The organism is Rothia sp. 11273D007AR (genome assembly GCF_053547255.1).
In genome coordinates this window covers 57,672-115,342 of record NZ_JBPPWJ010000005.1, presented here as the reverse complement: position 1 = coordinate 115,342, position 57,671 = coordinate 57,672, and the positions used below count along the sequence as shown (strand labels likewise).

The 57,671-nt window shown below is 60.5% G+C and carries 42 protein-coding genes (2 of these 42 cut by a window edge); 25 read left to right on the top strand and 17 right to left on the bottom strand.

The window, feature by feature from the left end:
- Positions 1-488, top strand: partial view of an ANTAR domain-containing response regulator gene (locus ACED88_RS04105; protein ID WP_135012073.1) — the 3' portion only. 127 nt of this gene lie to the left of the window's left edge; 488 of the gene's 615 nt are visible here — the last part of the coding sequence; its start codon lies beyond the left edge, outside the window; its stop codon occupies positions 486-488.
- A gap of 127 nt (positions 489-615) precedes the next feature.
- Here ACED88_RS04105 and ACED88_RS04100 read toward each other — a convergent pair whose 3' ends face one another.
- From ACED88_RS04100 to ACED88_RS04090, 3 genes are all read right to left on the bottom strand, one after another.
- Positions 616-786, bottom strand: a complete 171-nt coding sequence (locus tag ACED88_RS04100) for a hypothetical protein (RefSeq protein WP_449108809.1) — start codon at positions 784-786, stop codon at positions 616-618.
- Positions 787-810: 24 nt separating this feature from the next.
- Entirely contained in the window at positions 811-2,079 is a 1,269-nt protein-coding gene (locus tag ACED88_RS04095; protein WP_449108808.1) for a dicarboxylate/amino acid:cation symporter, read from the bottom strand.
- A gap of 116 nt (positions 2,080-2,195) precedes the next feature.
- Positions 2,196-2,624 (bottom strand): PaaI family thioesterase, encoded by a 429-nt coding sequence (locus ACED88_RS04090; protein ID WP_449108807.1) that lies wholly within the window; start codon positions 2,622-2,624, stop codon positions 2,196-2,198.
- Between the two features lie 78 nt (positions 2,625-2,702).
- On the opposite strand from ACED88_RS04090, the gene polA reads away from it, so the two are divergent.
- The 3 genes from polA (at position 2,703) to ACED88_RS04075 (ending at position 9,155) form a co-directional block, all read left to right on the top strand.
- Positions 2,703-5,522, top strand: coding sequence for a DNA polymerase I (gene polA, locus ACED88_RS04085; RefSeq protein ID WP_449108806.1), 2,820 nt, complete (start codon positions 2,703-2,705; stop codon positions 5,520-5,522).
- Between the two features lie 329 nt (positions 5,523-5,851).
- Positions 5,852-7,312, top strand: a complete 1,461-nt coding sequence (gene rpsA, locus ACED88_RS04080) for a 30S ribosomal protein S1 (RefSeq protein ID WP_237185579.1) — start codon at positions 5,852-5,854, stop codon at positions 7,310-7,312.
- Between the two features lie 226 nt (positions 7,313-7,538).
- A complete protein-coding gene (locus ACED88_RS04075) occupies positions 7,539-9,155 on the top strand; it encodes an inorganic phosphate transporter (RefSeq protein ID WP_237195808.1) in 1,617 nt (538 codons plus the stop codon).
- Here ACED88_RS04075 and ACED88_RS04070 read toward each other — a convergent pair.
- Entirely contained in the window at positions 9,152-9,841 is a 690-nt protein-coding gene (locus tag ACED88_RS04070; RefSeq protein WP_237212019.1) for an IMPACT family protein, read from the bottom strand. The genes ACED88_RS04075 and ACED88_RS04070 overlap by 4 nt on opposite strands.
- A gap of 86 nt (positions 9,842-9,927) precedes the next feature.
- Here ACED88_RS04070 and coaE point away from each other — a divergent pair, with 86 nt between their 5' ends.
- From coaE to ACED88_RS04040, 6 genes are all read left to right on the top strand, one after another.
- Complete coding sequence (gene coaE / locus ACED88_RS04065) at positions 9,928-10,545, top strand: dephospho-CoA kinase (protein ID WP_449108805.1); 618 nt, start codon at positions 9,928-9,930, stop codon at positions 10,543-10,545.
- Positions 10,546-10,775: 230 nt separating this feature from the next.
- Positions 10,776-12,608 (top strand): BCCT family transporter, encoded by a 1,833-nt coding sequence (locus ACED88_RS04060; protein WP_237206867.1) that lies wholly within the window; start codon positions 10,776-10,778, stop codon positions 12,606-12,608.
- An 85-nt stretch (positions 12,609-12,693) separates the two neighbouring features.
- Positions 12,694-14,838, top strand: coding sequence for an excinuclease ABC subunit UvrB (gene uvrB / locus ACED88_RS04055; protein WP_237242509.1), 2,145 nt, complete (start codon positions 12,694-12,696; stop codon positions 14,836-14,838).
- A gap of 78 nt (positions 14,839-14,916) precedes the next feature.
- On the top strand, positions 14,917-16,125 hold the full coding sequence (locus tag ACED88_RS04050; protein WP_449108804.1) for an MFS transporter: 1,209 nt from the start codon (positions 14,917-14,919) through the stop codon (positions 16,123-16,125).
- A gap of 163 nt (positions 16,126-16,288) precedes the next feature.
- Positions 16,289-17,485 (top strand): TerC family protein, encoded by a 1,197-nt coding sequence (locus ACED88_RS04045; protein ID WP_449108803.1) that lies wholly within the window; start codon positions 16,289-16,291, stop codon positions 17,483-17,485.
- 201 nt (positions 17,486-17,686) lie between these two features.
- On the top strand, positions 17,687-18,091 hold the full coding sequence (locus tag ACED88_RS04040; RefSeq protein WP_449108802.1) for an SdpI family protein: 405 nt from the start codon (positions 17,687-17,689) through the stop codon (positions 18,089-18,091).
- A 59-nt stretch (positions 18,092-18,150) separates the two neighbouring features.
- Here the strand turns inward: ACED88_RS04040 and ACED88_RS04035 are convergent, their stop codons facing one another.
- Both ACED88_RS04035 and ACED88_RS04030 read right to left on the bottom strand, forming a co-directional pair.
- Positions 18,151-19,563, bottom strand: coding sequence for an alpha/beta fold hydrolase (locus ACED88_RS04035; RefSeq protein WP_449108801.1), 1,413 nt, complete (start codon positions 19,561-19,563; stop codon positions 18,151-18,153).
- Positions 19,564-19,762: 199 nt separating this feature from the next.
- Entirely contained in the window at positions 19,763-22,378 is a 2,616-nt protein-coding gene (locus ACED88_RS04030; protein WP_449108800.1) for a DEAD/DEAH box helicase, read from the bottom strand.
- 345 nt (positions 22,379-22,723) lie between these two features.
- Between ACED88_RS04030 and ACED88_RS04025 the strand changes: the two genes are divergently transcribed.
- The 3 genes from ACED88_RS04025 to ACED88_RS04015 all read left to right on the top strand — a co-directional run bounded on the left by ACED88_RS04025 (position 22,724) and on the right by ACED88_RS04015 (position 26,803).
- Positions 22,724-24,373 (top strand): ABC transporter transmembrane domain-containing protein, encoded by a 1,650-nt coding sequence (locus tag ACED88_RS04025; RefSeq protein ID WP_449108799.1) that lies wholly within the window; start codon positions 22,724-22,726, stop codon positions 24,371-24,373.
- Positions 24,366-26,108, top strand: a complete 1,743-nt coding sequence (locus tag ACED88_RS04020; RefSeq protein ID WP_449108798.1) for an ABC transporter ATP-binding protein — start codon at positions 24,366-24,368, stop codon at positions 26,106-26,108. The genes ACED88_RS04025 and ACED88_RS04020 overlap by 8 nt, the downstream gene beginning before the upstream one ends.
- Positions 26,109-26,173: 65 nt before the next feature.
- Entirely contained in the window at positions 26,174-26,803 is a 630-nt protein-coding gene (locus ACED88_RS04015; protein ID WP_449108797.1) for a cation transporter, read from the top strand.
- Positions 26,804-26,851: 48 nt separating this feature from the next.
- Here ACED88_RS04015 and ACED88_RS04010 read toward each other — a convergent pair whose 3' ends face one another.
- The gene (locus tag ACED88_RS04010) at positions 26,852-28,360 is read right to left on the bottom strand and encodes an L-lactate MFS transporter (RefSeq protein WP_449108796.1); all 1,509 of its coding nucleotides are present in this window, start codon (positions 28,358-28,360) and stop codon (positions 26,852-26,854) included.
- 238 nt (positions 28,361-28,598) lie between these two features.
- On the opposite strand from ACED88_RS04010, the gene ACED88_RS04005 reads away from it, so the two are divergent.
- Positions 28,599-30,308, top strand: a complete 1,710-nt coding sequence (locus ACED88_RS04005; protein WP_237185594.1) for a formate--tetrahydrofolate ligase — start codon at positions 28,599-28,601, stop codon at positions 30,306-30,308.
- A gap of 133 nt (positions 30,309-30,441) precedes the next feature.
- On the opposite strand, the gene ACED88_RS04000 is transcribed toward ACED88_RS04005, so the two are convergent.
- The 3 genes from ACED88_RS04000 to ACED88_RS03990 all read right to left on the bottom strand — a co-directional run bounded on the left by ACED88_RS04000 (position 30,442) and on the right by ACED88_RS03990 (position 34,700).
- A complete protein-coding gene (locus tag ACED88_RS04000; protein ID WP_449108795.1) occupies positions 30,442-32,055 on the bottom strand; it encodes an alpha/beta hydrolase in 1,614 nt (537 codons plus the stop codon).
- A 183-nt stretch (positions 32,056-32,238) separates the two neighbouring features.
- On the bottom strand, positions 32,239-33,951 hold the full coding sequence (gene dld / locus ACED88_RS03995; RefSeq protein WP_449108794.1) for a D-lactate dehydrogenase: 1,713 nt from the start codon (positions 33,949-33,951) through the stop codon (positions 32,239-32,241).
- A 44-nt stretch (positions 33,952-33,995) separates the two neighbouring features.
- Positions 33,996-34,700, bottom strand: coding sequence for an MBL fold metallo-hydrolase (locus ACED88_RS03990; protein ID WP_449108793.1), 705 nt, complete (start codon positions 34,698-34,700; stop codon positions 33,996-33,998).
- A gap of 162 nt (positions 34,701-34,862) precedes the next feature.
- Here ACED88_RS03990 and uvrA point away from each other — a divergent pair, with 162 nt between their 5' ends.
- From uvrA to secG, 10 genes are all read left to right on the top strand, one after another.
- Positions 34,863-37,736, top strand: a complete 2,874-nt coding sequence (gene uvrA / locus ACED88_RS03985; RefSeq protein ID WP_449108792.1) for an excinuclease ABC subunit UvrA — start codon at positions 34,863-34,865, stop codon at positions 37,734-37,736.
- A 122-nt stretch (positions 37,737-37,858) separates the two neighbouring features.
- Positions 37,859-38,545 carry a lysophospholipid acyltransferase family protein gene (locus ACED88_RS03980; RefSeq protein ID WP_449108791.1) on the top strand — a complete coding sequence of 229 codons (687 nt, stop codon included), beginning with the start codon at positions 37,859-37,861 and terminating at the stop codon, positions 38,543-38,545.
- 65 nt (positions 38,546-38,610) lie between these two features.
- On the top strand, positions 38,611-40,599 hold the full coding sequence (gene uvrC, locus ACED88_RS03975) for an excinuclease ABC subunit UvrC (RefSeq protein WP_449108790.1): 1,989 nt from the start codon (positions 38,611-38,613) through the stop codon (positions 40,597-40,599).
- Between the two features lie 47 nt (positions 40,600-40,646).
- Positions 40,647-41,537: an RNase adapter RapZ gene (gene rapZ, locus ACED88_RS03970; protein ID WP_449108789.1), complete on the top strand. Its 891-nt coding sequence runs from the start codon at positions 40,647-40,649 to the stop codon at positions 41,535-41,537.
- On the top strand, positions 41,537-42,559 hold the full coding sequence (locus ACED88_RS03965; protein WP_431464336.1) for a gluconeogenesis factor YvcK family protein: 1,023 nt from the start codon (positions 41,537-41,539) through the stop codon (positions 42,557-42,559). Before rapZ ends, ACED88_RS03965 begins: the two co-directional genes overlap by 1 nt.
- 62 nt (positions 42,560-42,621) lie before the next feature.
- A complete protein-coding gene (gene whiA, locus ACED88_RS03960) occupies positions 42,622-43,602 on the top strand; it encodes a DNA-binding protein WhiA (RefSeq protein WP_237195868.1) in 981 nt (326 codons plus the stop codon).
- Positions 43,603-43,904: 302 nt separating this feature from the next.
- Positions 43,905-44,909 (top strand): type I glyceraldehyde-3-phosphate dehydrogenase, encoded by a 1,005-nt coding sequence (gap, locus tag ACED88_RS03955; RefSeq protein WP_185172979.1) that lies wholly within the window; start codon positions 43,905-43,907, stop codon positions 44,907-44,909.
- A 151-nt stretch (positions 44,910-45,060) separates the two neighbouring features.
- The gene (locus tag ACED88_RS03950; RefSeq protein ID WP_449108788.1) at positions 45,061-46,284 is read left to right on the top strand and encodes a phosphoglycerate kinase; all 1,224 of its coding nucleotides are present in this window, start codon (positions 45,061-45,063) and stop codon (positions 46,282-46,284) included.
- A 113-nt stretch (positions 46,285-46,397) separates the two neighbouring features.
- On the top strand, positions 46,398-47,174 hold the full coding sequence (gene tpiA, locus ACED88_RS03945) for a triose-phosphate isomerase (RefSeq protein WP_449108787.1): 777 nt from the start codon (positions 46,398-46,400) through the stop codon (positions 47,172-47,174).
- 74 nt (positions 47,175-47,248) lie between these two features.
- Positions 47,249-47,506, top strand: a complete 258-nt coding sequence (gene secG / locus ACED88_RS03940; RefSeq protein ID WP_237209349.1) for a preprotein translocase subunit SecG — start codon at positions 47,249-47,251, stop codon at positions 47,504-47,506.
- A gap of 71 nt (positions 47,507-47,577) precedes the next feature.
- Here secG and pgl read toward each other — a convergent pair whose 3' ends face one another.
- The 5 genes from pgl to tkt form a co-directional block, all read right to left on the bottom strand.
- Entirely contained in the window at positions 47,578-48,351 is a 774-nt protein-coding gene (gene pgl, locus ACED88_RS03935; protein WP_449108786.1) for a 6-phosphogluconolactonase, read from the bottom strand.
- Entirely contained in the window at positions 48,344-49,327 is a 984-nt protein-coding gene (locus tag ACED88_RS03930) for a glucose-6-phosphate dehydrogenase assembly protein OpcA (RefSeq protein ID WP_237209351.1), read from the bottom strand. Before ACED88_RS03930 ends, pgl begins: the two co-directional genes overlap by 8 nt.
- Entirely contained in the window at positions 49,324-50,859 is a 1,536-nt protein-coding gene (gene zwf / locus ACED88_RS03925; protein WP_449108785.1) for a glucose-6-phosphate dehydrogenase, read from the bottom strand. The genes ACED88_RS03930 and zwf overlap by 4 nt, the downstream gene beginning before the upstream one ends.
- A 186-nt stretch (positions 50,860-51,045) precedes the next feature.
- Positions 51,046-52,152 (bottom strand): transaldolase, encoded by a 1,107-nt coding sequence (tal, locus tag ACED88_RS03920; protein WP_237222805.1) that lies wholly within the window; start codon positions 52,150-52,152, stop codon positions 51,046-51,048.
- 132 nt (positions 52,153-52,284) lie between these two features.
- On the bottom strand, positions 52,285-54,396 hold the full coding sequence (gene tkt / locus ACED88_RS03915) for a transketolase (RefSeq protein ID WP_449108784.1): 2,112 nt from the start codon (positions 54,394-54,396) through the stop codon (positions 52,285-52,287).
- 466 nt (positions 54,397-54,862) lie between these two features.
- Between tkt and ACED88_RS03910 the strand changes: the two genes are divergently transcribed.
- Positions 54,863-55,831, top strand: a complete 969-nt coding sequence (locus ACED88_RS03910) for a heme o synthase (protein WP_449108825.1) — start codon at positions 54,863-54,865, stop codon at positions 55,829-55,831.
- Positions 55,832-55,911: 80 nt separating this feature from the next.
- On the opposite strand, the gene ACED88_RS03905 is transcribed toward ACED88_RS03910, so the two are convergent.
- Together ACED88_RS03905 and ACED88_RS03900 are read right to left on the bottom strand one after the other, a co-directional pair.
- The gene (locus ACED88_RS03905; protein WP_449108783.1) at positions 55,912-56,247 is read right to left on the bottom strand and encodes a hypothetical protein; all 336 of its coding nucleotides are present in this window, start codon (positions 56,245-56,247) and stop codon (positions 55,912-55,914) included.
- Between the two features lie 806 nt (positions 56,248-57,053).
- Positions 57,054-57,671, bottom strand: the 3' portion of a protein-coding gene (locus tag ACED88_RS03900; RefSeq protein WP_449108782.1) for a COX15/CtaA family protein. The gene runs 546 nt beyond the window's last position; the window shows 618 of its 1,164 coding nt (coding positions 547-1,164); the start codon falls outside the window, past its right edge; its stop codon occupies positions 57,054-57,056.

Here is a 57,671-nt window from a genome sequence, read left to right as displayed (position 1 = left end):
ACGTCATTGCCGAAACAGACAACGGCAAGAAGGCTGTAGAACTGGCCGAAGAACACCGTCCCGACCTGGTCCTCATGGACGTCAACATGCCGATCATGGACGGCATCGAAGCAGCGGGTCAGATTAGCGAGCAGCAGCTGGCCCCGGTCGTCCTGCTCACCGCCTTCAGCCAGAAAGAGCTGGTGGACCGCGCCACCGAGGCAGGTGCAATGGCCTACGTGGTCAAGCCCTTTACCCCCAATGACCTCATCCCTGCTATCGAGGTGGCCATCAGCCGCTACGAGCAGATCCGTGCCCTTCAGGATGAAGTCACCAGCATCAAGGAACAGTTCGAGACTCGCAAGCTGGTTGACCGCGCTAAGTCCCTGCTGATGACCAAGATGGGCCTGAGCGAGCCCGAGGCCTTCCGCTGGATTCAGAAGACCTCCATGGACCGCCGCCTCTCCATGCGCGAGGTCGCCGAAACCATCGTCAAGCAGGTTCAGTAGGGTAGCACCCCTAGCCTGTAACAAAGCCCGCCCCAGCGTCGTATTGCTGGAGCGGGCTTTGCTGTATTCAAAGGGGGGGCGGACGCCTGCCGGCGGGGTAGGCGTCCGCCCCCCCTCTTACGGGGAGCTAGAGGGCGTCCTTATGGTCGCTCTTAGTTCCGATTCCCCAGAGGGTAATAGCGGCGCTGATAGTCACAGCGGCCCACCAGAGGCCGCCCTGGCTCAAGGCCGTCACCGTGAAGATGAGGGTCAGTACCAGGAAGACATTGCCGATGAGTTTGCGGCGTGCTGCGGTCATGGTGGGCCTTTCGTGAACTAGAGGTTAGTGGGCTGCTGCCAGGCTGCCGTCGCGCTCGTCGGTCTCGGGCAGGTCGTCCTCGTCCGCACCGAAGGCCTTAGCCACGCGCTCGGTGAGTGAGGCGATAGCGGCGTCACCGGTGACGTTGGTGGCGGTGCCGAAGGAGTCCTGGGCCAGGTAGAGAGCGATCATCAGGGCAATCATGGACTCATCGAAGCCCAGCATGGACTGGAGCAGGCCGATAGCGGTCATTACGGCGCCGCCGGGCACGCCGGGGGCTGCAACCATCATGAGGCCCAGAACCAGAACCACGGGAATCATGGCGGTGAAGCTGAGGGAGCCGCTGGTCATGTACACCACGGCAACCGCGCAGGAGGTAATGGTGATCATGGAGCCTGAGAGGTGAATGGTAGCGCAGAGGGGGATTGCGAAGTCCACGATCTTGCCCTTGATACCCACGTTCTTAGCGGACGCCACGGTCACGGGGATAGTGGCGGCTGAGGACTGGGTGCCGATCGCGGTGAAGTAGGCGGGCAGCATGCCGCGCAGCATGGTGATGGGGTTGCGCTTGGAGGCGGCGCCGGCAACGGTGTACTGGATAGCCAGCATGACCCAGTGCAGGATGATGACCATGATGAAGACCTTGCCGAAGACCGCAAGAATCTGGCCGACCTGGCCTGCCATGGTCATGTTGGCGAAGACGCCGACGATATGGACGGGCAGCAGGGGGATGATGACGTAGCCCAGGAGCTTTTCGATGATGGTCTGGAAATCCTGGAAGAGGTTCAGCATGTTCTTGCTGTTCAGAGCGGTGATGCCCAGGCCCATGATGAAGGCTAGAATCAGGGCGCTCATGACCGACATGATGGGGTCAAGGGTGAATTCCAGGTAGCCGGCTGAGAGGGCTTCTTCGGGGTTTTCGAAGGCGGTGAGCTGCTGGCCCTTGAGGATGATGGGGTAGATGAAGTGGGCCACGGTCACGGCAAGGAAGCCCGCTGCAATGGAGGAGGTGTAGGCCAAGCCAACGGTGGTGCCGAGCAGTTTGCCTGCGCCCTTGGCCAGTGAGCCGATACCGGGCACGATGAAGCCGATGATAATCAGCGGAATCGCGAAGCTCAGGAAGGCGCTAAAGACGGTAGAGAAGGAGACAAAGAGCTGGACGACGAAGTCGGTGGGAATGGCTGTTCCCAGGGCGTCGTTGATGCCGGAGATAAGGCCGGGGGTGAAGGCACCGATGAGGATACCGCCGAGGATTGCGACGATAATCCACACGAGCAGAGGAATCTTCTTCATGGGGTTCCTTGGTGTTGTGTGGTCTTGTGTGCGTTTGCACGGACTGTGTCAGTTTATCAGGACGCCGCCAGAGGCGCCCTGAGTTAAGGGGCGGACGCCGGGGTTAGAGTAAATCGCTAGGGCAGGTTAATGATGTTGTTGGTGATGCGGGCGGTAGCGATGAGTTTGCCCGCATCGTCGGTGATATCAATGGCGTGGACGCAGACGGTGCGGCCCAGCTTGATCGCCCGGCAGGTCGCGGTGACGGTTCCGGAACGAACCGAGCGCAGGTGGGTGATGTTCAAATCAATGCCCACAGCAGCCTTCTTCTGCTCTGCCACCGAAAGAAAGGCAGAGATAGACCCCAGGGTTTCTGCCAGGGCGGCAGAGGCGCCGCCGTGAAGCAGGCCCACCGGCTGGGTGTTGCCCTCCACCGGCATGGTGGCGACGGTCAGTTCGGGGGAGGCTTCGAGAATAGTGATACCCAGCTTCTGCGCCAGGGCCCCTACCCCTAGCCGTTCAAGGATCTGCTGGTAGCGGGCGTCCTGCTCCTGGGTCTCGGTCATGGGTGCTCCTTAGAAAATAGGGGGAGATTGTCTGCCTTCAATCGTAGGGCAGGGGCAGACGGTAGGATGGTAGGCGTGATGACTAGACCTGAAACTTCTGCACCTGCACCCGGTAAGCTCATGCTCATTGACGGGCATTCCCTGGCTTTCCGTTCTTTCTACGGCACCCCGGTGGATGTCTTTGTGAATACTGAGGGCCAGCACACCAACGCGGTCCATGGCTTCCTCTCAACCCTGATTTCTCTGATTAAAAATGAGCAGCCCAGCCACATTATTGTGGCCTTTGACCTCTCTGGCGGAACCTTCCGCACCGAGGAATACGGTGAGTATAAGGGTGGGCGTAATGAAACCCCACAGGAGTTCTTTGGTCAGATCGAGCTGATTCAGAAGGCCCTGGCGGCCCTGAACATTCCTTCGGTGACCCTGCCGCGCTATGAGGCTGACGATATTGTTGCTACCTACACCCGTCAGGGGCGGGAGGCTGGCTTTGAGGTGCAGATTGTGTCGGGTGACCGCGATGCCTTCCAGCTGGTGACCGATACCGTTACTGTGCTGTACCCGGTCACGACCGGCCCTACCAAGGGTATCCGCTACATGACCCCGGCTGCCGTCGAGGAAAAGTATAAGGTTGCACCTCACCTTTACCCCGATCTTGCTGCCCTCACTGGCGAGCAGGCGGACAACCTGCCGGGCGTGCCCGGTGTGGGCCCTGGCTTTGCTGCCAAGTGGATTAACGAATACGGTGATCTCAAGGGTGTGCTGGACAATGCTGAGAAGATTAAGGGTAAGAAGGGGGAGGCCCTGCGCGAGCATATCGACGACGTGCTGCGCAATCGCCGCCTCAACCGCCTGGTGGACGACCTTGACCTGCCGGTAACCCTCGATGACGCTGAGGGCTACGGCCCTAACGCTGAGGAGCTTGAAGAGCTCTTTGATTACCTGGAGTTCAATTCTATTCGCAAGCGCGTCGCTGAGCTCTTTGAGGGCATGCAGCAAGCTACACCTGCGGTTGAGATTGATATTGAAATGGTTGAGACCCTCACCAGCGCGGACGACCTCACCGCCTTCCTGGCGGCTGCCCCCGAAGCGCTCGCGGCGGTTGAACGGTCGGTCGAAGTGCCTGAACGCCTGGCGCAGGCCATCACCCTCTGGCCTGTGGCCGATGAGCAGACCGGTGAAAAGGGGCTGGCCCACGGCCAGACCCTGCACGGCCTCATGCTGGTTGCCGGTGCCCGCGCAGCCTACCTTGATTTTGAGAAGCAGGCGGACGGCGTCCGTGCCGCTCTGCGCGACTGGCTGGGGGACGCGTCCGCCCCCAAAATCACCTTCGATGTTAAGCAGAACTTTAAGTCGCTCGCCGCCTACGACCTGCCCCTAGCGGGCGTCATTGAAGACCCGGTTCTCTCTTCCTACGTCTGTGGCTTCATCCCCACTGCCCGTCGCCGCGGTCACCGCGAGATGCTCGAAGACCTCACCCGCGACTACCTGGGGCAGACCTACCCGGCCGCCCCTGAACAGGAAGACCAGGGGGAGCTCTTCTCGCTCGAACCTGCTGTCGATACCGACTATCAGGCCCTTGCCGCCCGCCATGTACAAGAATTGGCCTACGCCCTACACCTTGACCTGGTTGCCAAAAACCAGCTCGGCCTCTACGAAGAAATTGAGCTGCCGGCTGCGTCCGCCCTGGCCCGCATGGAAATCGCCGGTGTAGCAATCGACGCCAGCGCCATCTCAGAACTCAAGGGCTACTACGGTGAACACGTCACCCGCGCCACCGACGCGGCCTACGAAATTCTGGGCCACGAGGTCAACCTTTCGTCCCCCAAGCAGCTGCAGGGCGTCCTCTTTGACGAGCTAGGCCTACCGACCACCCGCAAACTCAAGAGCGGCTACTCCACCGACGCCGACTCGCTTGCGGGAATCCTCGGTCAGGTAGACCCCGAGAGCCAGGGGGCCTCCTTCCTAGGCGAGCTGCAAACCTACCGCGACTACACCAAGCTCAAGCAGACCGTAGAGGGGCTGGGTAAGGCAACCGCCGCAGACGGCCGCATCCACACCACCTACCAGCAGAACGTCGCGGCTACCGGTCGCCTCTCGTCAACCGACCCCAACCTGCAGAACATACCGATTCGCACCGAAGAAGGCCGCAAGATCCGCGACGCTTTTGTCGTGGCCCCCGAACCGGTTGACAGCACCGACTACACCACCCTGCTGACTGCTGACTACTCCCAGATTGAAATGCGTATCATGGTGCACCTGTCGGACGACGAAGACCTCATCGCCGCTTACCAGGCGGGGGAGGACCTGCACCGCTTCGTCGGTTCAGAGGTGTTCGGGGTAGCGCCAGAAGACGTGACCCCCGAGATGCGCTCTAAGGTCAAGGCCATGAGCTACGGCCTTGCCTACGGCCTCTCACCCTTCGGCCTGTCAAAGCAACTGGGGATCAGCGTGGACGAAGCGACCAGCCTGCGCACCAACTACTTCCAGCGCTTCGGTAAGGTCGGCAGGTTCCTGCGCTCCATCGTGCGCGAGGCCCACAAGACCGGCTACACCGAGACCATGTTTGGCCGTCGCCGCGCGCTGCCCGACTTGGCCTCGTCCAACCGTCAGCGACGCGAAGCTGCTGAACGCGCAGCCCTTAACTCGCCCATTCAGGGCACGGCCGCCGACATCATTAAAATCGCCATGATCAACATCGACGAACGCCTGCGCCGCGAAAACCTGGCCACCCGTATGCTCCTCCAGGTTCACGATGAACTCATTCTCGAGGTCGCCGCAGGCGAAGAAAAGATTGCAGAGACCATCCTGGTGGAAGAAATGAGCGGGGCTGCCTCCCTGCGCGTGCCCCTGGACGTGCAGGTCGGCTGGGGCCGCTCCTGGCACGAGGCAGGGCACTAGCAGGGCGGGAAAGATACGTGCGGACGCCGGTGCAACACACCCGGGCGCGGGTTAAGACCAACATCACCCCACTTTCCCGTGAACACGCGGTGAAAACGCCCACCAAACCATTGACCGGCACCCGCACGAGCCCTAGACTTGAATCTGTGCGTGTACAGTGCCCGCTTTGGCGTGCGTCGCACCCGCACATCATATTGTCCGTATCAACGCTCAATACAGAGAACCATGCGGACCTTACCCCGCCCACAGCCACAAGCTACACCGCGGGACCCAGTAAGGCCCTGCCTGTATTGACCTAGAAAACTATCCATATTGGAGCCCTACTCTCTATGAGCACCAACGTTCCCCAGGTTGCAATCAACGACATCGGCAACGAAGAAGAATTCCTCGCAGCAGTCGACGCAACCATCAAGTACTTCAACGACGGCGATCTCGTTTCAGGCGAAGTTGTCAAGGTTGACCACGACGAGGTACTGCTCGACATCGGTTACAAGACCGAAGGCGTCATCCCCTCACGTGAACTTTCCATCAAGCACGACGTAGATCCCGACGAAGTTGTTTCTGTTGGTGACACCGTTGAAGCTCTTGTCCTCACCAAGGAAGACAAGGAAGGCCGCCTGATTCTCTCCAAGAAGCGCGCACAGTACGAGCGCGCCTGGGGCGACATCGAGAAGGTCAAGGAAGAAGACGGCGTCGTTACCGGTACCGTCATCGAGGTCGTCAAGGGTGGTCTTATCCTCGACATCGGCCTGCGTGGCTTCCTCCCCGCTTCACTCGTCGAAATGCGTCGCGTCCGCGACCTGGCACCCTACATCGGCCAGGAAATCGAAGCCAAGATCATCGAGCTCGACAAGAACCGCAACAACGTTGTTCTGTCACGCCGTGCATGGCTCGAGCAGACCCAGTCAGAGGTCCGCTCAACCTTCCTCAACCAGCTCGAAAAGGGCCAGGTTCGTACCGGCGTTGTCTCCTCCATCGTTAACTTCGGTGCCTTCGTTGACCTCGGCGGCGTTGACGGTCTCGTCCACGTATCCGAGCTCTCCTGGAAGCACATCGACCACCCCTCAGAGGTTGTCGAAGTTGGCGACGAAGTCACCGTTGAGGTCCTCGAAGTTGATCACGACCGTGAGCGCGTCTCACTGTCACTGAAGGCTACCCAGGAAGATCCCTGGCAGGCATTCGCTCGCACCCACGCACTGGGTCAGGTTGTACCCGGTAAGGTCACCAAGCTCGTACCCTTCGGCGCATTCGTTCGCGTTGAAGACGGCATCGAAGGCCTCGTCCACATCTCCGAACTCGCCGTTCGCCACGTGGACCTGGCAGAGCAGGTTGTCTCCGTCGGTGACGAACTGTTCGTCAAGGTTATCGACATCGACCTCGACCGTCGCCGCATCTCCCTGTCACTGAAGCAGGCCAACGAAGGTGTAGACCCCGAGTCCACCGAGTTCGACCCCGCTCTCTACGGCATGGCTGCAGAGTACGACGAAGAAGGCAACTACAAGTACCCCGAGGGCTTCGACCCCGAGACCAACGAATGGCTCGAAGGCTTCGAAACCCAGCGTGCAGCATGGGAGCAGCAGTACGCTGACGCCCAGGCTCGCTGGGAAGCTCACAAGGTACAGGTTGCCAAGGCTCTCGAAGCCGACGCAGAAGCAGCAGCTGCTGCCCCCGCGTCCGCTCCCGCCGAAGCTGCACCCACCTCATACTCATCCGAGAAGCCTGCCGAAACCGGCACCCTGGCTTCCGATGAGGCACTGGCTGAGCTACGCAAGAAGCTGACCGGTAACTAATTCTCTGAATTAGTCACAGCAATCAAGGGCCCCTTCCACCTTCGGGTGGGAGGGGCCCTTGTTTGTAGGGTGCAACGTGCGTGCGAGGGCGTAGAGGCGGGCGTCATGCCTATAGTTCATGCTCAGGCTAGGGTTAGTTAACCTTGCGTTAACCTTTTCCCCAGACTATTAACAGGGCTCAAATTTTGCCTTAAGACCGTATGAACACAACCTCAAAGGGGGACTCGTGGATTCCAGCGCGAATTCGGGTTCACATCTCGCAACCCCCGCGTTGCAACGAGACACCACCGACAAATGGTGGCACCTCGCCTTCGGCGGCCTCATGGCTGTCTCACTGACACTCTTTACACTCTGGTCCCTCAACTACGTCGACCAGTCAGCTCGCACCCTCGTCCTTATCGCAGCCGTCCTCCTGGGTCTCTTCATGGCCTTCAATATTGGAGGTAACGACGTAGCGAACTCCTTCGGAACCTCCGTGGGCGCGGGTACCCTGACCATCAAGCAGGCCCTGCTCATCGCGGCTGTCTTCGAGGTATCGGGCGCTGTGATCGCTGGCGGTTCGGTCACCGACACTGTGCGTTCAGGCATCGTCGACCTGGGTGCTATCGACCTGGACCCCATGCAGTTCGTCTACATCATGATGGCAGCCCTTCTGGGCGCAGCTATCTGGCTGCTGGTCGCCACCAAGATGGGCTGGCCCGTCTCTACCACCCACTCCATCATCGGCGGTATCGTGGGTGCGGCCCTGACCATCGGCTTCACCACCGGCACCGGCGGCATGGACATGGTGCAGTGGAGCAAGATCGGCCAGATTGCCATTTCTTGGGTTCTTTCACCGCTCCTGGGCGGTCTCTTCGCCTGGGTTCTCTTTGGCTTCATCAAGAAGTACATCCTGGGCTACAACGAGAAGGTCGATGCGGCCATGCTCGAAATCAAGAAGCACCAGGAAGAAGAGCGCGCAGCCCACACCCCGCACGACGGTTTCCAGCGCATCACCGACCTGCAGCAGGACGCCTACTCCAACGCTATGCTGCGCAAGAAGAAGTTCAAGCTCAAGAAGCTTGACCCCGAGGCCCCCGAGAGCGAGTACTACCGCCAGGTGCACAAGCTTGACCAGAAGGCTAAGCGCGCTGACTCCCACCGGGCACTTGAGGTTTATGTGCCTATCCTGGCTGCCTTTGGCGCGGCTCTGATTGCAGCCATGCTGCTCTTCAAGGGTCTGGATAACCTGGAGCTGGGTATCTCAACCATGGGTAACGTCATGATTATGGTGATGGTTGCGGCTATCGCCTGGGTGAGTGTTTCCGTCTTTGCCCGCAGCCTGCAGAAGCAGGAACTCTCCCGCGCCACCTTTACCATCTTTGCCTGGTTGCAGGTCTTCACCGCAGCTGCCTTCGCCTTTAGCCACGGTGCCAACGATATCGCCAACGCTATCGGCCCCTTCGTGGCAATTCTTGATGTGCTCAAGACCGGTGCCATTGGCGACGAGGCCGTCGTGCCTATGCCCGCTCTGGTGGCCTTCGGTATCGCCCTCATCGTGGGTCTTTGGTTTGTGGGTCGTAACGTGATTGCTACCGTCGGTCACGGCCTGACCAAGATGCACCCCTCATCGGGCTTTGCCGCTGAGCTGGCCGCTGCCGGTGTGGTTATGGCTGCGTCTGTTCTGGGTCTGCCCGTTTCGTCCACCCACATCCTGATCGGTGCGGTGCTGGGCGTCGGTATCGTCAACCGCTCAGCTAACTGGAAGCTCATGCGACCCATTGCCCTTGCCTGGATCATCACCCTGCCCATCTCAGCCGCTATCGGCTCGGTAGGTGTGCTGGCTATTTCAGCAATCTTCTAGGCTAAATCAACCCACTGGGTTTCACCCCACGAAATGTGCCCTGCGCCGGCTGTCAGCTCGGCCAGGGCCGTTTCTGTTTGGGCGCGGGTTGCCGCATCATCAAAAACACCCAGGGTGATGTGGGCGCCGCTGGCTGTGTAATCTGTACCCAGTACCGTGTAGCCCAGCGCACGCAGGTCGTTCTCGAAGCGTCCTGCCTCGGCGTGGGAGGCGGTAACGGTTCCCAGTCGCAGGCGCTCGCGGGGCACCAGGGGAGCGGCGTCTAGGGTGGCGACCACCGCGTCCGTATAGGCACGCACCAGCCCACCGGCACCCAGCTTGATACCACCGAAATAGCGCACCACCACAGCGCAGATATCGGAGAGGTCGGTGGTTTCGCCGTTGCGCCCTTCGGTGCGGCGGGCCAGCAGGGCCTGGAGCATGGGAATCCCAGCGGTACCTGCGGGCTCGCCGTCGTCGTTGGAGCGCTGGGTCTGCCGGTCTGCCCCGATGATAAAAGCAGAGCAGACATGGCGGGCATCGTGGTAGGCCTTGCGCTTGGACTCAATAAAAGCGCGGGCCTCTTCTTCAGTTTCCACGCGCTGAACATAGCCGATGAACTCACTGCGCTTGATTTCTAACAGGTGCCGGGTCTCGGTGCGGGTAGCGAGCACGGTGTAGCGGTTGGCGCGGGTTTCATCAGTCATGGTGTCTATTCTAGTGTGCAGTCGGTGGGGCGCGTAGGCTGGTGGGAGCGGGCACCTGCCCGAAGCTTAGAGACGAAAGGACGCCTGTGGTTGCGAGAATTGGTCTGACCGGCGGTATCGGGTCGGGTAAGTCGACGGTGGCGAAGATGCTGGTGGAGTGCGGGGCTGTGCTGATTGACGCCGATGCTATCTCCCGTCAGCTGATGGAGCCGGGCCAGGCGGTGTTGGCTGAGACCGTCCGCGCCTTTGGCGAGGGTGTTTTGACCCCTACCGGGGAGCTTGACCGGGCTGCCCTGGCGTCCCTGGTCTTTGCGGACGAGTCTGCCCGTGCCCGTCTGAACGCCATCGTGCACCCGGCGGTGCGGGCTGAAGCTGCGCGGCAGCGTGAGGTGGCGGTGCAGAAGCTGGGGGAGGGCGCCGTCATTGTTGAGGATATCCCCCTGCTGGCCGAGACCGGTCAGGCGGCAGACTTTGATGCGGTGATTGTGGTTGAGGCGCAGCGCCAGGAGCGGCTGCGCCGCCTGGTTGAGGTGCGCGGCATGAGTGAGGCGGACGCCCGCGCCCGCATTGCTGCGCAGGCCAGTGACGAGCAGCGCCGGGCTATTGCCACCTGGGTCATTGATAATTCGGGAAGTTTAGAGCGCACCGCTGCGCAGGTGCGCGAGGTCTTTGCCAAAATCACAGCGGACTCGTTACATGAATAAATTTTTAGCTAGCATTATTTGAACGTATGGTCTAAAAAATCTGGTTGTGACCAGTGAAAACAGGTGAGAACAGGAGAAAGTGTAAAAATCAAGTAGGCTTATCTCCCCTGGAAAACAACCCCAAGCCCTCTTATTATTGATACGTTGCCCAGAGACCGGGCAGCCGCTGTGCGGGCGGTGGATGCAAGGGGCCCGCACGGTCACACACGTACTTCCACCGGGATAATCCTGTGCTGAACAAGCTACACGACAGACTGGGGCTGCGAACCAACCCCGTCATTTTCTTCTCATCTGCACTCTTTATCATCGTCTTCACCCTGCTGATGATGATCTTCCCAACGGCCATGTCAGATGGCATTGGCGTCATCTCCGACTTCATCATCACCTACCTGGGCTGGGTCTACACCCTGGGTATCGCCATCTTCTTTTTCTTCCTGATTTACATGGCGATGAGCCGCTTCGGCCGCATCAAAATCGGTGACGACGACGCAGAACCCGAGTACTCCGGTCTTGCCTGGTTCGGTATGCTCTTCGCAGCTGGTGTTGGTGCCGTCCTGCTCTTCTGGGGTGCGGCAGAACCCATCACCCACTACGCCAACCCGCCCTACGACGGGGTAGAGCCCCAGTCGGATCATGCAGCGCTCGAAGCGCTCGCCATCGCTAACTGGCACATCGGCCTGGGCGTCTGGATTATTCTTACTATTCCCGCCCTGGCTTTCGGCTACTTTACCTACAAGCGCAAGCTGCCCCCGCGCGTCTCATCCATCTTCCAGCCCCTGCTGGGTGAGCGCATCCACGGCCCTATCGGTAAGACCATCGACTCGGTTGCTATCGTTTCTACCGTTTTCGGTATTGCGGTTTCGGTGGGTCTGGGCGCCCTGCAGATTAACTCGGGTATGGGCATCATGTACGGTGTGCCCCTGGGTGGCTGGATTCAGGCCGCTATCGTTGCTGTGATTACTGCCGCCGGTATTACCTCGGTGCTGATGGGTATGGATAAGGGCGTTAAGCGCCTGTCCTACATCAACATTCTGCTGGCTATTTCCCTGATGATCTTCATTCTGATGACCGGCGCAACCCGCTTCGTCACCCTGGGCACCATCGAGTCAGCCGGCTACTTCCTGCAGAAGCTACCCGTGATGATGCTCTTCAACGACGCCTTTGCAGATACCGGTTGGATTGGCTCCTGGACGGTCTTCTACTGGGCCTGGACTGTGACCTGGGCGCCCTTTGTTGGCCTCTTTATCGCCAAGATTTCCCAGGGCCGCACCATCCGTCAGTTTGTTGTCGGCGTGCTGGCTGCCCCCACCACCTTTACCCTGATGTGGGTTGGTGTCTTTGGCCTGAGCGCTTTCAATATCGAGCGCAATGAAAACGGCACCCTGGTGCAGACCGTGGCGGAAGAAGGCGATATTCCCGCTGCCCTCTTCGAGTTCCTGGGCCACTTCCCGCTCTACCAGCTGGTCGCTGCGGTGACCCTGGTGGTGATTACCATCTTCTTCATCACCTCCATTGACTCAGCAGCCCTGGTCATGGACGCGATTGCTAACGGCCATGAGGACCCGGCCCCCAAGAAGCAGGGTATTTTCTGGGCTGCCTCCATCGGCGTTGTATCGGCTTCCATCCTGGTAGCAGCAGGCGATAACGGTCTGACCGCCCTGCAGAACGTCATTATTGTGATCGGCTTCCCGGTCTGGCTTATTGGCTTCATGCAGATGTGGATGCTGGTGCGCGCCCTACGCGAGGACGCCGGTGAGCTGCCTCCCATGCGCACCCGCCAGTGGAAGCAGGTTATCCCCATCGAGGAATACCACCGCCGTGCTCAGGAAGACTTCTCGTCGATCGAAGAGGTCACTATTCGCCCCGAGTACGAGCTGGGCACCGAACCCGAGTTTGAAGGTCTGGTTCCCAATACCGGTCAGATTCCTGTGGTAACGGCCGAAGATATTGCTGAGGACGCCGCCGCGAAGAAGGCTGCCTCAAAGCCGGCTGAAGAGCAGGGCACTCATACCGCTGTGGTAACCGGTGACCTGCCCGCTACCGACATTGACCCGAAGAAGTAAGGTCTGAGCGACCGCTTGTTAGCCCCCGATGAAACTAGTACATATGTTCTAGTTTTGTCGGGGGTTTTTCGGTAGGGTAGAGGGCATGAGCCTTGCCCAAGAAATTAACCGTGTTGTTGCACCTTTTGAAGTTGTCTCTGAGTATCAGCCGGCTGGTGACCAGCCCAAGGCAATCGCGGAGCTGACCGAACGCGTCCAGAACGGTGAAAAAGACATCGTGCTCATGGGTGCCACCGGCACCGGTAAATCTGCAACGTCTGCCTGGCTCATCGAGGCCGTCCAGCGCCCCACCCTGGTCATGGTGCAAAACAAGACCCTGGCTGCCCAGTTAGCTAACGAACTGCGCGAGTTGCTACCCAACAACGCTGTTGAGTACTTCGTTTCCTACTACGACTACTACCAGCCCGAAGCCTACGTGCCGCAGACCGACACCTTCATCGAAAAAGACTCCTCCATCAACGAAGAAGTCGAGCGCCTGCGCCACTCCGCCACCAACTCCCTGCTGACCCGCCGCGACGTTGTGGTGGTTGCTACCGTCTCCTGCATCTACGGCCTGGGTACCCCCGAAGAATACGTTGCCCAGATGGTGACCCTGCGCCAGGGCGAAGAAATCGACCGGGACGAGCTGCTGCGCCGCTTCGTCTCCATGCAGTATGCCCGCAACGACCTAGACTTCCACCGCGGCACCTTCCGCGTCCGCGGCGACACCGTCGAAATCATCCCCATGTACGAAGAAAACGCGATCCGTATCGAGTTTTTCGGCGACGAAATCGAAGCTATCTACACCCTGCACCCGCTCACCGGCGACGTCATCCGCGAAGAAACCGAAATGTACGTCTTCCCGGCCTCCCACTACGTCGCCGGCGCCGAACGCATGGCCCGAGCCATTGCGTCCATCGAGGACGAGCTGCGCGACCGCCTGCAGGAGCTGGAGTCTCAAAACAAACTGGTTGAAGCCCAGCGCCTGCGCATGCGCACCCAGTATGACCTTGAGATGATGGAGCAGATGGGCTTCTGCAACGGCATCGAAAACTACTCCAGCCACATCGACGGGCGCGCTCGCGGCACAGCCCCGCACTGCCTGCTGGACTACTTCCCCGATGACTTCCTGCTCATTGTCGACGAATCCCACGTGACCATTCCCCAGATCGGTGCCATGTTTGAGGGCGATATGAGCCGCAAGCGCACCCTGGTCGAGCACGGCTTCCGCCTGCCCTCAGCCATGGATAACCGCCCCCTCAAGTGGGAGGAATTCCTCGACCGCATCGGCCAGACCGTCTACCTCTCAGCTACTCCCGGCAAGTACGAGCTGGCCCAGGCCGACGGGGTGGTGGAGCAGATTATTCGCCCCACCGGCCTGGTCGACCCCGAAATCGTGGTCAAGCCGACCGAGGGGCAGATTGACGACCTGCTCGAAGAGATCCGTGTGCGGGTAGAGCGCGACGAACGCGTGCTGGTCACGACCCTGACCAAGCGTATGGCTGAGGACCTCACCGACTACCTGCTGGAACACGGGGTTAAGGTGCAGTACCTGCACTCCGATGTTGATACCCTGCGCCGTGTGGAGCTGCTCAGCGAGCTGCGCCAGGGCGTCTTCGATGTGCTGGTGGGCATCAACCTGCTGCGTGAGGGTCTAGACCTGCCCGAGGTTTCCCTGGTTGCTATTTTGGACGCTGACAAGCAGGGCTTCTTGCGCTCTACCACCTCCCTGATTCAGACCATCGGCCGAGCCGCCCGTAACGTGGGCGGTCAGGTGCACATGTACGCCGACAAAATCACCGACTCCATGCGCACCGCTATCGATGAAACCAACCGTCGCCGCGAGATTCAGCAGGCCTACAACCGCGAGCACGGTATCGACCCCCAGCCCCTGCGCAAGAAAATTGCCGACATCACCGACGCCCTGGCCCGCGAGTCAGAAGACACCGCAGAGCTCCTAGCCGCCCGCAAGGGGGCATCGGGCAAGCTGGCTCCGGTTAAGAAGGGCACCAAGTACGCGGCGACCAGCCCCGAAGCCGAAGAGCTCTTCAAGAAGGCAGAAGCCCGGGTGCGTCAGGACGGCCTTGCTGCAGCTCCCGCCGAAGACCTGCTGGGTCTGATCGAAGAGATGCACGCCCAGATGATGCAGGCCGCTGAAGAGCTCAAGTTTGAGCTGGCGGGCCGCCTGCGCGATGAAATTGCCGACCTCAAGAAGGAACTGCGCGCTATGCAGGAAGCCGGGCACGCCTAAGCACCCGGGGGTCTTTAGAAGCTCGCGGGCTTAGTGTAGACTGGTGCAGTTTGTGTCAGCACCACCTCGGGAGGTTCGATGAGCCAGAAAACCGCGCGTCCCAGCGTCGCCCGCATGCCGGGTATGCCCCAGATTCTGCTTACCTTCGGGCTGACCATTTGCAGCCTATCTATCCTGCTCCCTGCCTCACCGGCTTGGGCGCTCGCAGGTGGGGCAGGCTCCCTGGGTGCGGGTGCCACCAACGCGGTACTCATGGCTGTCACCGTAGCCACCCAGTTCAGCGTCCCCGCTCTCACTCGCCGCTTCTCCTGGGCGCTCGTGCTGCCGGTGGGTACCCTCTTTATGGGGCTACCCTCCCTCATTCAGGCTCTGAGCCCCGATCTGCTCAACGTCCTTGTTACCTCGGGTCTGCGCGGTATCGGCTTCGGTATTGTCACCGTCTGTTGCTCATCGGCTATGTCCTACCTCATTCCCGTCGAGTACCGCGGGCGGGCTGTCGGGCTCTACGGGCTGGCAGCTGCAGGTGCCCAGATGTTCTTCACACCCGTCGCCCCCTGGGCCCTCGATACCTTCGGGTACCGCTCGGTGATCTCAGCCGGTGCAATCGCTGCAATTGCAGCTCCCTTCGCCCTGCAGCTAGGCCGACTGGTTGACCACTTCATGGAAGAACAAAGGGCCGGTGAGCAGGGGAGTGACGCCACCCCTGTAACTTCCACCGCAACCATCATCGCCCGCATCTGGCCCGCGCTGCTGACCCTCACACTCGTCACCAGCGTCGGCGGTGCCTTCATGACCTTCTCCACCGAAATTGCCCCCACTGCCACCCTGGCGACCGGGGCTCTGCTCCTGCTCTGCGCCCTGGCAACCCCCACCCGTCTCTATGGCGGATCCCTCACCGACCGGTTTGGTACCCGCCTTCTCATGACCCCGGTGCTGGCCCTCACGGCCCTGGGCGCTGCCCTTGTTGGCTGGGTCAATGGCGCGAGCCTTCCCTCCATCATCTTCCTCCTGGCTGGTGCAACCCTGATCGGGTTCGGCTACGGCTTCCTGCAGTCGGTCACCATGGTGCGCGCCCTGTCGGACGCCGGTGGGCCGGACGCCACCCAGCGGGCGTCCGTCGCCTGGAACTCCCACTTCGACATCGGCACCGGCCTCGGCTCTCTCGCCATCGGTGCCGCCGCGCAGGCAACTAGCTTTGCCGCAGCCTGGGCGGGCGCGGCCGTCCTTCTCCTGGTCTGTGCTATCGTGCTCGGCCTTAAGGACGCCCGCGCGTCTGTTCAAAAGTAAGAAGATGGGTTATAGTTGTAGACCGAGCAAGGGAGTATCCCACTAATTCCTGCATCGTCAGCACGTTGATCGAAGGCGCCCAACCGGGGCAGGAAACCACCCTCAGCGGTGGTGGGAGAGACTTGTGGATTTTGGCAAACCCCAACCACAAGAAAGGCTCCCAATGCATATCACTGGGTTGCAGTGGGGTGTAACGATTGCGTTCATCCTGGCACTGCTTGCTTACGACTTCTTCTTCCACGTGCGTAAAGCGCACGAACCTACTATCAAAGAAGCCGCGATTTGGTCGGCCGTCTACGTGGGTATCGCCCTGCTCTTTGGCTTGGTCATCCTCTTCTGGGACGGCACCCAGTTCGCTGCAGAATACTACGGCGGCTACATCACCGAGAAGGCTTTGAGCGTCGATAACCTCTTTGTCTTCCTGATTATCATGGCCTCCTTCAAGGTGCCGCGCGAAGACCAGCAAAAGGTTCTGCTCTTCGGTATTATCTTCGCGATGATTGCCCGCACCATCTTCATCCTGATTGGTGCTGCCGCTATTGAGCGCTGGAGCTGGGTATTCTACCTCTTCGGCCTGATCCTGATTTACACCGCCGGTAACCTCATCAAGGGTGAAGTCACCGACAAGGAAGAAGAGGACGAAGCCAACAACTTCGTCGTTCGCCTGGCCAAGAAGATGTTCAACACCGTTGACTACTACGACGGCGACAAGCTCTTCACCGTAGAAAACGGCAAGAAGGTCATGACCCCCATGCTGCTGGTCATGGTAGCTATCGGTGGTACCGACATCCTCTTCGCCCTGGACTCCATCCCCGCAATCTTCGGTCTGACCCAGGAAGCCTACATCGTCTTCACCGCAACCGCCTTCTCACTGATGGGTCTGCGTCAGCTCTACTTCCTGATTGACGGCCTGCTGGACCGCCTCATCTACCTCTCATGGGGCCTGTCCATCATCCTGGCCTTCATCGGTGTGAAGCTGCTGCTGCACGCTCTGCATTCCAACACTCTGCCCTTTGTCAATGACGGCCACCCTGTTCACGTTGTTGAAGTTGGAATTGAGCTCTCACTTGCTGTTATTGTAGGCGTTCTGATTATCACTGTTCTGGCTTCTCTTTACAGCCCGAAGGGCCGTGCCCTGGCAACCATCCAGCGTGTTCAGAACCTGTCTGAGAAGTACCTGAACCTGCCCGCCGATGCTTCTGAGGCTGAGCGCGCTGAGATTCAGAGCAAGCTTGATGCTGAGGTAGCTAAGTCCCGCGAGATTCCGCAGAAGTACCGCGACGAGCTGATTGAGTCTGAGAACGAGTACCAGGACCTGGTCCGTCGTGCCCGTACCGCTCACGCTGAGCGCAGCGCCTAACCGGCGGTAGGCGTCCGCCCCAATAATCAGGGTGCGGACGCCTGCCCCGGCTTCACGGCCGCTGGCCCCATCCCGAGAGGGAAGGGGCCAGCGGTCTTTGCGTGTGGAGGTGTTATAAGGGCTGGGACTCTAGAACTAGATTTCAGGTTTGAGTAGAATTGACCTTAACCCCCCCTCGCCTGAACCGGAAAAGGAGCACCCATGTCTGCAGCCGAGTATCTACCCCTGGTCTTTTGCCTGCTCTTGCTGGGCGGGCTCTTTCTGACGATAGCCCGCATGGGTGCAGCCGGCACCCTGAGCCGTAACGGACTGGTGGGCGTCCGCACCACAGCAACCATGCAGTCAGATGCCGCCTGGTACGCGGCCCATAGGGCGATTGCTCCAGTTCTGCGAATCTGCGCCTGGGCTCAGATTGCTGGGGCGGCCCTCGTCCTGGCTCTGGGGCTGATGGCTCAGAATTCCGCAGTTATTCCTGTTGGTCTCGCCTTTCTGATTCTTCCCACCTTCGCCATGGTGGTAGCTGCCATGACGCGAGGAACCTCCGCCGCCAACGACGCCCACCGGGCCTGGGAACAGGGCCAGCAGGCATCCCCAACCCATCACTAAACAAAAAGGCCGAGAGGTGCAGCTGCATCCCTCGGCCTTCTTGTTATAGCTAAACTCCGTTAGCGCATATCAGCCAGCAGATTCTTCAGATGGCCCAGAATCAGGGGGCCGTCTGCGCCTAGACCGTCATGGTGGTGGGTCTTAGATGTCCACACGCGGGTGTTACCCACGAACTCGGCGGTCTTCATTGAGTGGGCGTAATCTACGTACACATCGGGCACGTAGGCTGCTGCAACCAGGGGCACCTCGTTGCGGGCCAGCTGGTCGTGGTCGTAGAGACGGCCCCAGTCCTTCTTCTCCGCCAGCAGCTGGGCAACCTCAGCTAGCGGGCGCAGGGCCGGGTCCTCCTCGTAGTACCAGGGGAAGATATGCTCACCGGTCAGCAGCAGGGGAGAGGCGTCCTCAGCAAAATCTGGGCGCTCCGCGTACATGCGGGCAGCAGACCAGTTCGTCGGTGAAGCGGACGGCGAGGTGCCCCCCAGCTCCTGCGCGGGTCCGTCCGCATAAATCGTCTCGTGCAGCAGGCCGTAGAGGGGGCCAGCCTGGAAGCTGACCTGCTCGCCCACAGCCGCCAGGAACTGGTCAGAGAGCCACTTATCAGACTCAGCAAAAGCGGACTCCAGTACATAGTGCAGGCCCCTAGCCCGGCCGTTACCCCCCAGAATATTGCCTAGCATCTGGAAGCGGTGCGGGGTTAGGCGCTCGCCGGTGGGCAGGTATTCCTCATTCTTGGCCAGGTGCTCGCAGATGCGGACGGCCAGCTCCTTATCTTCGGGGTACCAGCCGTAGTATTCCTCGGTGCGCTCCTTCATACGGTCGAGGGTGGAGCGGTAGACGTCATCCACGTGGGAGCGGATGGGGGCAAGCCCCGCGGTCATGCGGGAATCCTTGACGGACTCGGGTGCAAAGGAGAGGTAGGAGAGGGTCAAGAAGCCGCCGAAGCTCTGGCCCATGGTCGACCAGCGCTTGTCTGTGCGGTCTGACAGCAGGATTTCGCGGACGACCTCGGCGTCGGCAATGATGGAGTCGGCGCGGAAGAGCTCGCAGAACTCAGCCTGCACCTCGGGGGCGCCCTGGGCAGTGATGACGCGGGCAGAGAGCGGGGTGGAATTGCCGGTGCCGCGCTGATCCAGCAGAATCAGGCGGTGGGTCTTGGCTAGCTCGTGGACCCAGCCGCCTTCAGAGATAGGGCGGGGGCTCTTGCCGCCGGGGCCGCCCTGCAGGTAGACCATGTAGGGGCGCTCTTCCACGGGGGTGGTCAGGGCGTCAGAGGTGTCGATGACTTCGCGGGCAAAGACGGTGATGGTCTGATTGGCAAAACGGGAGTCCAGGGCTGCTGCCTCGCCCTTGCCGTAGATCAGCCCGTGGGTGAGGGGCACAGTGAACCAGTGGTCTACTAGTTTGAGGGATTCAATGGTGTGGGTGACGCCGACGCGGTGGGTCGGCTGGGGTAGGCGGGGGTGGGTAGGCATGGGGCTCCTTTGCGCGCAAATCAGGTCTTTCTTCTACCGATAGGCTACCCTAGCTTCCCCGCACCGGCTCTGAGGTGGTGCGTAAGAAGTTCTAATGTGACCGCTTTAGAAGTGAGAATCGCTACCCCCACCTAGTAGGGACCAGATAACTACCGATAGTACGTCATGCCCATCAGGACTTCGGTAGGAATCTGGTCCCTTATCGGGAAACTAGAAAGCCCCCCACGCTCTCAATCAGCACCACGGGCGCGCCTTCCTCGTCTGAGGCGTCCAGGTCGACCCTGGCGACAATCCCGAAATCGTGGTTGTCATCGGGGTCGGCAAAGACCTGGCGTACCTTCCACACCCCGGGGTGCTCAGCTGTGTCGTCATCAATCTCAATCAGGCGCGGGGAGCGGGCCTCGGCGTCCGTATAGATATCCTCGTACTCCTCAAAGTAGTCATCCATGGCTTCAGCCCAGCGGTCGGCGTCCCAGCCCGAACGCTCGCCGTCCAGCTCACCCAGCAGGCGGTCGCGCTCGTCCGCAAAGAGCTCCACCCGGCGGAACATTGCGTTGCGCACCATCACCTTAAAGGCGCGGACGTTGCTCGTCACCTTGGGTGCAGACTCGGCAACGAGCTCTTCGAGAGAGTCCTGTACGGGGATACCTTCTTCACCGGCGGCCAGGCGCTCCCACTCGTCCACCAGAGATGAGTCGGTCTGGCGGATAACCTCGCCCAGCCACTCAATTACGTCGGTGAGCTCATCGGTCAGGGCAGATAGGGGCACGGTCTGGCGCAGGGCCTTGTAGGCGTCCGACAGGTAGCGCAGCAGAATACCCTCGGAACGCTCAAGCCCGTAGAACTGGATGTAGTCGCCAAAGCCCATGGCCCGCTCGTACATATCGCGCACCACACTCTTGGGTTCTACCTCAAACTCCTTCATAAAGGGAGCGCCCGCCGAGTAGGTCTCAAAGGCCTGTTCTAGCAGGTCAGCCAGGGGCTGCGGGTAGGTGATTTTGTCGAGCTCAGCCATACGCTCGTTGTAGTCCAGCCCCTCAGCCTTCATCTCGGCCAGGGCCTCACTCTTAGCCTTCTTCTCCTGGCCAATCAGCACCTGGCGGGGCTTTTCCAGGGTGGACTCAATCACCGAGACCACATCGAGAGCGTAGGACTCCGACTCCTTATCGAGCAGAGACAGCGAAGCCAGCGCGAAGGGGGAGAGCGGCTGGTTCAGGGCGAAGTTCTCCTGCAGCGAGACGGTCAGACGCACGGTGCGGCCAAACTCGTCAGGCTCCGGCAGGCGCTCCACCACACCCCCGTTCAGCAGCTCCCGGTAGATACCAATGGCCTTGCGCTTAAGGGCCCGCTGCTTGATGGGCGGCTCGTGGTTAGCGGTCAAAAAGAGCATGACGGTCTCAAAGGGGTCAGCCTCGCGCTGTAGCATATTGAGCATCATAGAGTGGGTCATCTGGAAGGACGAGGTCAGCGGCTCGGGTTCTGCGGCAATAATCTGCTCGAAAGTCTTGTCGCTCCATGCCACAAAGCCCTGCGGGGGCTTCTTCTTTTTACCCCGCAGCGACTGGGCCATCTTCTTCTCATCCCCGTTGAACTTCTCCCGGGCCTTGGCCTCAAGCCGGTCGTTCTCAATCTCGTGTTCGGGGGCCTGAACCACCACGTAACCGGCCGTATCAAAGCCAGCCCGGCCCGCGCGTCCTGCAATCTGGTGGAACTCGCGGGACTTCAGGCGGCGGGTGCGCTGCCCGTCAAACTTGGAAAGGGCAGTTACGAGCACCGTGCGGATGGGGACGTTAATACCCACACCCAGCGTATCGGTACCGCAAATAACCTTGAGCAGGCCCGCCTGGGCTAGCTGCTCCACCAGGCGGCGGTACTTGGGCAGCATGCCGGCATGGTGAATGCCGATACCGTTCTTGATGTACTTCTGTAGCTGCTTACCGAAGCCCGCCGAGTAGCGGAAGCCGGCGGTCAGCTCGTTGATGCGCTCCTTGTCTTCCTTAGACGCAATAGCCAGACTCATGAGCGAAGCGGCTGTATCGATGGCCTGAAGCTGAGAGAAATGCACAATGTAGACCGGGGCCTGGTGGGTCGATACTAGCTCGTCTACCTTCTCAACCAGGGGCTCCCGGGAGTAGGTGTAGTTGAGCGGAATGGGGCGGGTCTCGCTAGTGACCAGGGAGGTTTGCCGCCCGGTGAGCTCCGTCAGCTCACGCTCAAAACGGCTAGTATCGCCCAGGGTTGCGCTCATAAGCAGGAACTGGGCCTGGGGCAGGTCAAGCAGGGGAGCCTGCCAAGCCCAACCGCGCTGGGGGTCAGAGTAGAAATGGAACTCATCCATGACCACCTGGGTCAGATCAGCCCCTTCACCCTCACGCAGCACAATATTGGCAAGAATCTCGGCGGTGCAACAGACGATGGGGGCATCGGCGTTAATAGAAGAATCGCCGGTCACCATACCCACGTTCTCAGCCCCAAAAATCTCGCAGAGATCAAAGAACTTTTCAGACACCAGGGCCTTAATAGGGGCGGTGTAGTAGGAGCGCTGGCCGGTCGCCAAACCCATAAAATGAGCCGCAACCGCCACCGTCGATTTACCCGACCCGGTGGGGGTCGCCAAAATGACGTTGTTGCCCGCCGCCAAATCAAGCACAGCTTCGTCCTGGGCCGGGTACAGCTGCATGCCGCGAGCCTCAATCCAAGCCAGAAAGGCCTCGTAGGCTTCATCGCCCGTGAGCGGGTTAGAGGCAAAATCGCCACGGAAATAGGGCTTGCTGTTATCGGCTAAAGAGGGGGAGAGAAAGGGAAGAATCTTCATGATTCTTCTAGTTTAATAGACCGGTCAAGACAAAGGCGGGTGTGACGCTTGTCAAACCTGCCCAGAGTGTTCTAAGGTAAAGGGCAGAACTTAACCGCATATCTAGCTCACGAAAGGAGGCCCACGAAATGAATAATCGACCTATTCCCTTCACCAGCCTCCCCGTGGGTAGACACATCGATGGTGTGCTCGCTTCTAGCCCGACTGCCGGTTAGACGAGTACGATAACCTGACGTAGACACACCTATCGGGGCAAGCGAACCCGGTAGGTATTTTTATGCCCTGCGGGTTTTTCCCTCACACACGACCTGCACACCCGCACGCACACGCTGAAAGAGTAGCCTGATGGCTGAGATGACTGACGAGACAAAGACGCCCAAAGAAAAAGTTAAGTTCCGTATCGCCCCGCCGGGCTTCCGCTGGCGACCCCTCTTCTTTCTGCCCTTCCCCCTCGATATTCTGACCTCCCTCGCCCTGGTCTTTCTGCCAGTTCTGGTAGGCACGATTATTGACCTGTACACCTCGGGCGATGAGGCAGGCGCCTGGCGGCTGGTCTGGCTGTTAGCGGGCGTAGTGGTTTACCTATCGGTCGTCGAGTTCGTGGGCTGGGGCATCACCTTTAGAGTGGTGGCCCGCATCGAGCGGGACTGGCGGCTTTACATTGCCAGCCTGATGTCCCGCAGCCCCAACCGCGATACCGGTGCCCTCATTGCGATTCTCAATAAGGACGCTCGCTCCATGGCTCAGATGTGGCAGCCCATGATTCTGTCATTTTCTGCTGTGGGGGTGACCGGGCTGGGCACCTGGCAGCTCTGGCGTATTAGCCCGGCCATTGCGGTGGTGGCTCTGGGGGGTCTGATTCTGACCATGCTGACTCTCACCTGGATTTCAAAACTCTTGGAAAAGCACGCGGATATTTTCCGTGACAAGGTGGGGGTGTCTACCTCCCGAGCTTCAGATATTGCCTCGTCTATTCGCACTATTTTGGGCTTGGGCGCCCAGGGCCGCATGATGGACCGCTACGGGGCAACGGCCCAGGATGTCTACAGCTCCCAGATCCGCCTGGAGAGCGTACAGACCTGGTCTTATGCAGTGCGTAACTTTCTGGTGGGCACCGTAACCTGGGTTGTGATTGCCCTGGCCCTGCGTGGGGCTGCCCCTGAGGGCACTTGGATTACAGAGGTACCCGCGGGTCAGCTGGTCACGGTAGTGGGCTTGATTAACACCCTGACCGGCCCCATCTGGTCGGTGGAGATGCTGCTCTTCTCCTGGCGTAATGCCCGTATCGCCCTCAAGCGCGTAGATAGACTTGCAGCTGAGGTTGAGGCTAACTCTCAGGTAGAGAGTAAGGACGCTCCCGCACCGGTTCCCAGTGCCGAAGCAGGGCGGGTGCTAGTTGAGGTTCCCCGGGCCAGCGCCCCGGTTCACTACATCAACCCGCGCGAAGCCGGGTTACCTGCCCAGGACTACGCCGAAGCTCTGACCGAAGCCCTGCGTCAAGCTCAACCTGCCCCGGGCGGGGAGCAGGCGGCAGACGTCCTTACCGGGGGCGAGCGCGTCCTGCTCTCAGAGCCAAACCCCATGATTTTTGCTGGCACCCTGGCTGAGCACCTGCAGATGGGCACTGAGGGGCTGAGCCGGGAGCAGATGATCGAGCTCTTGAAGCTCACTGACTCTGAAGAAATTGCCTTCCGCCTAGGCGGCCGAGATCCAGAGAGCTACCTGGCCAGTACCCTGGCCTCAGAAGGGACCAACCTATCGGGCGGCCAGCGCCAGCGCCTGGCCCTGGCCCGGGCCCTGGCCCAGCCGGCGTCCGTTCTGGTACTGACCGAGCCCCTTAACTCGGTGGATGAGCCCAGCCAAAAGTTCATCCTCAACCAGCTCGAAGCGCTGACGGGCAAGCCCGGCCCCCTCGAACATATCCGGCAGATCTACCTGGTCTCAACCACCATGGAGGTTGAGCGACGACTGAAAGCGGGTGGGGCCCGTGGCTAACCTCCTTCCCATAACCGACGGTAAGACCACCTGGCGGCTGCTGGCCAGGTCCATTCTCAAGACCCCTTGGCAGCTGGCTCTGCTGGTGGTGTTGTTCGTAGCTAGCTCGCTGGTAACCCTGATTACCCCCATCATGGTGGGGCGGCTCATTGATCGGGCTACGACCGGGCAGCTGACCGGCTACCCCTGGGCAGAGCTGGCGGTAATCGGTGCTGCCGTGCTGGCCGGGGCCCTGCTGGCCCGCGCCTGGACCTTCCAGGGCCAGAAAATGGGCGTGCGACTCAACCGCGATTTGGGCATAGACCTGGTTGGGGCCTCCTTACACCTGGATGCCCAGACCGTTGAGGACGCTGGCTCCGGCGACCTTGTTGCCCGCCTGACGGACGACGTCGATAGCGTCCGCCAGGTGCTGGCCACCGGCCTGCCGGAATTCGCCCATATCAGCATCTACATGCTGATTACCGCAGCTACCATCTTCACCGTCAACCCGGCCATCGGCCTGGTGACCGTGCCCATGTTTATCGTGATGACCATCGTGCTTTCGATTTTCCTACCCCGGATCGCCAAGCTCACCCGGGAAAAGACCGAGGCGGTCAGCGACCTGACCGTGGTAGCAACCGAAAACATTCGCGGTGCTGGGACCGTTGAAGAGCTGGGGATCAGTGAGGCCCGTGCCCGGGTGCAGGATGAGCGCATCTGGAAAACCTTTGAGGTCAGCGATCGCATGGTCGTGGTGCGCTCCGTCTTTTGGGCGGTGGATGCCTTCAACTCCTTCCTGCCTCTGCTGCTCTCTATGGTCTGGGGTGCCTACTGTGTCGAGCAGGGCAGGGCGACCTGGGGGGAGGTTGCAACCGCCTCAATCATGCTCTTTACCATGCGGGTCAATTCAGATATCTTCACCTTCTGGCTAGACCGCCTGCGCGAAATGACGGTGACTATGGGCCGGGTCTTTGGTGTTATCGACCTGTCAAACCAGCAGCAGGCCCGCAGGGCTGCCGGGCAGAAAACTGACCAGGCAGACCAACCCGTGCGGGGTGCGTCCGCCCCGGTCATCGACCTACAGGGCGTGACCTACGGGTATGACCCAGCCGCCCCCGTCATTAAGGGAGTGGACCTGCAGCTGGCGGCGGGGGAGAGCCTTGCCCTGGTAGGACGCTCCGGCTCGGGTAAGACCACCCTGGCCCGCCTGATTGCCGGATCGCTGACTGCCGATAGTGGCACCGTGCAGGTGCTGGAGCAGCGAGTGGGTAACGGGCTCTACCCCGCCCAGCCCGATACCAGTGGACGCCCCGCCCTGCTGATCTGTACCCAGGAAGCGCATGTGTTTGTTGGCTCCCTGGCCGAGAACATGACCGTGGCAGCACCCGACGCTAGCGCCGAACAGATGCTCACCGCCCTGCGGGCGGTGGGCGCCACCTGGGTCGATGACCTGCCAGAGGGGCTAGAGAGCCAGGTGGGAGGTGGCTCTACAGAGCTCACCCGCGACCAGATTCAGCAGCTGGCCCTGGCCCGTATCGTGGTGGCTAACCCCCACGCGGTGATTCTGGATGAATCCACCACCCAGCTAGAACTGGCCGATGCTCGCCAGTCCCTGGCTGCTGTCATGCAGGGCCGCGCAGTCATCATCATCTCCCACGACGCCCGCATCGCCTCACTGGCTGACCGGGCCGTGCTCCTTGAGGGCGGCGAGCTGGTAGCTGAAGGGAAACCGGAGCACATCTTTGCACGAGCCTAAATTGAGGTACATCATCAGCACCCCACGCATAGACTGGGTGGGCTGTTCGTTGCTAGTTTAGACTCATGAGTTTAACTAAGATTCCAGCAGATCCCGGCCAGTTACGCCGAGCAGTCCTCGTCGTTGCCGGTCTCAACCTGGCCTATTTCTTCGTTGAAGGGGCCATCGCTCTGGCAATCGGCTCAGTGAGCCTCCTGGCAGACAGTGTGGACTTTTTTGAAGACTTCGCCGTCAATTCCCTCATTGCCATCGCTCTGGGGTGGTCGCTGACCTGGCAGGCGAGGGCGGGCAAGGCGTCCGCTGTCCTTATCCTGCTCCCGGCCCTGGCCGCAGTCTGGCAAATCGCGGCAAAATTCCCGGAGCCGGACGCCCCCGATGCGTTTACCCTCTTCGTTACCGCGGGCGGCGCTGTGGTGGTTAACCTGATCTGCACTCTTATTCTGGTTCGCTTCCGCACCGGTGCGGGGTCGCTCACTCAGGCTGCCTTTCTTGCCGCCCGCAACGACGTTGCCATTAACTTAGCCATTATTCTCATGGCTGGGGTAACTGCCCTTGTTGGCACCGGCTGGCCCGATCTGGTGCTCGGCGCCCTGATTCTAGTACTCAACCTGGGCGCTGCCAAAGAGGTCTGGGAAACTGCCCACGAAGAAGCCCTGGCAGCTAAGGCACTAGCCGGCGATTTTGACGACGACTAAAGCTCTGCGACGATTTGCGCAGGAAGCTACCAGGGCAGGGGTTTGTCTCTAGCTAAAGAGCGCCAGGGAGCGAATGACTGTCTGAGCCAGGCCGTAGAGCAGGCCTCCTGTAACCAGGATGGTCAGCACCCAGGCTGCCGCAGTGTGGAGCGGGCCACCAGCGTTGATTTTAATCTTCTGATGAGCGGTGCCCAGCTTACCGTGCCCCGCTAGTTTGGCTATATCTTTCTCTGAAGCATGGTGCTTTTCGTCAACCGGCTTGACGAGAAGATTGGCGATGAAACCAACCGCCAGTACACCGACCATAATGAAGAGAGAGGGCTGGTAGAGCTCAGCACCGGCGGCATCGGGGTTGCCTGCGCGTACGGTGTCCTGAACCAGGTTGACGATGAGCGGCCCCGCAATACCCGCTGCCGACCAGGCGGTGAGCAGACGGCCGTGAATAGCCCCGACCTGTAGGGTTCCAAACATATCGCGCAGATAGGCCGGGATAGTGGCGAACCCGCCGCCGTAGAAGGAGATGATAATGAAGGCGGTAGCGATAAAAAGTACCAGGCTGACGTTACCGAAGAGGGCCCAGATGATGTAGAGGGCAAGACCCACACCCAGGTACATGATGTAGATGTTCTTGCGGCCGATGATATCTGAGGTGGAAGACCAGATGAAACGGCCACCCATGTTAGCCAGTGAGAGCAGACCGACAAAACCGGCTGCAGCTGCTGCGGAGATGGGGAAGTAGGACTGAATCATGGGTGAGGCAGATTCGAGCAGGCCGATACCGGCGGTGACGTTGGTGAAGAGGACTGTCCATAGGAGCCAGAACTGGGGAGTGCGGATAGCCTGGGCGGCAGTAACGTTCTGGTTGGTCCGCATGGTGTTGGGCTTCTGCTGGGCTGGGTCGAAGCCGCTGGGCTTCCAATCGGGGTGGGGAACTCTGATGACGAAGGCACCGAGCAGAATAATCAGGGTGTAGGAGGCAGCTAGCACCAGGAAGGAAGGGACGAGTGCAGAGGCCTGTTCTGTCTTTTCAGCTGAACCTGAAAAGAGTTCCATGAGCTGGGCTGATACGGGGGAGGCAATCAGGGCGCCGCCACCAAAGCCCATGATGGCTAGGCCTGTTGCCATGCCGGGCCGGTCAGGGAACCACTTCATGAGGGTAGACACCGGTGAGATGTAGCCAAGGCCAAGACCAACGCCGCCGAGCGCACCGTAACCCAGGAAAACTAACCACAGCTGGTTGGTGGTCACACCCAGAGACGCAATGAGAAAGCCTAGAACCCAGCAGGTTCCCGCCGTTAGCATCGACTTGCGAGGACCAACCCGTTCCACCCAGGTACCGCCGATAGCCGCTGAGATACCCAGCATGGCGATGGCGAGAGAGAATACCCAGCCAACTGCGGTTTCGGTTGAGCCAAAGTGGGTGACCAGCTGAGTCTTGAAAACTGACCAGGCATAGACCTGCCCGATGCAGAGATGGATGGCGAGTGCCGCTGGTGCCATGAACCAGCGGTTGAAAGTGACGGGCGCGATGATGGCTGACCTATCAAGAACTGACATGAAGCTTTCCTCTGAGATGTATGTCTGCTGGCGAAATTCAATGTGTAGTGATGCGCTCAACATTACCTCATGCCGACGGCTGAAGTGTGCTACCTCTCCTAGGATGGCGGGCCTGGTAGCTCTTCTAAAATTTTGAGTATTCCTTGAGATGTGTTGAGTGTGCTGGGTCTGCAAAACATGACTCAGGGCACTAAACTGGGTGGTGGCAGATAAGCTAGTTAACAAGGAAGTTCACATTATGAGCAAGCCCTTCCCCTCTGATCTTGAAATCGCCCAGGCAGCGACCCTGCAGCCGATTACCGAGATTGCTGCAGCGTCTGGCATCAATGAAGATCGCCTAGAGCCCTACGGTAAGTACGTTGCCAAAGTACAGCTGACCGACGACACCACCGCAGAAAAGGCTCTGGCTCGTGGCTCCAAGTACATCGTGGTCACCGCCGTTACCCCCACCCCTCTCGGTGAAGGTAAGACCGCGACCTCGGTCTCCCTGGCCCAGGGTATGGCAGCAACCGGCCGTAAGGCCATGCTGACCCTGCGTCAGCCCTCCATGGGCCCCACCTTCGGCATCAAGGGCGGCGCAGCAGGCGGCGGCTACTCCCAGATCGTCCCTATGGAGAAGCTCAACCTGCACCTGACCGGTGACTTCCACGCCGTCACCGCAGCCCACAACCTGCTTGCTGCCATGATCGACAACCACCTGCACCATGGCAACGAACTGCGCATCGACACCCGCGCCATCACCTGGCGCCGCGTCATCGACATGAACGATCGCGCCCTGCGCAACATTGTTATCGGTCTGGGCGAGCGCATGGACGGCGTGCCCCGCGAAACCGGCTTCGACATCACCTCAGCCAGCGAAATCATGGTGATTCTTTCGCTCTCCACCAGCTTCGCCGACCTGCAGGAGCGCCTGGCCAAGATCGTGATTGGCCTGAACGTCGACGGGGACCCCGTCACCGCAGCCGACCTCAAGGCCGACGGTGCTATGGCCGTCATCCTGGCTGACGCTATCAATCCCAACCTGCTCCAGACCCTCGAGAAGACCCCCGCCCTGATTCACGCAGGCCCCTTCGGCAACATCGCCACCGGTAACTCCTCGGTTGTCGCTGACTACGTTGGTCTTGAGCATGCCGACTATGTGATTACCGAGGCCGGCTTCGGTGCAGACATGGGTGCGGAGCGCTTCTTTAACGTCAAATGCCGCGTCTCCGGTCTCAAGCCGGACGCCGCCGTCCTGGTGGTCACCGTCCGCTCCCTCAAGTCCCACTCGGGCCGCTACAAGATTGTGCCCGGCAAGCCCCTGCCCGAGGGCCTGCTGGCAGAGAACACCGAGGACGTCGAGGCAGGTGCCGCTAACCTGCTCAAGCACATCGAGATTGTGCGCTCCTTCGGTGTGCAGCCGGTGGTTGCTATCAACGCCTTCCCCACCGATTTCGAGTCAGAACATGAGACGATCCGCCGCATTGCCGAGGAGGCTGGCGCTCGCGTGGCGATTCACCGTGGCGTTGCCGAGGGCGGTAAGGGTGTGACTGAGCTGGCGGACGCCGTCGCCGCAGCTTGCGATGACGTGAGCGAGCTGACCTACACCTACGAGGACGAAGACAGCCTGACCACCAAGATTGAGAAGGTCGCCACCAAGGTCTACGGGGCGGACGGCATTGAGGTCGCCCCCGCTGCGGCCAAGCAGCTGGCCCGCTACGAGGAGCTGGGCTACGGCAAGCTGCCGGTTGTTATTGCCAAGACCCACCTGTCGATTTCGGCTGACGCTTCGCTGAAGGGTGCTCCGACCGGTTGGACCCTGCCTGTGCGCGAGGTGCGCCTGGCTGCCGGTGCCGGTTATGTGTACGCCATCTGCGGTACCATGCGGACCATGCCGGGCCTGGCCAAGTCCCCGGCTGCTGAGCGAATTGGTTTTGACGAGAACGGCACCATGGTCGGCCTCTTCTAAAATGATGCTTATTTATTAGGGTAGGTGGAGCAGGCTCACAGCGAAGCTGCTGGCTCGGTGGCTGGCGTGAATCGCTTGTGAGCGAAGCGAACCAGCGAGAGGGTCGGCAGCGAGCGTGAGCCTGCGGAACCTCCTATGAATAAGCCTCTGGGGCGTCCGGCTGGCACACGGTACCGTCCTTGGGAACGGTGCCGTCGACCAGGTAGGCGGTCGCCAGCTCATCGACGCAGGTAGAGCGGCCGGAGAAGGACGCCCCGTGGCCAGTCCCTTCCAAGGTTACGAAGGAAGCCTTCCCCAGCTGGCGGGCCAGCTCCTTACCGTGCTGGTAGGGGGTGGCGTGGTCACCGGTAATGCCAATGACCAGCAGGTCGGTTGAAACCTTCGAAGCGTCGAAAGACGTCGTGATATCGGTGCCGGTAGCGGGCAAAACCGCACAGTCGAACTCGGTAAACTCAGCCAGCACCTCATCGGTGATTTCAGGGCCGCCAATGAACTCGGGAACACCCACCTCCTTCATGTGAGCCAGCAGGGCCTCCACGTCCGGAGTCTTAGGCTTCGAGGGGCACACCACCAGCTGCCCGGCCGTATCAATCTCAGCGCTATTGGTCGCAATCATCTGGGCCAGGGCGTCTACCGCTTCCTTGTCTCCGGCCTTGGCTTTACCCAGCAGGTCCAGGCCGTCCCCCTGCATGACGTCCGGCCCGTAGAGCTGGCTGGTCAGGTAATCACGCAGCTCCGAACCGGTAATTTCGGTGCCGTCACTGGCCACCAGGGGCTTGTCGGTCAGGGACTTCTGGTAGTCGAGCATTTCGCGCTCGCTGGTGAAGGGGCAGGTCACGGCTGCACCTTCTGAGGTGGTGAGGTCGGAGCAGCGCTCTGCTAGGGCACCCACAGCTTTTGATACCGCCACCATCTGGTCGTAGTTGTGGGTCAGGGCACCCCACTGGGCGTTTTCAGCCGAGTCGAGCACCATGCGTCCTGCCTTCTCGGGGAAGAGGGTAGCGTAGGTGGCCCCCAGCATGGTGCCGTAGGAGTAGCCCAGGTAGTCAAGGCGCTCACCCCCGGCTAGGGAGCGGAGCAGTTCCATATCGCGGGCTACCTGGGAGGTGCCCATGTAGTTGGCAACCTCTGAGCTGGCGGCGCATTCGGCAAGCTGTACGGCGGCAACTTCAGAGTCTGACTCGCACACCACGGGGGAGGACGCCCCAATACCGCGTGGGTCAAAGCCCCAGAGCTGGTGGCTTTCCAGCACGGGTGCAAAGGAGGGGTCGGTTGCCAGCGACATGGCGTGCTGAATACCGCCGATGCCCGGCCCGCCGGGGTTGGTGAAGAGGGGCACCTGCTGGTCGCTGCCGGTGGAGACGGTGCGGCTGACGGCAAGGTCAAGGGTGCGGTTATCGTCCGGGTCTCCCCAGTTGAGCGGGGCGGTGACGGTGCCACACTCGTAGTTGGCGTAGTCGAAGCCGGTTTCTTTCAGCAGTTCTTCGTTCTCGGGGGAGAAGCCGCTGTGCTCGGCGGTGCACTCGCCCCAGGTGATGGTCTGCTCGTAGAAGTTTTCAAAGTTTTCCCGCTGCCAGCTGGCCCCGTGGGCGCGGTCGGCTGCGGGAGCGAGGGCCTGGTCTGACGGCTGCTGGGCGGAGGGGACGCTGAGGCTGCAGCCTGCCAGGGCTAGGGTGCTGGCGGTCAGGACGGCTGTGGTGAGGTAGGCGGCGCGGCGTCGGGCCGGTTGGTGCTGGAGTATGGTCACGGCTGTCTTCTTTCGACGGTTGAGCCTGTTGCCTGCGCGGCGTATGGGCCGCGCAGGCAACAGGATGAACCTGGTGAGAATGGTTTTCATGTGTCTGTAAAAACCAGTGTAGTCTCACACCTGTCTTAAGAAATCAGCCGTCAGGATGAACCTGTTCCCCGCCTACAGGCGGATAAGCGGCGACTAGGCCCAGTCCTTCTTGGGGGAGGTGCCACCGATGCCGGCGTTGAAGGTGTTGGTGGGGTCAAGCTCCTTAAAGTGCTCCACCATAGCTTCGGGCATGTGGTAGAGACGGCCATAGTTGTGCTCAGCCGGCAGTTTGGCGCCACGGGCCTCGAGCAGCTCCTGGATATCGTCGTGCAGCTTATGGGGGTCAACGCCCTTCTTAGCGACGTAGTCCTGGTGCATGACGTGGCAGAAGAAGTGGCCGTAGTAGGCGGTAACATCCAGCTGGCTAGCAATTTCAGGGGGCAGCACTTCTAGCCAGTCCCAGTCATCGCGGCGCAGGGCAACATCGATGGGGATGAGCCCGCCCAGCTCCTTGCGCTTCATGCTGGCGTAGCGGGTGGCGGCGCTGGCAGCGCCGAAGCGGTGGAGGTTGGCGCTCTGTGCCTCGTCCGCCGTGCAGATGAAGAAATCACCCTCGTGCTCGGGGGCCGCAAAGAAGTCCTTGAGCATGGTTTCGGTCGCCTGCTTCTGGGCCTCGCTGACGGTGAGCAGCAGGTGGTGTTCGAAGCGGTCGCGGTACTCCAGCATACGCTTGGGCAGCTGGCTGGGGACCAGGTCGAAGAAACGCTGGGAGACGGTGTCTGCGAAGGTGGGGCCGATGCCCGGAACCTTACCGAAGACCCCGTTAGCCCAGGTCTTGAAGGCAAACATGCGGGTCTGCAGGGCAGAGCTCATGTACTTGAGGAAGACGAAGGTGTCTTTGCCATACTTTTCTGCCAGGTCGAAGGCACTACGGCCCATGTACTCACCCGAGATGGGCAGGGGCATGTCAGCTTCAAGGAAGATGCGGCGGATTTCTTCGAGTTCGCGAGGGTTGTGGGTGCCGATGTAGAACATGGCGGGGTTCTTCTCGAGCGGGAAGGTGCGGGTTCGCACGGCAAAGACCATGATTTTGCCAGCGGATCCGGACGCCTCAAACAGGTACTCGGGGTTGGAGTTGTAGCGGGCGGGGGTCGGCTCCATCTTGCGCAGGTGGGCGGCGTACTCGGTCTCGCTGCTGTCGGCAGGGGCGGGGGTGACATCGTCCGCCGACCAGGCGCCGCGCTGCAGGCGGTCGAGGGCGACCTCGGGGTCATCGCCCAGGGAGATGCCCAGGTGGTTGACCAGCTCGACCTTGCCTTCTTCGGTGACGCGGGCGTAGATGGCTTCGCGTGTGAAGGCCGGGCCCTTACGAATCTGGCTGCCGCCGGAGTTATTGGCGATACCGCCGATGACCGAGGCACCGATGGAGGTGGACCCGATCACCGAGTGGGGTTCGCGGCCGTGTGGTGCCAGTTCTTCGGTCAGGTGGGTGAGGGTGGCGCCGGCCAGGGAGATGGCCTCGTGGGCGTCGTTAATCAGGTGCACCTGGTTGATGAGGTGGGTTGAGATGAGCACGATGGGGCGGTCGTAGTCCTGGAAGCCGGGGCCGGAACCGCCGGTCAGACCGGTGTTAGAGGCCTGGGGAATTACCATGAGGTTGTGGTCGACGCAGACCTGGAGCGCCTTCCACATCTGCACCAGGGTGGTGGGGCGGAGGACGGCAAGCAGGGGGCCGCCGCCGAAGCGGTAGCCCTTGCTGTAGGGCATGGTCGCGTGCTCTGCGGTGAGCACATGGTCAGAGCCCACAATGTCCTTGAATGCCGCGAGGGCCTGCTGATGGGCTCCTGAGTTTGCTGGGGAGGTCATCTCACATCTTTCTGTCGAGGGCTAGTGCTTTCACTTTGATTCTACTACCAGCCCCGCTCCTTCCACGCAGGCAGCTGGGGGCGTTCCCTGCCCAGGGTGGTGGAGTCGCCATGGCCCGGCAGCACCAGGGTTCTATCGTCAAAGCGGCCGAAGATGCGCTCTGAAACATCGGCAAAGAGCTGCTCAAAATCCTGGGGAGAGTTGGTCTTGCCCACCCCGCCCGGGAAGAGCGAATCCCCGGTGAACAGCAGAACCCGCTCACCGGCGTCCGCACCCTCAGGTGCCCGTAGGGCCAGGGCAATTGAACCCGGTGTATGCCCGCGCAGGGCAATCACCTCAAGCTCAATACCGGCTAGGGTCAGGCGCTCGCCGCCCACCAGGCGTTCTTCAACCTCTACGCCTTCCTGCTCGGCGATAGCCTCAGCATCGGGGGCGCCGCAGTAGGTTGCCGGGTCCCAAGCTTCAACAGCATCGGACAGGGCGCGGATATGGTCCCAGTGGGAATGGGTGGTCACCAGGGCGCGGACGCCAGCCCCCGCCTGGTCGTGGGCAGCGGGGGAGTCAGTGGCGGCAGCCTGCTGGGCGAAGGTATTGATGGCGGGAAAATCGTCCGCGGCGTCAATCAGCACCTGCCCACCGCTTGCCCGGTGGGTCAGCAGGTAGACGTTGTTTTCCATCTCCGATACCGCAATGGACCGCACGGTCAGGGCATCGGACTCAAAAATCAGGGTATTGGCTAGGTCACTCATGACCCCATTCTAGGCTCTCACACCACTTTGTACCATGCCCTGCCCGTTTTAAGACCCCAGAATGAGCAGGAGGCGGTACAAACCGGGAGGGGTAGACGCTTTCATCGCCCACGCAAACCCTATAGAATATATCTTCGAAACAATCTCTTAGATAGGTGACTCATGGCAGGCTCAGCCACACAACCCACCGGCAACGACCTCACCCATATCCGTGTGCAGGGCGCCCGCGAAAACAACCTCAAAAACGTCGACCTCGACATCCCCCGCGACGCCATGGTCGTCTTCACCGGCCTCTCCGGCTCCGGTAAATCCTCCCTGGCCTTTGACACCATCTTTGCAGAAGGCCAGCGCCGCTACGTCGAGTCCCTCTCCTCTTACGCCCGCATGTTCCTGGGCCAGGTCGATAAGCCTGATGTCGACTTTATTGAGGGCCTATCACCGGCCGTCTCCATCGACCAAAAATCAACCTCCAAGAACCCGCGTTCAACCGTCGGTACCATCACCGAAATTTACGACTACATGCGCCTGCTCTGGGCGCGCGTGGGGCACCCCCACTGCCCCGAATGCGGCGAAGAAATCTCCAAACAGTCCCCCCAGCAAATCGTCGACACGCTCATGGACTACCCCGAGAAAACTCGCCTGCAGGTGCTTGCCCCCGTCGTCTCAGCCCGCAAGGGTGAGTTCGTTGACCTCTTCAAAGAACTCTCCACCGCCGGCTACGCCCGTGCCCGCGTGGACGGCGAGGTCATCCAGCTGACCGACCCGCCCAAGCTGGAAAAGCAGTACAAGCACACCATCGAGGTCGTGGTTGACCGTATCGCCATCAAGGAAAGCGTTCACCAGCGCCTGACCGACTCCGTCGAGACCGCTCTCTCCCTGGCCGATGGCAAGGTGCTCATCGACTTCGTTGATGAGGACGCCGACGCCCCCGGCCGCACCCGCTCCTTCAGCGAAAACCTGGCCTGCCCCAATGGCCACCCCCTAGCCGTCACCGAGGTCGAACCCCGAGCCTTCTCCTTCAACTCACCCTTTGGTGCCTGCGCAGCCTGCGACGGTATCGGCTCCACCCTCGAAGTGGACACCGACCTCATCGTCCCTAACCCCGACCTCTCCCTAGCCGAAGGCGCCGTTGCCCCCTGGGCCACCGGCAAGGCCACCAGTGAATACTGGCTCCGCCTGCTAGCTGGCCTGGCCGAAGAACTAGACTTCGACCTAGCTACCCCCTTCAAAGACCTGCCCGCCAAGGTTAAAAAAGCCATCCTCAACGGCAAGGACTACAAGGTCACCGTCGCCTACAAAAACCGCTTCGGTCGCGAACGCCGCTACACCTCCGGCTTCGAAGGCGCCAGCGCCTACATCAAGCGCAAGTACGAAGAAACCGAATCAGACTGGTCCAAAGACCGCTACGAACAGTACATGCGCAAGGTCGCCTGCACCGCCTGTAACGGCGCCCGCCTCAACCCCACCATCCTGGCCGTCACCGTCGGCGGCAAATCCATCGCCGACGTCACCGAGATGCCCATGCGTGAGGCCCTCACCTTCATGCGCTCGCTGACCCTGAGTGAGCGTGAGGCTAAGATTGCTGAGCTGGTGCTTAAGGAAATCGATGCCCGCCTGCAGTTCCTGCTGGATGTGGGGCTGGACTACCTGAACCTTGCTCGTTCAGCTGGTACTCTCTCGGGTGGTGAAGCCCAGCGTATCCGCCTGGCAACCCAGATTGGTTCTGGCCTGGTGGGCGTGCTCTATGTGCTGGATGAGCCCTCCATTGGTCTGCACCAGCGCGATAACCGCCGTCTGATTGAAACTCTCACCAAGCTGCGCGACATGGGCAATACCCTGATTGTGGTGGAGCACGATGAGGACACCATGAAGGAAGCCGACTGGATTGTGGACGTCGGCCCTGGCGCGGGCGAGCACGGCGGCCAGATCGTGCACTCGGGTACCTATGCTGAGCTGCTTGAAAATAAGGAGTCAGTGACCGGTGACTATATGGCAGGGCGTCGCGCTATCACAGTGCCTGCCACCCGCCGTCCGGTTGACCCCAAACGCACCATCAAGGTCATTGGGGCCCGCGAAAACAACCTCAAGAACGTGGATGTCGAGTTCCCTCTGGGCGTGCTCACCGCCGTTACCGGTGTTTCCGGTTCAGGTAAGTCCACCCTGGTCAACGATATTCTCTATACCTCCCTGGCCAATAAACTCAACGGGGCCAAGCAGGTTCCGGGCCGTCACAAGACCATCACCGGACTGGAACACCTCGACAAGATTATCCACGTAGACCAGTCGCCCATAGGCCGCACCCCGCGTTCGAACCCGGCGACCTATACCGGCGTCTTTGACCACATCCGCAAGCTCTTTGCAGAAACCACCGAAGCCAAGATGCGCGGCTACCAGCCCGGTCGCTTCTCCTTCAACGTCAAGGGCGGACGCTGCGAAGCCTGCTCGGGCGATGGCACCCTCAAGATTGAGATGAACTTCCTGCCCGATGTCTACGTGCCTTGTGAGGTCTGCAAGGGTAAGCGCTACAACCGCGAGACCCTCGAAGTGCACTACAAGGGCAAGACCATTGCCGACGTCCTTGAAATGCCGGTCTCTGAAGCCGCCGAATTCTTCGCCGCCTTCACCAAGATTTCGCGCTACCTCGATACCCTGGTGGACGTGGGCCTCGGCTACGTGCGTCTGGGCCAGTCCGCGACCACCCTCTCCGGTGGTGAAGCCCAGCGCGTCAAGCTGGCTACCGAACTGCAAAAGCGTTCTAACGGCCGCTCCATCTATGTGCTCGATGAGCCCACCACCGGTCTGCACTTTGAAGATATCCGCAAGCTTCTTGGAGTGGTACAGGGCCTGGTGGATAAGGGCAACACCGTCATTACCATCGAGCACAACCTGGACGTCATCAAGAGCGCCGACTGGCTCATCGACATGGGCCCCGAAGGCGGCGACGGCGGTGGCACCGTGCTGGCAACCGGTACCCCCGAGCAGCTGGCAACCGTTCCCGAATCCCACACCGGCCGCTTCCTAGCTGAGATGCTCTAGGGCAGCAACACCCCGCCGGGGTATGCTAAATAGGTCAAAACAGCCCTAAAATTTCAAAAAGCATACCCCGGGTGGGGTGCCTGCCACGGTAGGCCCCGCCAGCTGTGCACCAAGGAGTTCTCATGTCCCTCAAATACAAGGCAACTCAAAAGACCGTCGAAGCCCTGCTCCGTACCGTCTTCCGCGCCCGCGTGACCGGCCTTGAGAACTTCCCCGCTGAGGGCCCCGTCATCGTGGCCTCCAACCACCTGGCCTTCCTCGACTCGGTGATTATCTCAGCCCTCATGCCCCGTCGAGTTGCCTTCCTCGCCAAGTCTGAGTACGTCAACTCACCGGGTCTCAAGGGCAAGGCCATGAAGACCCTCTTCCAGGTCATCGATATTATTCCGGTTAACCGCACCGACAAAAAAGAGTCCATGAAGGCCCTCGAAACCGCCCTTGACCGCCTCATTGAGGGCAGAGTCTTCGGTATCTACCCCGAGGGCACCCGCTCCCGCGACGGCTACCTCTATAAGGGAAAAATCGGGGTAGCCTGGCTGGCTCACATGACCGGGGCCACCGTAGTGCCTATCGGCCTGATTGGTACCGATAAGATTCAAAAACCGGGCTCCAACATGGTCTACCCTCACCGGTTTACGGTGCGGGTGGGGGAGCCCATGACCTTCGAAAAACTGGGGGAGCGTATGAGCGGCAAGCAGCGCCGCCAGACCACCGACCAGATTATGGATGCTATCGCCCAGCTTTCTGGTCAGCCCCGCAAAAACGAATATAACGTCTCACCGTCAGCAGAACGCGACGGGGGAATCTAGCCCAGCAGACTTTGCGGACTAGAGGCTCCTGCCGCACCTGACCCAGCTCAAAGGACCTGATACACGTGGCCGATCCTGCCTCCTACCGCCCGGCGTCCGGCGAAATCCCCACCAACCCCGGGGTTTACCGCTTCCGTGATGATGTGGGCCGCATTATCTATGTGGGCAAGGCCAAGAATCTGCGCAACCGCCTCAACTCCTACTTTGCCCGCGTTGATTCTCTCAGCCCTAAAACCTACGCTATGGTGCACACCGCAGCGTCGGTGGAGTGGACGGTGGTGGGTAGCGAGCTGGAATCCCTCCAGCTGGAATATACCTGGATCAAGGAATATAAGCCCCGCTTCAACATCGCCTTCCGCGACGATAAGTCCTACCCCTACTTGGCGGTGACTCTCAAGGACCGCTTCCCCCGTGCCCAGGTCATGCGCGGTGAGAAGAAGAAGGGGGTGCGCTATTTTGGTCCCTACTCCCAGGCCTGGGCCATTCGTGAAACCCTCGATGCCCTGCTGCGGGTTTTCCCGGTGCGCACCTGCTCTACCGGCGTCTTTAACCGGGCCCAGGCGTCCGACCGCCCCTGCTTACTGGGATATATCGATAAGTGCGCAGCCCCCTGTGTGGGCAAGATCAGCCGTGAAGACCACCAAAAAATCGCTGAAGATTTCTGCTCTTTTATGGCCGGGGGTGCCGAAAAGTACATAGCTGACCTGACCCGGCAGATGAAGGACGCCGCCGCCGACTTTGATTTTGAAAAGGCGGCCCGCCTGCGCGATGACATCGAAGCCCTGACCAAGGCTTTTGAACGCAACGCCGTAGTGCTGCCCGATTCGGTGAATGCCGACCTGTTCAACTTTGTTGAAGATGACCTAGAAGCTGCGGTGCAGGTGTTCTACGTGCGGGCGGGGCGCATCCGCGGCCAGCGGGGCTGGATCGTTGAGAAGGTCGAAGACTCCACCCCCGAAGCCCTGGTCGACCATCTACTGGTTCAGGTCTACGGCGAAGCCGCTGCCGCCCTGGCCGCTGGGTCAACCGAGGAAGAGATCAATCACAACCTCAACGAGATACCCCGCCACATCAACGTGCCGGTTCTACCCGAAAACCACAAGAAGCTCGAAGAATGGCTCTCGGGCGTGCGCGGAGCCAAGGTGACCATTAGTGTGCCCCAGCGCGGCGACCGGGTTGAGCTGATGGCAACCGTTGCCGAGAACGCCAAACAGGCCCTGACCCTGCACAAGACCCGACGGGCAGGGGACCTCACCACCCGCTCGGCCTCCCTGGTGGAGCTCCAAGAGACCCTGGAGCTGCCCGAAGCCCTCATGCGCATCGAGTGCTACGACATCTCCCATGTGCAGGGCACTAACGTGGTGGCCTCCATGGTGGTCTTTGAGGACGGCCTGCCCAAGAAGAGCGACTACCGCAAGTTCTCCATTACCGGGGACGCCGCCCGCGACGATACCGCCAGCATGTACGACGTCATCTACCGACGCTTCCGCCGCTATCTCACCGACGAGGCCCCAGGGGCCCGGGTGCGGGCGTCCGGTCAAATCAGCGACGAGGACCTGCACACCAAGGAACCGGCCAAGTTCGCCTACCCGCCCAACCTGGTCGTGGTGGACGGTGGCCAGCCCCAGGTTGCCGCCGCCACCCGGGCCCTCGAAGACCTGGGAATTACCGATATCTATGTGGTCGGTATCGCCAAGCGACTCGAAGAGCTCTGGCTTCCGGGCGACGACTTCCCCGTCATCCTGCCCAGAACCTCTAATGCCCTGTACCTGATTCAGCGTATTCGCGATGAGGCCCACCGCTTCGCTATCACCTTCCACCGCTCTAAGCGGGGTAAAGAAATGGTCAAATCAGCACTCGACACCGTACCCGGGCTGGGCCCTGCCAAACGCGAAGCCCTCATCAAACACTTTGGCTCTCTCAAACAGCTTTCAGAAGCGAGCGCTGAGGAGCTGCAGGCCGTGCCCGGCATCGGCCCGGCCATGGCACAGAAAATTCTGGAGCGTTTCACACCGGGTGCTGAGAGCGACCCCAAGAATGAAGCCGTGCACTAAGCTAGAACTACCACCCCAATGATTTGTGGAAGCGAGAGATCCCACCCATGTCACCCACCTCCAGCGAGCAGACCGTCAAGCCGCAGATTCTCGTGATTACCGGTATCTCGGGAGCCGGCCGATCCACAGCAGCCAACACCCTCGAAGACGAGGGCTGGTACGTGGTTGATAATATTCCCCCTCAGATGCTCGGCTCCCTGGCCCAGCTGGTCAAAGACTCACCGGGCAAATTCCCCAAAGTAGCTGTGGGTATCGATATTCGTGCCCGTCGCCAGCTGGCCGACCTGCCTGAAGCTATCAATAAGCTCCGTGCCTCAGATATCGACTTCTCCATGCTCTTCATGGACGCTGCCGATAAGGACATCATCGCCCGCTACGAGGCCCAGCGCCGCCCTCATCCTCTTCAGCAGGGTGGGCTTGTAGCTGAGGCAATTGCCGAAGAACGCCGCATCTTCGCTGGCTTGCAGGAGGAAGCCGACTACATCATCGACACCTCCGGCATGAATATCCACCAGCTGGCAAAAAAGGTGCGCGAAACCTACGCCCCGGGCAAGGAACGTCTGGTTAACATCACCGTCATGAGTTTCGGCTTTAAGTACGGTACCCCCTCCGATGTGCACTACATGGCCGATATGCGCTTTATTCCTAACCCCCACTGGGTGCCCGGCCTGCGCGCCCAGACCGGGCAGGACGCCGCCGTCCGCGACTTTGTTTTTGCCCAGGACGGCACCGAAGAGTTCATCAGCAACTACATCGCTGCACTACAGCCCGTTATCGCCGGCTACCGCCGCGAAGGAAAGCTGTACGCTACCTTTGCCATCGGCTGCACCGGGGGTAAACACCGCTCGGTTGCCGTGAGCGAAGAGGTCGCCCGCCGCCTGAGCGAAATGGAAGATGTAAACATCTCCGTGCACCACCGCGACATGGGGCGTGAATAATGTCTGAGGCAACTCGTATGAGCCGTTTCCCCGAAACCGGTCTGCTACCCATCACCACCCAGGGGCACGACCTACCCGTGCGCGTCACTGCCCTGGGTGGCGGCCACGGGCTCTACGGTTCCCTTTCTGCCCTCAAGCTCATCACCACCGCCCTCACCGCCGTGGTAACCGTGGCGGACGACGGGGGTTCCTCGGGTAAGCTCCGCGAAGAGCTGGATGTGCTGCCACCCGGAGACCTGCGCATGGCTCTTTCGGCCCTGTGCGACGATACCGACTGGGGGCACACCTGGCGCGACGTCATGCAGCACCGCTTCACTCCTCGAAGCCCGGAACGCCCTACCTCCCTCAATAACCACGCTCTGGGTAACCTGCTGATTGTCACCCTCTGGGAGCTCCTGGACGATACCATCGCTGGACTGGACTGGGCCGGGGCCCTACTCAACGCCCGCGGGCGAGTGCTGCCCATGGCGACCTCGCCCCTGATTATTGAAGGCGATATCGTCACCACCAACGATCACGGGGTGACCTTCCGCGATACTGTCCAGGGCCAGGCAACCCTCGCCAAGGCAGGGCGTGTGGACAAGGTCCGCCTGCTCCCCGAGAACACCGAAGCCTGCCCGGACGCCATCCGCGCGGTGCACGAGGCCGATTGGGTGGTGCTAGGGCCGGGTTCTTTTTACACCTCCCTGCTCCCGCACCTGCTCCTGCCCGGCCTGCGCGACGCCATACTCAACACCAGCGCCCAGATTTGCCTGGTCATGAATCTGGAACTTGACGGCAAAGAAACCCGCGGTATGAGTGCCGCAGACCACCTGCTCGTTTTGCGTGAATACGTTCCAGAAATTAGGGTTAATACAGTTATCGCTGATCCTGCGACCGCAGGAGAGCGCACCACATTTGAAGACGTAGCGGCCCAGCTAGGGGCGAAGGTGCTCTGGGCTGACGTAGCGGAAGCCGACCAACCCGGCGTCCACGACCCCCTTAAACTAGCAGCTGCCTACAAGCACGTCTTCAAACGCTAACGCCGACCACACACCGGCACCCTCGCTTACGAGAGCAGACACTACTTTGGAGGAAGACCCGCATGGCCCTGACGGCATCGGTCAAAGAAGAGCTGGCACACTACGAAGCCACGCGCTCATCCGTGCGCAAAGCTGAGGTGGCCACAATCTTGCGCTTCACGAACGGTCTGCACCTTGTGCAAGGCAAAATCGTGGTCGAGGCTGAAGTTGACCTTGAAACTACCGCAGAGCGCCTGCGCTATAACATCGCCGAAATGTACGGCCATGAGGCTTCCATTACCTCTATCTCGGGTGGCGGGCTGCGCCGGGGCGGACGCTACGTTGTTCGCGTTGATCAGGGCGGCGAAGCGCTAGCCCGTCAGACCGGTTTGCTGGACGGACGCGGTCGCCCCGTCCGCGGTCTACCCCCTGCCGTGGTCAACGGCTCCCTGGCCGATGCTGAAGCTGTCATGCGCGGGGCCTTCCTGGCTCACGGTTCGCTGACCGAGCCCGGGCGTTCGTCCGCCCTGGAATTTACCTGCCCCGGCCCCGAGGCTGCCCTAGCCCTGGTCGGTGCCGCCCGCCGACTCGACGTGATTGCCAAGGCCCGCGAAGTACGCGGAGTAGACCGGGTGGTCGTGCGTGACGGTGAGACCATCTCCCTGCTGCTAGAGCGCATGGGTGCTGTTGACGCCCTCGACAACTGGCGGGAACGCCGCGCCCGTAAAGAGGTTCGCGCGACCGCTAACCGCCTCGCTAACTTCGACGACGCCAACCTGCGCCGCTCAGCTCAGGCAGCAGTTGCCGCCGGTGCCCGCGTTGAACGGGCTCTGGAAATCCTGGGCGATAAGGTACCCGAGCACCTGCGCTACGCCGGCGAACTGCGTGTTGCCCACAAGCAGGCATCCCTTGACGAATTGGGCCGCCTGGCTGAACCACCCATGACCAAAGATGCTATCGCCGGTCGTATCCGCCGCCTGATTGCCATGGCCGATAAACGGGCCGCCGAGCGTGGAATCCCCGGCACTGAAGCGGGCGTGAACGGCACAAACCACCCCAACTAGGCTGTGTGGGTTTTTGTTGGTTTGCCCTTTACTGGGTGGTCTTCCTCATGCTCTCACCCGGCAAAACCCATATTTGCAGGTCAAAACGGGGGTCAAGCGTCCATAAACGCACGTAAGTCCACTTAAAAAAACGACAGAAACACACCAAAACTCACATAAACAGGGTATGATGGTTAACGAACCGGACGAGAGCTCACCCGCTTGAGCTGAAGGAACCACGTTTTCCCAAGTTCGGCGATGAAACGCCAGAACCGGCGTCTCGTCCACCAACGTCACTAACTGTATCTAGGAGTTTGATTTCAGTGACTGTACGCGTAGCTATTAACGGCTTTGGCCGCATCGGTCGTACCTTCTTCCGCGCAGCACAGCAGCACGGCGAAGGCTTCGAAATCGTTGCTATCAACGACCTGACCGACGTCAAGACCCTCGCACACCTGCTCAAGTACGACTCCATCATGGGTCGCTTCGACGGCGAAGTTGCTGTTTCAGAAAACGGCCTGACCGTCAACGGCAAGGAAATCAAGGTTCTGGCTGAGCGCAACCCCGCTGACCTGCCCTGGGCAGACCTCGGCGTAGACGTTGTTCTCGAATCCACCGGTTTCTTCACCGACGGTGAGAAGGCTAAGGCTCACCTCGAAGCTGGCGCCAAGAAGGTTATCCTTTCTGCTCCCGGTAAGAACATCGACGGCACCTTCGTCATGGGCGTCAACGACGACCAGTACGATTCAGCCACCATGAACATCGTTTCAAACGCATCCTGCACCACCAACTGCCTGGCTCCCATGGCTAAGGTACTGAACGACAAGTTCGGTATCGAAAAGGGTCTGATGACCACCATCCACGCCTACACCGCTGACCAGCGCCTGCAGGACGCCCCCCACTCAGACCTGCGCCGCGCCCGCGCCGCAGCCCTGAACATGGTTCCCACCTCAACCGGTGCAGCAGCAGCTGTTGGCCTGGTTCTGCCCGAACTGAAGGGCAAGCTGGACGGCTTCGCAGTTCGCGTTCCCACCCCCACCGGCTCCATCACCGACCTGACCTTCACCGCTTCACGCGAAGTTACCGTTGAAGAGGTCAACGCAGCCGTCAAGGAAGCAGCAGAGGGTGCCATGAAGGGCATCATCACCTACTCCGAGGAGCCCATCGTCTCCAAGGACATCGAAGGTGAGCCCGTTTCAACCGTCTTCGACGCACCCCTGACCAAGGTCATCGGCAACCAGGTCAAGGTTATCGCCTGGTACGACAACGAATACGGCTACGTTTCACGCCTGGTCATGTTCACCAACAAGGTAGTTGCAGCTCTCTAAGCTGTCATCCACCGGTCTTTCATGAGACAGCAATAGGATAGGGTTAGCGAATCGACGCGCACAAGCGCGGTTCGCTAACCCTTACCTATACCCGGCACCACCCTGGTGCCCACCCCATTTACCCTCACAAACAATGGAGATGAAAACTCCCATGGCTAAGACTCTCGCAGAGCTCATTGACGGTGGCGTAGCAGGCCGCCGCGTCCTCGTCCGCTCAGACCTGAACGTACCCCTCAAGGACGGCGTCGTCACCGATGACGGCCGTGTCCGCGCCTCCCTGCCCGTCCTCAAGAAGCTGACCGAGGCTGGTGCCCGCGTCATTGTCACCGCCCACCTGGGCCGCCCCAAGGGCAAGGTAGACCCCCAGTACTCCATCAAGCCCGCCGCTGAGCGCCTGGCTGAACTGGCAGATTTCCCCGTTGCAATCGCAACCGACCTGGTGGGCGATGACGCCAAGGCCAAGGCTGAGGCCCTGAAGGACGGCGAACTGCTGGTCGTTGAAAACGTGCGCTACGACGCCCGCGAAACCTCAAAGGACGACGCCGAGCGCGCCGAATTCGCAGCAGAACTGGCTGCCCTGACCGGCGAGAACGGTGCTTACGTCAACGACGCTTTCGGCGCCGTTCACCGCAAGCACGCCTCGGTGTACGACATCGCCAAGGAACTGCCTGCCTACCTGGGTGACCTGGTCAAGACCGAAGTTGACGTTCTGCAGAAGGTCATCAAGAACCCCGACCGCCCCTTCGTCGTTGTGATGGGTGGCGCTAAGGTTTCAGATAAGCTGGCCGTGATTGACAACCTCATCGGCAAGGCTGACGCCCTGCTCATCGGCGGCGGCATGGGCTACACCTTCGCCAAGGCCCAGGGCTACGAGGTCGGCCAGTCCCTGCTGGAAGAGGACCAGCTCGAGAACTGCAAGCGCTACCTCGAAGAAGCCCCCAAGAAGGGCACCGAGCTGATTATCGCCTCAGACATCGTCTGGTCAGATGACTTCTCCAACGATGCCAACACCGAAATCCGCCCCATCGAAGACCTGACCGGCGGTAAGCTGGGTGCCAAGGCAGAAGGCCTCGATATCGGTCCCGCCACCCGTGAACTCTTCGCCCAGAAGATCAAGGAAGCCAAGCTGGTCTTCTGGAACGGTCCCGTAGGCGTCTTCGAAATCGAAGCCTTCTCAGGCGGCACTAAGGCAGTTGCCGATGCACTCGTTGAATCAGAAGCCTTCTCCATCATCGGCGGCGGTGACTCAGCATCAGCAGTACGCAACCTGGGCTTCTCCGACGATCAGTTCGGCCACATCTCCACCGGCGGCGGTGCCTCCCTCGAATACATCGAAGGCAAGACCCTGCCCGGCCTCGAAGCCCTCGGCGCCTAAAACAACACCACGCGGCAGTAAGCCACCCGGCGGTTAAACCACCAGCGGGCAGGACGGGCACACCCGCCACGTCCTGCCCACCCACCCCAAGATTTCGCGAAAGGAACGAGCCCATGACTCGCAAGCCCCTCATCGCAGGCAACTGGAAGATGAACATGGACCACACCGAAGGTGTGACCCTGCTCCAGAAACTGGCCTGGACCCTGGACGACACCAACTTCGACTACGACACCGTCGAAGTTGCCGTTTTCCCTCCCTTCACCGACATCCGCTCCGTACAGACCCTCGTTGACGGCGACAAGCTCAACATCGTCTACGGCGGCCAGGACCTCTCAGACCAGGACTCCGGCGCCTACACCGGCGACATCTCCGGCGTCTTCCTCAAGAAGCTCGGCGCAACCTACGTGCTGGTCGGCCACTCAGAACGCCGCACTATCCACGGTGAAACCGACGCTATCTGCGCCGCTAAGGTACAGGCTGCCTACCGCAACGAGCTCACCCCCGTACTCTGCGTCGGTGAAGGCCTCGACAAGCGTGAAGCCGGCGAGCACGTCGACTTCACCCTGGACCAGCTGCGCGGCTCCATTGAGGGCCTGACCGCTGAACAGGCTGAAACCCTGGTTGTTGCCTACGAGCCCGTCTGGGCTATCGGCACCGGCAAGGTTGCAACCGCAGCTGACGCCCAGGAAATGAGCAAGGCTATCCGTGAGGAACTGACCAAGCTCTACTCAGCAGAGGTAGCTGACAAGGTCCGCGTACTCTACGGCGGCTCCGTCAAGGCTGCATCAGCTCCCGAAATCATGGCTGAAGCAGACGTCGATGGCGTTCTGGTGGGCGGCGCATCACTTGACGCCACCGAATTCGCTAACATCGCACGCTTTAAGGCCTAGAAGATACCCTAACTAGGGGTATAGTAGATTGATGGCGCTTCGAAGCGCTGACCAACCCAACTGAAAGGTTCTGCGTGGAAACCCTCAAGATTATTCTGATGGTCCTGATCGCTATCGCGAGCATTCTTACCATCCTGCTGGTTCTACTGAACCGCGGTAAGGGCGGCGGCCTCTCAGATATGTTTGGTGGTGGCATGACCACCTCGCTGAACTCTTCGGGCATGGCATCTAAAAACCTGATCCGTCTGACCGTTACAGTGATTCTGCTGTGGGTCTTTGCGATTATCGGTTACGCCCTGGTGATGCGTTTCTCTGAGGTTGCTGTTATCTAGGCTTACATCAAAAAATCCCGCCTACCGGTTCACCGGTAGGCGGGAATTTTTTGTCTCTGAATCCCTGAACTCTAGGAAGCTGAGCCGAGGGCGTCTTCGGTTGCCAGAATCAGGGTTTCGAGCAGGCCGCGGGCTCCAGCTGCCGGGGTCTGGGTGAGAATCTCGGCGGTTAGCTGGGTTTCAGGCAGAGCGGACGCCGCCCGCAGGCGGGCAGTTGCCTCGGCCTTGTCGCTCCCGGCAACCAGGAACCAGATGCGCTCTGAGTAGTTGATCACCGGCAGGGTCAGGCTCACGCGGGTGGGTGGGGGCTTGGGGGAGTTGTGCACCGCAAGGGCGGTGGCGTCAGCCTCTAGAATCTCGGCCCGGTCGGGGAAGAGGGAGGCGATATGGCCATCGGGCCCCATACCCAGCAGGGTCAGGTCAAAGAGAGGGGACGCTTCACCCTCGGGGGCGTAGCGGGCTAGCTCAGCGGTGTAGGCTTCGGCCGCTGCCTCCGGGGTATCAAAATCATCTGAGGCACCCATGATGTGCAGGTTCTCTTCCGGTAGCCCCAGGGAGGTGAGCCAGGCGTCCTTGGCCTGCTGTTCGTTACGATCAGCGTGGCCGCGCGGCACAAAACGCTCGTCTGACCACCAGAAATGAACCTTAGACCAGTCCACGGTAGCGCTCAGCGGGCTTTCTGCAATACCCGCAAGTACCGCAATGCCCATGGTGCCACCGGTCAGCGAGAGGTGGGCAATACCGCGGGCAGCCACAGCGGTGGCAGCTACATTGATGATACGGGTGGCACCGGCCAGCTGCAGCTGGGCCTTATCAAGGTGGGAAACGACGATAGGATTAGGCATCGTAGACCTCCGTATAGTCGGCGCCCTCATCGTGCACATCGTCTACGTTCACATCGACCACGATGTTGCCACTGGCGACAACAGACTTGAGCACCTCGCCGTAGACCTCATCGGGGTCAAGGCGACGCAGCTCTTCTGCCAGGCAGTCGGCCAGGGAGCGCGCAGGCAGGGAAATCTGCTGGTCGGGCACACCGGGGGAAGAAATGGTAGCAATGTTGCGACCGGGGCGGTGGATGATGATGGAACCGTCTTCGCGTTCAAGTTCTACCTTGTAGAGGCCGCGCTGTACATCGGTGGTGCGCAGGTGTACCTCAGCGCCCAGGCGGTCACCCAGCCAGGCACCGAGTAGAACGACCGAGGGGCTCATGGACGAACCGGAGACCACCACGCGCTTGACGGGGGAGGGCTCGATCTGGTCGAAGACAGCAGCAATCTGAATACGCCAGAGGGTCAGGCGAATCCATGCCAGGTCGGTGTCACCGTCCTTGTAGCTGGCAGCCAGCTTCTCTAGCACACCCAAGGGGTCGTAGGCGCGGGCTGAATCGGTGATACGGCGCTGGGCAATCTTGCCGATAGAGTGCTCTGCCGGGTTCTCGGGGACCGAGTGGGGCCACCAGGCAACGATAGGGGAGTCGGGTAGCAGCAGCCCCGAAATCAGGGACTCGGTAGCAACAGCCGCCGAACCGTACCCGCGCAGAATGATGAGTTCTGAAGCACCCGCGTCGCCGCCCACATAAATGCGGGCATCAAGCCGATCGTCGGCGTCCTGACCGTAATCAATGTGGACGATAATGCGGGAAGGGTGCTCGTAGGAGGCCTTCAGGGCCGCCTCAACCGCGGTCTTTGAGTGGCCCTTCTCGGCCAGAATGACCAGGGTGAGCACACGAGAGGACGTGGTCGCCCCCTCCTCACTGCGCAGGCGGGAGAGCTCCTTGGCAACCTCGCCCACAGTGGTGTCTTTGAGTTTCTTCATCATGGGCGCCTCCAAGCACGGCCGTCGCGTTCCAGCATTTCGTGGGCTGAAGCCGGGCCCCACGAACCGGGGGCGTAGGCTTCGGGTTTGATTTTGTTTTCTTCCCAGTACTCTTCGAAGGGGTCAAGAATCTTCCAGGAGAGCTCAACCTCTTCGTGACGGGGGAAGAGCGGGGGCTCACCGAGCAACACATCGAGAATCAGACGCTCGTAGGCCTCGGGGGACTCTTCGGTGAAGGAGTGGGAGTAGCCAAAGTCCATGTTGACGTCGCGGATTTCCATCTGGGTGCCGGGCACCTTAGAGGCAAAGCGCAGGGTCATACCCTCATCGGGCTGTACACGGATCACGATGGCGTTCTGGCCGGAGCTATCGGCGCTACCGCCAAAGAGCAGGTTGGGGGCCTTTTTGAAGACCACTGCAATTTCAGTGACGCGACGGCCCAGGCGCTTACCGGCACGCAGGTAGAAGGGGACGCCTGCCCACCGGCGGGTGTTGATGTTCAGCTTGAGCGCGGCGAAGGTTTCGGTGCGGGAGTCTGCGGGAATATCATTCTCATCGAAGAAGCCGTTGACCTCTTCACCACCCTGGTTACCGGCAGCGTACTGGCCGATGGCAAAGGCGGAGGCAATATCCTCGGGAATCTGCACGGCCTCAAGCACCTTGGCCTTTTCGGCGCGCAGGTGTTCGGCGTTGAAGCTGACGGGCTCTTCCATAGCGGTCAGAGCTAGTAGCTGTAGCAGGTGGTTCTGAATCACGTCGCGGGCCGCGCCCACACCGTCGTAGTAGCCAGCGCGGGTTCCGATGCCGATGTCCTCGGCCATGGTGATCTGTACGTGGTCTACGTTGGTGGCGTTCCAGAGGGGCTCAAACATCTGGTTAGCAAAGCGCATGGCCAAAATGTTCTGCACGGTCTCTTTACCCAGGTAGTGGTCGATTCGGAAGACTGAATCGGCGGGGAAGACTCGCTCTACAATGGCGTTGAGTTCGCGGGCGGTCTCCAGGTTATGACCAAAGGGCTTTTCGATGACCACACGGCGCCAACCCTCATGCTGGTTGTGGTTGGCTAGGTCGTGGTCAGCTAGCTTCTGTAGGACCTGGTCGAAGTCCTTGGGAGGAATAGATAGGTAGAAGGCGTGGTTCCCTCGGGTGCCACGGGTCTCGTCGAGCTCGGCCAGGGTTGCCTTGAGCTTTTCAAAGGACTCATCGGAGTCGAAGGTGCCGGTGACAAAGCGAATACCGGCAGCGAACTGGTTCCAGACGTCCTCGCGGAAGGGGGTGCGGGCGTGGGCTTCAACGTGCCCGCGTACCTCCTGCTGGAAGTCCTCGTGGCTCCACTCGCGGCGTCCGAAACCCACCAGGCCAAAGCTGGGCGGGAGCAGGCCGCGGTTAACCAGGTCGTAGACCGCGGGGAGTAGTTTCTTGCGCGCAAGGTCGCCGGTGACGCCGAAGAAGACCAGGGAGGACGGGCCTGCCACGCGGGTTAGTCTGCGGTCGCGCGGGTCGCGCAGGGGGTTTGAATCGTGAGTGTTGGCCACCGCCGTGAATCCTTCACAGGTTGGTTGGGGCGGCAGCTGCGAAAGGCGTGGGGGCTGCCGCGGTTCTCTTGTTCTAGTGTACTAGTGCCCACCGGGCCGGCAGGTGCTTGCCGCCGGGCTGGGGTGATGGTGAGCGGGTGCAGTGAGGGTGGGGGATACGACCCCCACCCTCAGCGTGAAACGGTACTACTTGCTGTCAGCCAGTGCGGCGGTGACGGTGTCGAGCAGTTCCTTCCAGGAGACCTCGAACTTCTCAACGCCTTCGGTTTCCAGCTTTTCTACCACGTCGTTGTAGGAGATACCTACAGCTTCGAGCTGGTTGAGGATCTCGGTGGATTCCTCGTAGGTGCCCTCGATAGCGTTACCCGCAACCTCTGCGTGGTCGAAGGTTGCGTTGAGGGTTGCCTCGGGCATGGTGTTGACGGTGCCGGGGGCTGCGATCTCGGTGACGTAGAGGGTGTCGGGGTAGGCGGGGTTCTTCACGCCGGTGGATGCCCAGAGCGGACGCTGGCGGTTGGCACCTGCGGCTTCCAGGCGGGCCCAGCGCTCGGAGGAGAAGGCCTGCTCGTAGACCTCGAAGGCCAGGCGGGCGTTAGCTACACCGGCCTTGCCGCGCAGGGCGAGAGCTTCGTCGGTGCCGATGGCCTCAAGGCGGGCGTCGATTTCGGTGTCGACGCGGGAGACGAAGAAGGAGGCAACGGAGTGGATCTTTGAGAGGTCCTTACCGTTTTCCAGTGCCTTTTCGAGGCCCAGCAGGTAGGCGTTGATGACGGCGCGGTAACGCTCCAGGGAGAAAATCAGGGTGACGTTGACCGAGATACCTTCAGCCAGGGCCTCAGCGATGGGCTCTAGGCCCTCTTCGGTGGCGGGAATCTTGATCATGACGTTCTCACGGCCAACTGCTGAGTAGAGCTCCTTAGCCTGGGCTAGGGTTGCAGCTGATTCGCGGGCCAGCAGGGGAGAGACCTCGATGGAGACGCGGCCGTCAAAGCCCTGGGTTGCCTCGTAGATGGGGGCAAAGACGTCGCAGGCGTCGCGCACGTCGTCAATCATGGCAGCAAAGCCAGCTGCTTCTGCCTCGGTGCCCTCTGCTGCCAGCTTCTTCATCTGCTCGGCGTAGGCTGCGCCGTTCGACAGAGCGGCAGCGAAGATGGAGGGGTTGGTAGTTACACCGACCACGTTCTTGGTATCGATAAGCTCCTGCAGGTTACCGCTGGTGAGACGCTCGCGGGAGAGGTCATCGAGCCAGATGGAGACGCCTGCGTCTGAAAGCTTCTGGGTGGGGGTAGTCATAATGTTTTCCTCTTTTCATGGGCCGCAAGCAGGTAGCTGTTTGCGGCGGAATTCTTGTGTGGGGCAAGGACGCAACCGAGGTGCGTCCTTGCCCGCTGTTGTGGCGGCATAGCGCCGGGGTGTAGGTTGCCGTTACTGGGCGGCGGCGATGGACTCGCGGGCCTTGGCGGCGACGTTCTCGGCGGTGAAGCCGTAGTCAGCGAAGAGTTCTTCTGCTGAGGCTGAAGCGCCGTAGTGCTCCACGGAAACGGCACGACCGGCTTCACCCAGGATGTCCAGCCAGGGCATAGCCAGACCGGCTTCAACGGTCACGCGGGCCTTGACGGCTGAGGGGAGCACCGACTCGCGGTACTCAGCCGACTCAGCTGCGAACCACTCGCGGCAGGGCATGGAGACCACGCGGGCTGCGATGCCTTCTTCAGCCAGCTGGGTGCGGGCTGCCAGGGCAAGCTCAACCTCGGAGCCGGTGGCAATGAGGATCACGTCGGGGGTGCCTTCGGTATCAGCTAGCACGTAACCGCCTCGGGCAGCGCCGTTGGCCGAAGCGAACTTCTCGCCCTCGGCGTCCGCGTGCAGGTCTTCACGGGCCACGTTGGTCAGGTTCTGGCGGGAGAGCACCAGGCCGGCGGGGTGGTCCTTGATGTCCAGAATCTTGCGCCAGGCTACAGCGGTTTCGTTACCGTCAGCGGGGCGCACAACATCGAGGTTGGGGATAGCGCGCATGGCGGTCAGGTGCTCAACGGGCTGGTGGGTGGGGCCGTCCTCACCCAGACCGATAGAGTCGTGGGTCCAGACGAAGATGTTGGGCACACCCATGAGCGCTGCCAGGCGGACGGCCGGGCGCTGGTAGTCGGTAAAGACGAAGAAGGTGCCGGAGAAAGGACGGGTGGGCGAAGACAGCGCGATACCGTTGGTGATAGCTGCGGCGGCGTGCTCGCGAATACCGAAGTGCAGCACACGACCGTAGGGGTGGCCGGTCCAGTTCTTGGTGGAGCGGGACTCGGGGTTGAAGGACTTCTCGGTATCGATGGTGGTGTTGTTTGACCCGGCCAGGTCGGCTGAACCGCCCCAGAGCTCGGGCAGAACCGGAGCGATTGCGTTGATGACCTTGCCCGATGCTGCACGGGTAGCGATGGAGGTGCCAGCCTCAAAGGTGGGCAGGGCCTCATCAAGCTCGGCGGGGAGCTCGCCCGCAACCAGGCGCTCGTAGAGCTTGGCCTGCTCGGGGTTGGCGGCAGCCCAGGCATCAAAGGACTTCTGCCACTCGTCACGCTCAGCTGCGCTGCGCTCAACCAGGGCGCGGGTGTGCTCAAGAATCTCGGGCTCCACCACGAAGTGCTGTTCGGGGTCGAAGCCCAGTACCTTCTTGGTGGCTGCAACTTCGTCGGCACCCAGCTTGGAGCCGTGGATACCACCGGTGTTCTGCTTGGTGGGAGCGGGGTAACCGATGATGGTGCGCAGTTCGATGAAGGAGGGCTTATCGGTGACCTTGGTGGCTGCAACGATAGCGTCGTAAAGGGCTTCGACATCTTCCTTGTAGTCGCCGCCAACGGTCCAATCCACCTTGGCAACATCCCAGCCGTAGGCTTCGTAGCGGGCTGCGACGTCCTCGGTGAAAGCCACGTCGGTGTCATCTTCAATAGAGATGTGGTTGCGGTCGTAGATGACAACCAGGTTGCCCAGCTGCTGGTGGCCAGCAAGAGCGGACGCTTCGGCGGTCACGCCCTCCTGCACATCGCCTTCGGAGGCAATGGTAAAGACGGTGTGGTCAAAGGGAGAAGTGCCGGGGGCTGCTTCGGGGTCAAAAAGGCCGCGCATGCGACGCTGGGCGTAGGCAAAGCCCACAGCGGACGCCAGGCCCTGGCCCAGGGGGCCGGTGGTGATTTCGACGCCCTTGGTATGGCCAAATTCGGGGTGGCCGGGAGTCAGGGCGCCAGCGGTGCGCAGGGCCTTAATGTCGTCAAGTTCCAGACCAAAACCACCCAGGAAGAGCTGGTTGTACAGGGTCAGCGAGGTGTGGCCGGGGGAGAGAATGAAGCGGTCACGACCCTCCCAACGGTCATCGCGGGGATCCTGACGCATGACCTTCTGGAAGAGCAGGTAGGCCACAGGAGCCAGGCTCATGGCGGTACCGGGGTGGCCCGAGCCAACCTTCTCAACGGCGTCCGCAGCAAGCACACGGGCGGTATCGACCGCACGCTGATCTTTCTCGGTCCATTCAAGCTTCTGATTCAGGTTAGGCATCAGCCGTCCTCTCTCAATCTGGCTACCCAGACATATTTATCAACCGTATTCCTTGGCCGTAATCTGCTGGGCCGGTGGGAAACCCACACAAGCGCACGATAAAAACGGCACAAGACTTTACTTCCAGGATAGTTCACCTGCGCATATGTGGGCTTGGTTTGCCTCTGAGCGGACGGCCCATCCCAGAGGTCTTCTTAATGTATTAGCCAGCGGGCAGGTGGCCGTTATACGATGTAATTTGACCAAAAGCTCTTTTGGCGTGCTCTCAAGCCGATTAAAATCGGTAAAAAGTGATAGTCGCCACCTCAATCTGCGTTGCGAGGCCCATCTTGCCGCGCAGATGGCGTCCGCACCTCAACACGCCGAAACCTAACCGGGATTTCACATAGTGAATAGACCGGGTGGGCATTGAGAGAGCTGCACACACAACAGTCAAGGGAAGTCAGCATACGTGAAGGGCCATGGCATCAACACCGTGATCGACCGTACCGAGGAAAGCCAGCAGACCTCAGCTGCGGCTGCGCCCGGCCGCGTCTCCCTGGGCCGAAAAATCAGGGCTTACATTCACCTCACTAAGCCGCAGATTATCGAACTGCTGCTGGTGACCACCGCGCCCACCATGATTTTTGCCGCCGGTGGCTTCCCCAACCTCTGGCTGGTGCTCCACACCATGATTGGCGGCTCACTTGCTGCCGGTGCGTCCTGTGCCTTCAACTGCTATATCGACCGCGAAGCTGATCGACTGATGAAGCGCACCGAGAAGCGTCCGCTGGTCACCGGAGAGCTGACTGACCGGGAAGCCCTTATCTTTGCCTGGGTGCTGTCGGTTGTTTCAATCGTGTACCTCTACTTCCTGGTGAACCCGCTGGCTGCCGGTCTCGGCGTCGTCGCGATTTTCCTCTACGTTGTCTTCTACTCCCTGTGGCTGAAGAAGCGCACCAAACAGAACATCGTCTGGGGCGGCCTTGCGGGCTGCATGCCGGTCTTTATCGCCTGGGCAGCTGTAGAGAACACCATTTCTTGGGCAGCTGTGGTGCTCTTTATGGTGATTTTCCTCTGGACACCCCCGCACTACTGGCCTCTGTCGATGAAGTACGCCGAGGACTACCGGGCCGCCGGCATTCCCATGCTGGGTGCGACCGACTCGGCCAAGAGTGTTTCGGTGCAGGTGGTGCTGTACGGCTGGGCCATGGTGATGTGCTCCCTGCTGCTGGTGCCCCTGGGCGGCGCTGGCTGGGTGTACACCGCCACCGCCGTGCTGATTGGCGCCTGGTTCCTTTACCACTGCCACAAGCTACACCGCCTGGCTCTGGCAGAGCAGGCAACCAGCCGCACCGCTATGGTGGTTTTCCACGGCTCTATCACCTACCTGACCGTGCTCTTTATTGCGCTGGCGGTTGACCCGTTTGTGGGCGGCCCGGTGCTCCCCCTCTAAACAGGTAGGTACCATCTAAATCAGAAAAACCCACCAACTAGGTGGGTTTTTCTGATTTAAATGGTCTTTTGTGGCGGACGCTAGCGGTTAAGGAGGTAACGGATTTCGGCAACGATTTCTGCCCGGCGCGTCATAAGATCAACCCACCGATACCGGCGGACTGTCCACCCCGAATTTTGGAGAAGAGACTCCCGGCGGCGCTCAGACCACTCAGCATCTTGTCGTGGGCCGAAGTTCTCGTACTTGACCTCGCCGTCAAACTCAAGAGCAATCATCTGATGAAGGTAGGCTAAATCAAGTCTGAAACGTAGCCCGCCAACGGTTACCTCAACCTGTTCGGCCGGTGCTGGGAGACCTGCATCAATCAAGATAAGACGAAGTAAGGTTTCACCCGGGCTTTCGGCATAGGGGCTCATACCCAGTGCAACCCTGCGACATTTGCGGGAGCCCCACCCTACTATCTGAGAAAGCTCATGAGAGAGTTCCTCTACACTCACCAGTTTTTGGTTCAAGGCACTATCTGCGATGACGGTTGCCTCGTTTATAGGAAGATACCGCGCGCAATCTACCACCGTCTGGAGCAAACCTGTCACTCTCAAGCCGCCCACGAGCGTCCTGTGCTCCTCTATCGGTTTGTAGGTGTAATGTTTGCGGGTTCCGGCAGCCCGTCCGCGTGAATCTGGTGGGCCAACGATATCGACTGCAGCCGGGGTTTTCGCTAGAGCTAACCCGTGTAGGCAAGCAGCAGCGGCGTGCGAAAAAGTGGTAGATGGGTCAGATAGGTGTATTGCGGCAATCTGGACTCTGTAGATTTCATAGGGCTTCAGGGAGTCCCACCAGGCTGTTGGGCAGTAGATACCCTTTCTGACGCGTGTGAGTTTCTGAGTTTTCACGTCTCGGTTGATTTGGTCGTAGGTGTAGCCCTGGTTCAGAAGCTGCCGGGCCGTGCGGACTGCGTTGATGTATTCATGCATTGACATGGCTCTAGACTCACTGATGCAGTCTCACTTTTGCTAGAGCCAGTGTAGTCTGTGGATAACTTGAAGACGGGTGAAGCTAGAAAATTCAGGGGACTGAGCCTTGACACGGTAAAAAATTGGTTCAGTGATGACGCCTCTATGAAGCGTTGGTGCGAGCCTGTGGAAAAGACCATTTAAATCAGAAAAACCCACCTAGTTGGTGGGTTTTTCTGATTTAGATGGTACCTACCGGAGGAGGAGGACTACGCCGTCCGGACGCGTCCCGCCGCCTTCTCGCGCGCAGCGGGGGATGACAGCACCAGCTGACGCTCAAACAGGGAAGACGCAGCCAGCGCAAAGATGCCCGACCCAATCAGGTGCATCTCCACCAGCCAGATCGGCAGCCCGTTGAAGTACTGGGTGTAGCCCACCACAGCCTGGTACCCCAGGACCACCAGCACAAAGACCAGAGACTTGCCGAAAATAGGTGCCCAGCCCTTCTGCTTCCACAGCACGAAGAAGCCCAGCACCGATGCGCAGTAGACCCATACAAGAGTGCCGTGCATACGGGTCACCCAGACGGGGTTGAAAGCGTGGCGGTGGGTTTCTGCGTCCCCGGCGTGCGGGCCGGTACCCGTAGTAACGGTACCCATGAACATCAGGGCAACAACCAGCACCACACCGATCCAACCGAGTACCCGCATGAGATGGGCGGACGCGGGGGCGGCGGCGTCCGCACCCCGGGTAGGGGCAGCGGGGGAGAGGCCCTCACGTGCTGCGGTTCCCTCAAAGTAGCGGTAGACGCGGTTGAGGTAGATGCCGGCAAGCATAATCATGAGAGCTGAGAGCATGTAGTGGGCGGTAATCATCCAGGGGTTGAG

Coding starts and splice junctions, on each gene's coding strand:
- ACED88_RS04100 (WP_449108809.1), bottom strand. CDS start 786: ATGACCGCAGCACGCCGCAAACTCATCGGCAATGTCTTCCTGGTACTG.
- ACED88_RS04095 (WP_449108808.1), bottom strand. CDS start 2,079: ATGAAGAAGATTCCTCTGCTCGTGTGGATTATCGTCGCAATCCTCGGC.
- ACED88_RS04090 (WP_449108807.1), bottom strand. CDS start 2,624: ATGACCGAGACCCAGGAGCAGGACGCCCGCTACCAGCAGATCCTTGAA.
- polA (WP_449108806.1), top strand. CDS start 2,703: ATGACTAGACCTGAAACTTCTGCACCTGCACCCGGTAAGCTCATGCTC.
- rpsA (WP_237185579.1), top strand. CDS start 5,852: ATGAGCACCAACGTTCCCCAGGTTGCAATCAACGACATCGGCAACGAA.
- ACED88_RS04070 (WP_237212019.1), bottom strand. CDS start 9,841: ATGACTGATGAAACCCGCGCCAACCGCTACACCGTGCTCGCTACCCGC.
- uvrB (WP_237242509.1), top strand. CDS start 12,694: ATGAGCCTTGCCCAAGAAATTAACCGTGTTGTTGCACCTTTTGAAGTT.
- ACED88_RS04050 (WP_449108804.1), top strand. CDS start 14,917: ATGAGCCAGAAAACCGCGCGTCCCAGCGTCGCCCGCATGCCGGGTATG.
- ACED88_RS04045 (WP_449108803.1), top strand. CDS start 16,289: ATGCATATCACTGGGTTGCAGTGGGGTGTAACGATTGCGTTCATCCTG.
- ACED88_RS04040 (WP_449108802.1), top strand. CDS start 17,687: ATGTCTGCAGCCGAGTATCTACCCCTGGTCTTTTGCCTGCTCTTGCTG.
- ACED88_RS04035 (WP_449108801.1), bottom strand. CDS start 19,563: ATGCCTACCCACCCCCGCCTACCCCAGCCGACCCACCGCGTCGGCGTC.
- ACED88_RS04030 (WP_449108800.1), bottom strand. CDS start 22,378: ATGAAGATTCTTCCCTTTCTCTCCCCCTCTTTAGCCGATAACAGCAAG.
- ACED88_RS04025 (WP_449108799.1), top strand. CDS start 22,724: ATGGCTGAGATGACTGACGAGACAAAGACGCCCAAAGAAAAAGTTAAG.
- ACED88_RS04015 (WP_449108797.1), top strand. CDS start 26,174: ATGAGTTTAACTAAGATTCCAGCAGATCCCGGCCAGTTACGCCGAGCA.
- ACED88_RS04010 (WP_449108796.1), bottom strand. CDS start 28,360: ATGTCAGTTCTTGATAGGTCAGCCATCATCGCGCCCGTCACTTTCAAC.
- ACED88_RS04005 (WP_237185594.1), top strand. CDS start 28,599: ATGAGCAAGCCCTTCCCCTCTGATCTTGAAATCGCCCAGGCAGCGACC.
- dld (WP_449108794.1), bottom strand. CDS start 33,951: ATGACCTCCCCAGCAAACTCAGGAGCCCATCAGCAGGCCCTCGCGGCA.
- ACED88_RS03990 (WP_449108793.1), bottom strand. CDS start 34,700: ATGAGTGACCTAGCCAATACCCTGATTTTTGAGTCCGATGCCCTGACC.
- uvrA (WP_449108792.1), top strand. CDS start 34,863: ATGGCAGGCTCAGCCACACAACCCACCGGCAACGACCTCACCCATATC.
- ACED88_RS03980 (WP_449108791.1), top strand. CDS start 37,859: ATGTCCCTCAAATACAAGGCAACTCAAAAGACCGTCGAAGCCCTGCTC.
- rapZ (WP_449108789.1), top strand. CDS start 40,647: ATGTCACCCACCTCCAGCGAGCAGACCGTCAAGCCGCAGATTCTCGTG.
- ACED88_RS03965 (WP_431464336.1), top strand. CDS start 41,537: ATGTCTGAGGCAACTCGTATGAGCCGTTTCCCCGAAACCGGTCTGCTA.
- whiA (WP_237195868.1), top strand. CDS start 42,622: ATGGCCCTGACGGCATCGGTCAAAGAAGAGCTGGCACACTACGAAGCC.
- ACED88_RS03950 (WP_449108788.1), top strand. CDS start 45,061: ATGGCTAAGACTCTCGCAGAGCTCATTGACGGTGGCGTAGCAGGCCGC.
- tpiA (WP_449108787.1), top strand. CDS start 46,398: ATGACTCGCAAGCCCCTCATCGCAGGCAACTGGAAGATGAACATGGAC.
- pgl (WP_449108786.1), bottom strand. CDS start 48,351: ATGCCTAATCCTATCGTCGTTTCCCACCTTGATAAGGCCCAGCTGCAG.
- ACED88_RS03930 (WP_237209351.1), bottom strand. CDS start 49,327: ATGATGAAGAAACTCAAAGACACCACTGTGGGCGAGGTTGCCAAGGAG.
- tal (WP_237222805.1), bottom strand. CDS start 52,152: ATGACTACCCCCACCCAGAAGCTTTCAGACGCAGGCGTCTCCATCTGG.
- tkt (WP_449108784.1), bottom strand. CDS start 54,396: ATGCCTAACCTGAATCAGAAGCTTGAATGGACCGAGAAAGATCAGCGT.
- ACED88_RS03905 (WP_449108783.1), bottom strand. CDS start 56,247: ATGAGCCCCTATGCCGAAAGCCCGGGTGAAACCTTACTTCGTCTTATC.